We start from the raw sequence: 57,671 nt of genomic DNA, 5'->3' as shown, positions 1-57,671 counted from the left end.
CAGTCCAAAAGCAACAATTATGCAAGCTGTTGGTTTGACTGATGTCGAAATTGTTTATTCAAGACCAAGCGCAAGAGGAAGAGCGGTATTTGGTAATTTGATTCCATTTGAAAAAGTATGGAGAACGGGAGCCAATGAAAATACAACAATATCCTTTAGTGATGATGTAGTGATTAGCGGTAAAACATTGAAAAAAGGAAAATATTCGCTGTATACTATTCCGAAAATTGAAAGTTGGGAAATAATTTTCTATAAAACTACGGATAACTGGGGTAATCCAGAAGAGTGGAAAGAAGAAAATGTAGCCCTTAGAGCCACAGTAAAACAGGAAACTTTAAACAAAAGTATCGAAACATTCACAATTGGAATTAGTGGTTTAGACAATAATTTTGCCTTTTTAGAAATGTATTGGGAAAACTCGTATGCAGCGGTGAAATTTGAAGTACCTACGCAACAAAAAGCAATTGCTAACATCGAAAAAGTACTAGCTGGACCAGCTGCTGGAGATTATTTTTCAGCTGCTCAGTTCTTGTTTCAATCCAATGGCGACAATGCAAAAGCATTGGTTTATGTAAACAAAGCATTAGATATGTCTAAAGACAAACCTTTTTGGTTCAACAGATTAAAATCTTTGATTCAAGCCAAATTAGGAGATAAAAAAGGAGCAATCGAAACGGCTAAAGCATCTCTTGCTGCAGCTGAAATTGCTAAAAATCAAGATTATGTAAAGATGAATAAAGATAGTATCGCAGAGTGGAGTAAAAACTAATTCATTCCATTTTAATGTAAAATCCCGTCTCGGTAATTATCGAGACGGGATTTTTTTTTGCATTTCATTTAGGTTTCGAAATCTTATAATGAGATGTTTATGTATTGGATTTGAAATAAATTTTTAACCACTGATTCACAGATTTTATGCTGTAGCATTACTTTTCATATTAGCTTATAAAAAATAGCCACGGATTCACATATTTTATTCTTTAGTTTTTAGAGTATTGCTTTTCGTCTCATTTATTCCTTTAAAAAAAAGCACTGATTCACAGATTTTATTTTATAATCTGTGAATCAGTGACTATTTTTTCAACCCGAAAAGTTGACTTTCTTAAAGAAATAACTACTTTTAGTTAAGCTATAACTGCTTTTTGATTTCTAAAAATGGTCCATTGTAATAATAAAGAAATAACAATCGTCAGCATTGCTCCAATGAAATTAAGCCATAAATACCCTAATTTTTCTTCACCACTCGGGAAGATATAAATAGCATAATAATAAATGATAAAAATAGTAAGCTGACTAATTACGGCACTGTAAAATATAGCTTTGGATTGGACTTTATGGATGTAAAAACCAACTAAAAATATTCCTAATACGGTTCCATAAAATATGGATCCAATGATATTAACCAATTGAATTAAATTTTCAAACAGTGTTCCTACACAAGCAAAAAGGATTGCAATAATTCCCCATAATAAAGTGAAAAATTTAGTAGCATACAGATAATGACGTTCTGATTTTTCTCCTTTTACATTGCGTTTGTAAATATCAATTGCTGTAGTCGATGCCAATGCATTTAACCCTGAAGCAGTAGAGGACATGGCTGCTGAAATAATTACTGCTAACAATAAACCAATAAGTCCTTTGGGTAAATAATTAAGGATAAAGTGAAAAAATACATAATCTTTGTCGTTCGTTTCACTGTTGCTGTCGGCTTTCAGTATTATTTCTTTAGCTCGATCTCGTAAATCTTTTTCTTTATTGGACAAAGCCACTAATTCCTTTCGAAGAATTGGATTGTCATAATCTTGATTCAGTTGATCAATATACAACAAGTTAATCACTTTCTTATCTTCGGATAAATCGTCTAATTTTTGCTCCAAAGCATTGTACTCGCCTTTGTATGCTGATTTTTCAATCATGGCTTTGTTGTTTGGATTAAAATTCAACGGGACAGGATTGAATTGAAAAAAAACAAAAACCATAACTCCGGTCAATAAAATGAAGAATTGCATTGGTACTTTTAAAAGACCATTCATGATCAGTCCCATTTGACTTTCTCGAACGGATCTTCCTGATAAATAACGTCCAACTTGTGATTGATCGGTTCCAAAATAAGCTAATGCCAAGAAAAAACCTCCTGTTATTCCGCTCCAAAAAGTATATTTTTCTTCCGGATCAAAAGAAAAGTTGACGATATTCATTTTATCATTTGCACCAGCAATATGCAATGCGCTTGTAAATGTCATATCATTAGGCAAATAATGTAATATGAGAAAAAAGGTGATGAACATCCCCGACATAATAACAAACATTTGCTGTTTTTGAGTCACGTTTACCGCTTTTGTTCCTCCAGAAAAGGTATAAATGATAACCAATACACCAATAACAATATTCATGTAGGTAAGATTCCAACCCAATATTGCCGACAAAATAATCGCGGGTGCATAAATAGTTAATCCCGTTCCTAGCCCTCTTTGGAACAAGAAAAGAATAGCTGCAAGGGAACGCGTTTTTAAATCAAATCTTTTTTCTAAGTATTCATAAGCCGTATAGACTTTGTATTTATGGTACAACGGAATAAAAGTCACGCAAATAACGACCATCGCAATAGGTAGTCCAAAATAGAATTGTACAAAACCCATTCCGTCGTGGTAGGCTTGTCCTGGTGTGGACAGAAACGTAATCGCACTGGCTTGTGTAGCCATTACAGAAAGACCCACAACATGCCAAGGGGTTTCATTATTACCCAAAATAAAATCTTCTACATTTTTACTTCCTTTGGTTTTCCATGCACCATAAATTACGATAAATAATAGAGTAACAATGAGTATAACCCAATCAAATAATTGCATAATCTAAGAGTATAATTTCATAATAAGACAAAAGATCAAAATATAAATGGCATTGGCCACGAGTACCCAGGTATAGTTTTTCTTCCAGGTTTTTATTTTTTTTGTTTCCATTTGAGACTGGTTTAGTTTTTGATTTTTTGGGCAGGAATAGTTTCGGATGATTTCAGAGAAATGATATTTGAAATTAATTTATACGCCCCAGTAACACCTTCTGGCAACTCTCTAAAAAAACTAAGTCCCGTATAAATATAGTACCCTTTTCCATAAGGAGCAATTAATATAGCACCGTTTTTAGGGCTTTCACCTTTATCATTTGAAGATAAAATAGGAGTAAAGGCTTTATCATACTCACTTGGGTAATACAACCCTTGCTCTTGTTTCCATCCCTCAAAATCCTTAGAAGTTATTTTGTTTGGAACATTCAACACCAGATGGTTTGGTGCTAAAAATCGGACTTCTGCATCTTCTTCAGTAACGCGGTCGCGAGATAGTTTTAATGGAAATGGTGCGATATTTTCGGTTACCAGATCGCCCGCAGTATTGTATTGTACAAGCATCGTTTTTCCGCCTTTTACAAAATCAAAAAGTATTGTTTGCTTATTCGCTAATGCCGCTAGCGTATTGTAAGCCCGAACTCCTGTCATTACCACATCAAAATTTTCTAATTTTTCAGGTGTTATTTCTTCGGGTTTAATTAACGTAACGGTATAACCTATTTGAGTCAGGCTACCGGGAACTTCATCTCCTGCACCCATAATGTAACCAATTCGTTCGTTATTTGTCTTTAAATCCGTTTTGATGAGTTTAGCTTCCGCTGCTTTTAAAACTTGTTGCTTGGTAATGTGATCGTAATTAATTATCACTTGTTCTTTGTCAAATCGTTTGTTGCCAATTATCGCTACACTTTTGGCAACAGCCTCTTCAGACTTATTTGGTGCCGTTACTTCAAAATAAACAATTTCCTCTGTTCCTTTTTTATCGATACTAAAAGGAATAGTTTTTGGGGTTACATTCCAGTTTTGAGGAAGTTCCAATTGTAGATTTCCTTTTATATTATCTTTTCCAGCTTTGATTTGTACGCCTACGTATTTAATTTTTGTGTCTTTAAAAAGTAATACTTTATCTAAAATAGAAGTCGTTACTTCAGGAACAATATCCAGATAATTATAGACTTCACCTTTTACATCATCATTGTATTTATAAATTACGGTTCGCTCAAATGGAATTTCTATTCCGTTGATTTGAATGTTAAATATCACTTTTGCTTCCCTAATAATATCTGGAATTCCTATATTTTGCTGTTGCTTTACTGCATACATGCCATCGGTTCCCTTTTCTTCTAACCAATAAGGTTGTGTGTAGTTAATTGACTCGGGCAATTTCAAATCTAGGGATAGGTTGTTTAGAATATTATTTTTTAAGGCTAAATTTTTTGTTGTTTTTACCTGTTCTGGCAAAGTAGTGATACTAACTAATTCAATAGATGCAGCACTTCTATTAATAGCTTCGAGCTTCAGTTTTACAGTGCTTCCTGGAGTAGCTTCCTGATTTTGGGCAACAGCTTCAAGATATAAACCGGAACAGGCCGCTATGATTTCTTTTACTTCTAATAATTTTATGGGTGTCCACTGATTTTCGTCCAAATCTTTGATCATAGAATAGGCTTTCGCCAAATTTGGAATACTAGCCGATGGATTATTATGGTCGAATTTAGCTATAATGGCACTCAATAGTACGCCGATTGCTTTTCCTCCTTTTACACGGTTCCAAGTGGTATCAATTCCTTCAAAAAGAGATTTTTTTTCTTGTAAAGCATCGCCATTTATAAATTCCAGATATTCTGTTTCTTCCCCTCTAGCACCAGTGCTTCCAAAACCTTGCGATTGATGGCGACTGCGACTTAAAGCTGCTATTTCCTGATTGGACTTTCCAAGATCAGAATAATAAACGCCAGTTTGCATTGCAATTAAGTTGCTTTTATTAGCAGAATTAAATTTTTCAATAGTTCCATAAAACCACCAAGAGGTATTAAAAAATTGGCGTTTGGTTTGCCAAGGCTGCACAAATTTTAATTGTTCAGGAAAAATAGTTGGATTATTGGCTAAATCAAAACTCTCTACACTTAACATTGCAGAGGCTGTATGATGTCCGTGCGTAGTTCCGGGAGATCTGTGATCAAATCGATTTACAATTACATCAGGTTGAAATTTTCGTATGGCCCAAACTACATCAGCAAGTACTTTTTCTTTATCCCAAATTTCTAATGTTTCTATTGGATTTTTGGAAAAACCAAAATCATTGGCACGCGAAAAAAACTGTTCTCCACCATCAATTTTTCGGGCTTCGATAAGTTCTTGGGTTCTAATGACGCCTAATAATTCTCTTAATTGTGTACCTATCAAATTCTGTCCTCCATCACCGCGCGTCAAAGATAAGTACCCAGTTCTGGCCTTTTGCTCATTTGATAAATAAGAGATTAAACGGGTGTTTTCATCATCTGGGTGAGCGGCTATGTACAATACAGAACCTAAGAAATTTAGTTTTTGAATTTGATTATAAATTTCAACAGCACTGGGTTTTTTCGGATTTTGTGCTATTGTTATATGACAACAAAAAAGTAATGCTGTTAGAGCTAAAAGGTGTTTTTTTTGCATTTTTTCTAATTTAATTTGCAATAGCTTCAAATGTAGGTATTAAATGTTTTTTCCTGAAATGTTTTTTACATTCTTTAAATATAAATTTGGCTTAACAAAAAAAGAGAGAAAACCAACTCTAGTTTTCTCTCTTTTTATTTTTTACTACTGTAGATTAGGAATTAGTCTCTGTCTCTTCCATGCCCGCGTCCGTGATCGTTTCCTTTTCCATGACCCTTATTTCCTTTTCCTCTATCGTGTCCGTAATGTCTATTATCCCTGTGGTCATTAGATTGTCTACGATAATCATTTCTTCGATCATTAACATAGACTTTTCGATTACGGTTGTATCCTATATTTCTTTGTTCTCTACCATGATATCCTTTATAATATTTTACTTTATGATTTCTAAAATTGTTATACGGTCTAGAACCATGATAATCATTAAGTACTACTTTGTAACCACCGTACAAATCATAATTTCTATATTGACCAGGAAGGTATCTTGAGCGTATCCATCTTCCGCTACCAAAATAAATAAATTGTGTAGCTCTTACATCATAGTAGGCTTCAACATCTGGAAGGTAATAGTATTCTGCTTCAGCATATCCTACTGGACCCCACGAAGGCGCTCTGCCAATATTTACGTTTACTGAAACTTGTGCGTGTATTGTACTTGATGCAAATAGGATAATTCCTAAGGCGATTAGTTTTAGTGCTTTCATCTTTTCTTAATTTAATTCTGAAATAATTTTATAGAAATGTGTTTTTGATATATCTTTTTAGACTTTTTCAACAACTGTGCCAAAACAAAAAAATTAACATTTAATTAAGGATTTAAGTCCTGCAAAAAAAAAGAGAGTTTCTGTATTGAAACTCTCTTTTACTAATAGTAGCGATCCGTATTAATGCTTTCCATTTCCATGACCATTATTTCCTTTTCCACCTTTATTTCCATTGCCTTTATTACCATTGCTTTTATTTCCATTGCTTTTGTAGGCTTTGCTATTATGATTTCGATAAGATCCAATTGATTTTTGAGGTTTTCCTTTGTATCCCTTATAATATTTTACTTTATGATTTTTAAAGTTACTATAAGGTCTTGCCCCATGATAATCATTAAGCACTACTTTATATCCATTGTATAAATTGTAGTTTCTATATCGAGTGGGAAGGTTTCTGGAGCGTATCCATTGTCCTCCACCAAAATAAATAAATTGAGTATTTCTAATATCATAATAGGCTTCAACATCAGGTAAATAATAGTAGTCTACTGCAGAATATCCTACTGGACCCCAAGCTGGAGGACTACCAATGTTTACGTTTACTGAAACTTGTGCTTGTATAGCGTTAGTACTTACTAAAAAAACTATAGCGACTGCGATTAATTTTAATGTTTTCATGTTTTTCAATATTTATTTAATAATTATTTTTTTTATCTCTATATCCTTCAGTATAGCCAACAGCTATGCCATTAATAAAAACAATAGATACGATTAGTTGTAATCAAAAAAAAAGGAAACGAACAATCGTTTCCTTTTTTAACTTTTTATTTTTGAGTTGTTTATAACAAAAGAATCAACAAAAGAATAACAATAATGATAGCTCCTACAGACAAATAAACTCCGTTTCCTGTAGATCTTAATTCAGTTTTGATAGCACGAACTTCTTTACGTAATTCTTTTTTCTCTGCTGAATTCAAAGAAGATTTGTCCATTGCTTTTATTTCGTCAAGACGATTAAGCAATACTTTAACTTCTGCAGGCACTTCTTTTGGAGTATTAGCAATTGCTGTTGGGTTTTTTTCAGCTGCTAACATTTGAGTAGGAACAACACTTAATGACAATACCATCATCATTAAATAAAAGGTAACTTTTTTCATTTATTTTGGTTTTAGTTATGAATAATTATAGTATAAAAGTAAACAATAATACTTTATAAAAACTTATACAATTATGGTATTTAATTATAAAATTCACGCTTTGCTGTTTTGATTTCTATTTTTAATGTTTTGAAAAGTAATGCTTTACCTGTTTTTGTTATTATAAGAGACAAATGGATTTGTATTTCGATCATCTATAGATTACAGTCCGAGGTTTTGCAAGTTCAAAATCTTGAAAACCAAAATCAGTTGTCTCAAAAGAATTCGTTTTGAAAATGTTTTCTCCATTTCCAGGAATGGATGGATAATAGGAGAGTGATATTTGAAAGGCGCTAAACACTAAAAAATCATTATTTATGATTAGTCCAATACCAATTTTCGAATAGGCCTTACTTTCCGTTAATCCTTTTTTAGCATTTCCTAACATGGCAACAGAATAATTAAAATAAGGATTTAGTCGGAAACCCCAAAGATTCCAAGGGCTGTAAAATTGCGTTTGCAAGGTTAGTATAGCTTTTTCAGTTCCATATTCAGCTATTATAAAGCCATTTAGGCCGTAATTTTCATTGATTGAAAGTTGATCTCCAATGGTATCTACCCGGTTGGAACCAATCACCAGCTGTGGTTTAATGAACTGACGTAGTTTCCATTTTCCAAGCTGCATTAAATTCGTAAAATAGTTGGCCTGAAATGAAAATGCGGTTTGTTTGGTTGTTGATTTCTCAAAAAAAGTACCTAATTCAAAATTAGCACTCAAAAATCCCCATTTGAAGAAGTTTCCAAATGCAGCGCGACCGCCCAAATAATAACGTCCAGCGCTATTTTTATGCTGATAACCCGTTGTTATGCCATATATTTTTCCGATTGGTACATCTTCAATAATTCCATTTTGGAAAATATAGCGGTCTCTGATAAATTTTCGAGATGAAATACCGATGCCTATCAAGGCCAGTTTTTCATTAGAATAAAAATCACTACGATCATAATCAAAAATCGGGCTTTCCAAATACTGCAAATGTAAAAATCGACCGGCTGTAATCAGATTTGTTGTTCGCTCCCTTTCCGTATTTCCTTTAAAAATTCTAAAAGATCTTCCCGCCCAAAAATCATGGGTATTGAATTTAAAGTTCTGAAAAGCAAAAACTAAATTGGAGTCGGGTAGGGTGTCTTTTCTAAATTGCTGGTCTAAATAGATTCCACCAGCCCATTTTGTCAAAGGCGAGTAGAAAGGACGATCAATAGTGATACTTTTTCCATAATATCCTTCTAAATCAATAGTATAACTAACTTTTGTATTTATAAACGTATTTTTTATATTGGGTACTGTATAAGAAACAGCGTAAGCACTTTTGCCATCACTGAATCTATTTCTGAATTTATTTTCAAACTGATGACCAAATCCTAAGAAATTGCGGTCATTCAACTCAAAACTGGCTCTGGAGCTAGAAAGAGAACCTTTAGGAACAAGGCTCCAAGAGTCTAAAACCCGAATCGAGATGTCAACAGAATCCGAACTGCTACTAATCAATTTTGGTGCAACATCGACGCGATTAATGAAGCGTTGCGTTCTTATTAAACGCTCAGATTCTCTTACTAATAAGGAATCAAATGGGGTGTTTTTTTTGATGAGCAATAAATTGAGTATGGCGAGCCGGTTTGTTTTAATATGGATTTTATTCCCGTTTCTTTCTGCCCAATTTTTTGGTTTTTTTAAAGTATCAATTTCAGAATATCCAAAGGGATCAAGAGTTACAATGGTAATTTTTCTAATAATTTTACCTTCAAAGAATCCGTATTTTTTTTGAACTTCTTTAATTCCTTCCTTTTTTATTACTGGTGATCTAAAAACTAGCTTGTGCATCAAACGTGTAAACTTGTTCTTCTTGGAATAATTTTTAATATTTGTATAAACGCCGGATGAATCTTTCTTTTTCGTTGTTTCTTGTGCCACAGAAGTTTGAAAACAACTGAACAATATAAGAAGCAAAATAAGATTTATTTTTTTATACATTGTTTGGATATCAACTGAAAAAAAATGAAAAGGCAATCTTAAGAAAATTTCGTGTCAATTGCATTGAGATTTTAATAAAAATAGAATTTTAAGCTATTTTTTTTACATTATACATCAGTTCGATTACTCGAATTTTCAGTGGTGGTTTCCGTAAACACGGGTAAAGGAAGATCCGTTTTTATTGTGTTTTTTTCAGGTGGTGCTTCTGAATCAAAAAGCGGTAATTTAATTTTTCGCCAAGTATAAGTTTTAGGTAAATGATCTCCCATCAAATAGCCCCATGCTTCTAGAGATTCTACTCGGTCAAAAATCACTTTTAAAACGGCCAGAATTGGAAGTGCTAAAAACATACCGGAAACTCCAGCAATTGCTCCCCCGATGATGATTCCAATAATCGAAACGAACGCATTTATTTCGACTTTAGAACTTACAATCATTGGCACAATAATGTTATTATCTATTAATTGAACGACGATGGTAATCACTATGACACCAATAATTATCGATAAATCCGGTGAGCCAGTTAGCGAAGCAACGATGCTTAAAAGTCCCGCAAAGAGAATTCCGATATAAGGAATCAGGTTTAGAATTCCTGTAACAATTCCTAATAAAATAGCATATTTTACTCCGATCAGCATAAAACCAAAAGTTGTCATTGCTGAAATTAAGATCATTTCAATAATTAATCCTACAATGTAGCTGTTGATTGCAACCCTAATATTCGTTAGAATATTTTTTAGTTGCTCATGGTTTTCTTTTTTAACTAATTTGGATAAAAACAGCAAAAAATGGGTTCTGTATAAAAGGATTAAAAAAGTATAGATGGGAATCAAAGTAAGGTTTACCAAAGTGTCCGTAAACGACATTAATGTTGTACCAATAATTTCTTTTCCTTTTTCCATGGAGTCTTCGGTAGCGGTATCAATATATTGCTTTTGTTCTCTGGAACTTAAGTGAAAATTATCTCTTACAAATCCTTGAATATTTCTAAGGTGAATGTTTATATTTCTTTCAATTTTATCAAAATCATCTGCAAAATCACTAAGTTGGAAAGAAAGAAATACAAAAAGACCAATAAAAATTAAAACAAAAAATAGTACCGCAATCATTACCGCCAGTACATGTGGGAATCGAAGTTTTAACTTAAAAAACTGAACCATAGGATACAGTAAGATGGCAAATAGAAAGGACATCATTACTGGAATCAAGATGTTCTGGCCAATATAGAAAATAAATACAATAGCAATTAATCCCAACAAAGTCAGCGACAATTTAGCATAAAAGGGAACTTTTAGGGTATCATTCATATCTTACTAGTGTTGTGTTAAAAAGAACTAATATTGGACTACTTTCAACTGACAAATATGTGGCTTTATAAAAAGTAATGTATTATACATTTTGTGTCAATAGTTATATAATTATCACTTTTTAATCTTTAGTTTTCGTGCTTGATTACCAATAAGGAGATAGTATTTCCAACTTCACAAGCGCTGTAAATAATGACTACAAATTGCTCAGAAAAACAATAGAATAGATTTATTAAGTAGCAGTAAACCTTCTATAACATGTTAACGGACTTCCAATTTGAATCTGCTTTTTGTTGTAAATAATTAAAATTGAGTGCTATCTGATTTATTTTAAAAATAATTTTAAATAGGTTCACTCTTTAGATCACTAGATAAGCTATAAAGTTATGAATTAATCTACGTATTCTTTATCATTGAATTGTTTTTCTAATATAGATATTCCTTTTTGCAATAGAAGGTTGTTGGGATAAATGATTATTTCTCCATCACTTGTTTTTAAGAAAACATGAAAAGCGCCAATATCTTCTATTTCAGCCATAACGGGAAAATCTTTATCATGTATTTTGATGACATCACCAATTTTAAATGGAAATGAAAAGAACAAAATTACACCCGCTGTAATATTGCTTAAAATAGACCATTGCGCAAACAATGCCACACCTACAACAGTGGTAATGGAAGAAAGTGCTATGGTAATATCTTTAGTTTGAACTCCCCAAATAATTATCAAAGCAATTATCACTAAAATATTGATCAATAAATGCAGGTATTTAATCAATAAATTTGTTCTGTGCTCTAAAGTTTGGTTCGTCTTTGCATAACGACGCACTAGTTTTGTAGCAACAATTCTTAAAAAAATAAGCGAAATTCCTAAAATTCCAGTGGCAATTAATTCCTTTGTGTATTCGTGTATAAATGACATTTCCATCCTTTAAATTAGACTAATTTACGTAAATATTCAAATACTTTATCAGTTGGCATTCCCATCACATTAGCATACGAACCTTCAATTTTTGCAACACCTATAAACCCAATCCATTCTTGAATGCCATACGCACCTGCTTTGTCATACGGTTTGTAATTTTCTAAGTAAAACCTAATCGATTCATCGCTTAACTCGTTGAAAGTGACTTTCGTTACTTCATACAATACATCTACTTTTTCATTGGTTTTAAAACAAACGGAAGTAATGACTTCATGAGTCGCATTCGATAATGATTTTAGGATTTCATAGGCCTCTTGTTCATCTTTTGGTTTACCCAAAGCTTTATTGTTGTGCCAAACGATGGTGTCACTAGTGATCAGAATTTCGTGGGGCTGCAGTTCGCCTTCAAAAGCACTGGCTTTTAGTTCGGCCAAATACGTAGTGATTTCATGTCCACTTAATTCTGGTGGGTAAATTTCTTCAATTTCTTTGAGTCGGATTTCAAAATCCAAATCTAAATCTTTAAAGAATTGTTGGCGTCTTGGCGATCCCGATGCTAAAATTAAGCGGTATTTTTTTAATTGATTTCTAAGCATTATATTTTATATTTAAACTAATAACTACAACAGATAAAATTCCAAAAAACAAGATTAATTTCAAAAGTGAACTCAAGTTATGGAATTCTTTTTTAGATGTGGCCGTCCATATTTTTATGGTGAAAAACAGTAGCGGACCAACAACAAAAACCAACAAATAAACCGTTACAAATACCACTTCGATTAGGTATTTATTGATGTAATACAGGATAAAAGAGAGCGGAATTAAACTTAATACACAAACTATTTTTGCAGTTTTTGATTTCCCTATTGCAATAGGGAACGTGTTCATTCCTTGGTTGTAATCGCCATGTATATCTTCGATGTCTTTAACTATTTCTCTAAGCAGGTTAATCATAAAAGCAAATATAGCATAATCCAATAATATAGAAAAAAAGATTCTCATTTGTTGCGGATTGTCTATTCCTATAGCAGGATATAAATCAAAAAATCCAATAATAAGTACACTAAAGGAAAGTAATAAAGCGACAATAATATTACCAATGAGCATCATTTGTTTCAAACTGCTGGCGTACAAATAAAGTGCAGCTGCAATCAGAATAAAAAGGGAGGCAAAGCCTGGTTTTTGTATCACATTTGAAAGGTAAAAACCAATAACTACGCCCGTAACAGTAAAAATTCCGTATAAATTATATGCTTGATTTTCAGAAATACTTTTGCCTACAATTACGGAATTGGGATTATTGCTGTTATCAGTGTCTTGGTCAAAAATATTATTGATAATGTAGCCACCAGCAGCGAGCAAAACCGTAGATAAGACCAAAAGCAAATACTGCCAATCGGTTAATGCCAAAGGAACATTTTGAATTTTAAAAAATCCGTACCTAAAAATAAGCTGCATAAAAGCAAGCATCAGCAGGTTTTGGTAGCGGATGAGTTTTAGGAATTTCATTTAAAAGTTAGGAGTTATGGGTTTTCTCAAAATCTGAAATCAAAAATCTGAAATCAAAAATCTGAAATCAAAAATTTGAAATTAAAAATCGTTAATCTAATCGTGTTTTCCATCAAAATGAGCCATCCATTTCCCTTGCGCTTTCATCACTTGTTCAATGACATCGCGTGCAGCTCCTTTTCCTCCATTTTTGTGCGAAATATATTTTGAAATCGCTTTTATTTCAGGACTTGCATCTTGTGGACAAGTGGATAAACCCACTAATTTCATAACATGATAATCTGGAATATCATCGCCCATGTAGAGAACGTGTTCTGGATTTATTTGGTAAACATCTGTATATTCATCAAACGTTTGAACTTTATCTGACGTACCCAAATAAATATCTGTAATTCCAAGATTCCGCAATCGGACCCGAACCCCTTCATTGCTTCCTCCTGAAATAATGCACACATTATACCCACTTTCTACTGCCGCTTTCATGGCGTAACCATCACGAATATTCATTGTTCTTAGAATTTCACCTTCGTTAGTTACAAAAACAGAGCTGTCTGTAAGAACGCCATCGACATCAAAAATAAAAGTAGTGATGTCATTCATTATTTCTTTATAACTTTTTGCCATTATGCTGTATAGATTGTGTTAGTATATTATAAATATTGAGATGATTTTCATTTGATAAAAAAGCTTGATGGGCTTCAATAGTGACCGTATCATTGCGTTTTGCAGGGCCTGTTTGTGCATCCTGCGGCGAAAGTACCATTATTTTATTTGCAGTTTCAGTAATTAAAGGTTTTAAAATGCCAAACGGTACCTGATGCTCCTGACAAATTTCTTCCCCTATTTGGTACAAATGATTTGTGAAATTATTGACAAATACGGCTGCAACATGTAAGGCTTTTCGTTGCTGGGAGTTAATGGCGAAAATAGAATCAGATATTGATTTAGCTACTTTACTCAGTAATTGAAAATCAGTTGCATTCTCGCTTTCTAAACAGATGGGAATAGTCGTGAAATCGACTGGTTTGTTCTTCGTAAATGTTTGCAAAGGATAGAAAACTCCTTTTCGGTTTTCATCATTCAATGCGTTCAAAGGAACACTGCCAGAAGTATGTACCACCAATCTATTTTTGAAGGGAAGCGCAGCGGCAACAAGTGAAATGGCATCATCCGAAACGGCAATAATATATAAATCGGCCTCCATTAAGGATTCCCATTCATTTGTGATTTTATCCAATTCCACTAAATGAGAAACTGTAGCGATTTGTCTGGAATAGACCTGCACCAATTTGATTTCCGTTCCTGAATTTGGACCGTTTTGAAATGCAGCAATCAAATGTTGCGCCACATTTCCAGAACCGATAATTACTACTTTGACCATGGGACAAAATTAGGAAAAAAATATTAAGAGTTTTAGTCAAATTTTACGCTGCTAAAACAGTGATATTATCCCAAAAAAGAGAATATTTTTAGCTTTGTCTACCACACTTAATTTTGGATTAAATTAACAAATGTCCGAATATAGAAGTCAACATTTTTAAGTACTTTTGTGGCACTTTTACAAAACATAATCCCATAAAAATGGATAAAAAAATATTTTCTTTTTTGTTTTCAACTCGATTAATGGCTTTTCTTTTTATTGCTTACGCAGTAGCCATGGCAACCGGAACTTTTATCGAAAGTAAATACAACACCGATACCGCAAAAATTTTAATCTACAATGCATGGTGGTTTGAAGCCATTCACGTCTTTTTCTTAATCAATTTTATTGGGAATATTAAGCGTTACCAGCTATTAAAAAAGGAAAAATGGGCTACTTTATTACTCCATTTGTCTTTTATATTTATTATTGCGGGTGCTTTTGTTACACGTTATATCAGCTATGAAGGAATGATGCCCATTCGCGAAGGCGCAGCTGAAAATCAAATTTTTTCAGATAAAACCTTTCTTACTGTTTTTGTAGATGGTGAATATAAGGGCGAAATGAAACGCAGGGTTTTTGAAAATAAAGTATTGCTTTCCCCAGCGACAAATAATAGTTTTAGTATTTCCGAAAAATTTGCTGATACACCATTTGAAGTAGAATATGAAAACTTCATTATGGGAGCTAAAGAATATATCAAACCCGATCCAAACGGAATTGTATATTTAAAAATAGTGGAAGCAGGAGATGGCGGTCGTCACGAGCATTTCTTGAAAGAAGGCGAAGTGCAAAACATTCATAATGTATTATTTTCATTAAATAAATATACGGATGGTGCTATAAACATTACTACCACAGGAAGTGCGTATACGATCCAAACCCCTTTTGAAGGGAACTTTATGAGGATGGCTGATAAACTGCAAGGCAAAGTCACAAAAGATAATGTACAGCCGCTAATGATGCGCTCTTTATACAGTATTGGCGAAATGCGTTTTGTATTTCCAGATCCAGCAGTTAAGGGCGTCGTAGATTATGAATCTGAAAATGATTTTAAAGCGAAAACTCATGAAGACGCATTGGTACTTAAAGTCAAAGCAGAGGGACAAGAAAAAACAGTAACTATTTTAGGTTCTAAAGGTAAAATAGGGGAGTCTAAAACAGTAAAGATTGGAAACATTGACTATACTTTTTTCTACGGAAGTAAAGCGTATATTTTGCCATTTAAGATTAAACTAAATGACTTTATTGCACAGAAATATCCTGGAACAGAGAAAAGTTATTCCTCGTTTGAAAGTAAAGTAACCGTCATGGACAAAGAAACATTTGATGCCAGAATTTATATGAATAATGTGTTAGATCATGAAGGCTACCGCTTTTTTCAATCTAGTTTTGATCCTGATGAAAAAGGAACAGTATTATCAGTTAATCATGATTTTTGGGGAACTGCCCTAACATACGCGGGTTATTTTATGTTGTATTTTGCCATGATGGCCATTATGTTTACTAAATATTCTCGTTTTGCGGATATCAAACGCAAGTTAGAAGTCGTGAAAATGAAAAAAGCAAAATTGTTGACTATTTTAATGCTCTTATTTAGTTTCAATAGTTTTGCACAGGAACAAGAACATGACCATGCAGATCATGAAGGACATGCGCATACGGAAGCTGAAGCAGCACCTGCAACGCACTCAAACCATATTAAAGAAGTTTTAAGTCAGGACGAGCTTAATGCTCTAATAACTAAATACAAAGTGCCGGAAGGACACGCAGCTAAATTTGGCCGACTTGTGATCCAAGATGGTGGCGGGAGAATGAAACCTATTAATACTTTTTCATCAGAATTATTGCGTAAAGTGAGTCATGATGATACGTATAACGGAATGAATTCCGACCAAGTATTTTTGTCCATGACACAATACGCAAGCTACTGGATCGAAATTCCAATCATTTATATCAAAAGTGGGAATGACAGTATTCGTAAAATTATCGGAATTGATAAAAAGGCAAAATTTGCTCCTTTTGTCTCTTTCTTCGATAAAAAGGGAAATTATAAGCTTACTAAATATTTAGAAGAAGCCTTCAAAGCTGCTAATCCTAACCAATTTGAAAAGGATTTTATAGAAACCGACAAGAAAGTCAATTTAATGGAATCTGCTTTGAGTGGACGAATTTTAAAGATTTTCCCTATTCCCGAGGATAAAAATAATAAATGGGTTTCCTACTTAGAACTCAATGAGTCTGGTTTCAAAGGAATGGAAGCAACATACACTAAAAATGTACTGCCTTTGTATTTCGGCTCGTTAGCGAATGCTTCAAGTTCCAATGATTTCAAAACTGCCGATGAATTGCTGGAAAGTATCAATGGTTTTCAAAAACGTTTTGGTAGCAAAGTAATGCCAAGCGATGACAAAATCACCTCAGAAGTGTTGTATAATAAATACGATGTATTCAAAAAATTGACAAATTGGTATGGTTTAGCGGCTATCGCAATGTTGCTATTCACTATTTTACAAATTTTTAAAGAACGTAAATGGTTGCATTATGCAGTAAATGGAATGCACATTATTATTGCATTTCTCTTTGTTTTACACACTCTTGGTTTAATAGCACGTTGGTATATTTCTGGTCACGCACCATGGAGTAATGCATACGAATCGATTATTTATGTTGCTTGGGCAACGATGTTTTTTGGTTTGGCTTTTGATCGAAAATCCAAATTGACTGTAGCTTCTTCTGCATTTGTAACGTCTATGATTTTATTTGCAGCGAACTTGAATTGGATTGATCCTGAAATTGCAAATCTACAACCAGTGCTGAATTCTTATTGGTTAATGATTCACGTTGCAGTGATTGTTGGAAGTTATGGGCCACTAGCTTTAGGAATGATTTTAGGTGCTGTTGCCTTGTTATTGATTTTGTTTACCAATGAAAAAAACAAAGCCAAAATGGATTTGAATATTCAAGAGATTACATACATTAATGAAATGTCACTTACCATTGGTCTTATTATGTTAACTATTGGTAACTTTTTAGGTGGGCAATGGGCTAACGAAAGTTGGGGGCGTTATTGGGGATGGGATCCAAAAGAAACTTGGGCTTTGATCACCATTATGGTGTATGCGTTTGTTATTCATGCCCGATTTGTTCCTTCTTTGAGAGGGAAATGGATTTTTAATTTAATGAGTATGTTTGCGTTTATTTCTACATTGTTTACGTATTATGGGGTAAACTTTCACTTGGTAGGATTACATTCGTATGCTAGTGGTGAAGCACATTCATTGAGCTGGATTTGGTATTCATTAGGAGGAATTGCTTTATTTGGAGCCGTTTCCTATCCTAAATATAAGAAGTATTACAAGAAATAAGTGGTAAATATTTTTCATAAAAAAAGGTTCAACTGCAAAGTTGAACCTTTTTTATTACTAGAAAATATGTTTTTATACTTTTCCTAAAGTATATAATTGCTCCATTGTAGGAGTTAAACTTCCTCCTTTAGGTTCAAGTGTAATTCCAAAAGCTTCTGCCTCATTAGCATTATTCACTGCAAATAATTTTTGTTCGTTCACATCGAAGTCTTCTAACAATCCAATACTGGTTGGAGTCAAAGGGCTTAATTTTAGTGCCCAAACTTGATACACCATTCCTTCTGGTGGTTCTGGTAAACCAGCAGCATCAATATACACTACTTTAGTGTCTTGATTCCAATACACTTTAGCCGAAGATTCTGGAGCAACTGCTTGTCCGCCAAGGGCCACAACCGTGTTTTTAACGTCTCTAACAACCGCTAAACTGGTTTCATTAGCCGTATTTTTCAATTTTAATACATTAAACTCTTTCTCTAATTTTGCTTTTTCAATTGCAGTATTGGCGACTTGCGTTGAAGTCTGATTTAACTGATTGTATTGGTAACCAATACCTACCAATAATAACACAGCTGCGGCCCAACCAATGTATTGAGACCTGTTTTTAGTAGGTTCTAATTGTATGACTTCAACATGTTTTAGCTCTAATTTCTCTTTAATTTTTTCGAAATTAGCTACCGAATGAAATGGTGAAAAGCTAGATGATAGCGACACAATTGATTTCTCAATAGCGATAATTTCAGCATTTATTTCCGGGTTATTTTTTGCCATTTTGGCAACCTCCTCGCTTTCAGTTTCACTTAGTGAACCGTAAACATAGAGTTCTAGGATTCCTGATTCAATATATTCTTTTGTTTCCATTATACTTTCAAATAATTTCGTAGATCGTTAATACAGTTTCTATTTTGCGTTTTTACTGTCCCCAAAGGTATTGCCAGTTCATCTGAAGCTTCTTGCTGAGTATACCCTTTAAAAAACAGTAAATCAATTATTTGAATACATTTTGGTTTCAGCCTTTTTACAAATTCCTGTAAACCTATAGTATCCATTTTTTCAGACAATTTAGAACTGTCTTCAAAGTGATTTACGAAATTATCAGTAGAAAGGTTTTTTTGACTGTTATTAAAGTTTTTAGAACGCAGTTTATCTATCGATGTATTTCTAGCAATATTGAGAATCCAAGTGTAGAATCTTCCCTTACTTTCATGATAGGAATCTATGTTTTTCCATATTTTAACAAATACTTCCTGAAGTATGTCTTCAGCTTCTTCTCTATTTTTTACAAGAACATTGACAACCGAAAAGAGACTTTTGGAATACATATCATATAAATGTGTAAATGCCCTTTCGTCTTTCTTATAAATTAGGACTAATAACTCTTCTTGACTCATATCTTATTGTTTTTCTTCTACAAACTTATACAATCTTATTTAAAAATACTCGATTTTATCGAATTCAAGACAGTAAATAAAATAAATTGAAAATAATTGTATTTTTTTTAAGGATGTAAAGCATTGAATTGTAAATACTTAATAATTAAATTGATTTTTTTTTATGTTTTAGAAAACCAAATCGGAAACTATCCCGTAAATGACTTTATAACCTTTTAATTTAAAACAAAATGAAAAAAACAAAAATGATTTTAGGTCTATCGCTAGTGGCGGTTTCGGGCTTAATTTTAGTAGCAGCGGATCACATTGATGCTCCCGCAACAATGTCAGGAGACGCAGGAGATATTACGGATGTATATGCTTTTCAAGGGCAAAACACGAGTAATTTAGTATTTGCAGTAAACACACAAGGATTGTTGAGTCCTAATGCTACTGGTGCTGCTACATTTAAAGACAATGTTATGGTAGAAATTAATATCGATAACAATGGGGACAATGTTGAAGATTTAGTGATTCAAGCAATTAAGAGAGACGACAAGATGTATTTCTTTGGACCAGTAGCTCCAGGAACAACCGGAACAACAAGTACAATTAAAACTACTGCTGCTTCAGGAAATGTTACTATATCTCAATATGGTGCAACAGCTTTAACAGCGGAACAAAACGGAATGAAATTTTTTGCAGGACCAAGAGATGATCCTTTCTTTTTTGATTTAGGTCAATTTCAAGCAATTCTTGGAGGAACTGCTACAGGATTTAATAATCCAGGGAAAGACACATTTGCAGGAACTAATGTAATGTCAATTGTAGTAGAAGTTCCAAAAACAATGTTGGGTTCATCAAGCACAATAAATGTTTGGGCTGAAACTAAGAAAAAACAATAATTAATTTTATTTAAAAAAGTAATAAACATGAAATCGAAAATTACGATTTCTTAAATACAAACATCATGAGTAAAACAAATAAATTCAAAATTATAACAATCGCACTAGTTGCTGCAGTTGTTTCAGTAAATTGTGATAATGACGATTCAAACGGTGATTCTTCTGTAAGCCTTGATTTTTCAGGAACTTTTGTTCAGCAAGATCAAATGGCAAGACCAGCAATCAATACGGTATTCGTTGCTTCAGGACAGCCTAAAGATGATTTTAATGCTGCTATTCCTTCGGCTATGGGAGCAACCTATCAATCTGTTTTTCAATCTAGATTATTAGCTTTAAATCCGGCGTATAGTACAAATGCTTTAGGTCAAACCGCTGCACAGCTTTCTGGTCTTTTGGCGACAGATGTATTAGGAGTATCTAAAACTGCACCAACCACTTTCTTTGATGGAACTAATGTATTAACAGGAAGAGCTTTGGCAGATGACGTTATCGATGTTGAATTGCTATTGATTTTTGGTGGACCTACAGGTGTATCTAATCCAACGCTTACCAAAGATAATGTGAATTCAAATGATAAAGCATTTGGGACTTCTTTCCCGTACTTAGCTTCTGCTTGGTAATATTTATCAAAAAAAGCAGAGCGGTATCCATAAGAACTATTCGCTCTGCTTTTTTTTAAACAAACAAACAAACAAACAAACAAAACAATTAGAGTATGAAAACTTTAAAAACAATATCATTTTTAGTTTTTACAATCGGTTTCCTATTCGGTTGCGAAACTAAATCAGAACAAATTACAAAAGCAGACGACTATAATAAATACTTGACTTTAAAGGAAAATAAATCATTGACTTTTGCTCATAATGAAATCGATTATTGGCAAAAAAAATACGATGCGGCGCCAAACCAAATGAGTTACTTAAGTCAGCTTGCAGCAAACTATAATACCCTTTTTGAACATACCGGTGATGTTAAGAATCTATATAAAAGCGAAGAATTATTGACAAAATACAATGAATCTAATCAATATTCAAGGGTGTCAACCATTCGTTCTTTATCTCGCAATTATATTTCACAACACCGTTTTAAAGAAGCGTTGGTATTAGCAAATAAAGCATTACTCATAGGCGAAGGAAAAAAAGAAACTCAAAAATTATTGTTCGATGTTCAAATGGAATTGGGAAATTATCCTAAAGCGGTTAAAAATTTGAATGCCATAAGGGACATGAATAGTTTTGATTATTTAATTCGTTTGGCAAAATGGAACGATCATAAAGGGGATTTGGAAACTGCCATTACTTTTATGGAAAAAGCAAGAGATATTGCTGAAAAAGAAGATAATAAAACACTTAAAATTTGGTCCTATTCTAATCTAGGAGATTTTTATGGACATGCTGGAAGAATTCAGGAATCGTATGAAAGTTTTCTAAAAACATTAGCATTAGACCCTAACTATTCCTATGCGTTAAAAGGAATTGCTTGGATTGTTTTTTCCAAAGAAAGAAATGCTAATGAAGCAAATAGAATTATTGATGCTATTGCCACCACTCATAATAAGCCCGATTTTTATCTGTTGAAATCTCAAATTGCCGAATTTAAAGGGGATAAGGTCAATGAAATAAAAAATAGAAACGCTTATTTTTCTATGATGGAAAAAAATAATTATGGTGCAATGTACAATAAATACAATGCTTTGATTTATGCTGATGATAAAGAAACGGCTTCAAAAGCATTAGAAATTGCTAAAATTGAAGTTGCACATAGACCTACTGCTGATTCCTATGATTTATTGGCTTGGTCCTATTTAAATATAGGTGAAAATAAAAAAGCATTAGAAATTGCTCAGAATCATGTGGTTGGAAAATCCTTTGAACCTAAGGTACAATACCACTTGGCCATGATTTATAAATCAAATAATTTAGCACTTAAAACGAAACCTATTAAGGAAGAATTACTGTCTAGCTTGTATGAATTGGGACCTATTTATGAGAAAAAGGTAAACCAATTATAACGGATGAAAAGTTTTATATTAGTGATGATTACCCTTTTTGGGTTGTCTTCTTATGGCCAAATCCAAAAAGGAAAAGTTTTGGATCGCGATGGAAATCCTGTTGAGAATGCTTATTTAGTTAACACCAATTCCGGAAGCCATGCGCACACAAACGAATTTGGAATGTTCAGTTTGGATAAAACGGTTGTTGGAAATGTGATTAAAATAACGGCTTTAGGATATAAAAAATCAGATTTCACCATTACTTCAATGGATGATACAATTATTTTGGAAGATGATATTTTTAGATTAGATGTAATTGTTATTCAACCCAAACTATCAGCTATGAATGTCATTTCAAAAATAGATTTGCAAACGACACCGGTAAATTCTTCGCAAGAAATTTTGAGAAAAGTACCAGGATTATTCATTGGGCAACATGCTGGCGGTGGAAAAGCAGAACAAATATATTTGAGAGGTTTTGATATTGATCACGGTACTGATATTGCCATTTCGGTAGATGGAATGCCAGTAAATATGGTATCTCACGCACATGGTCAGGGTTACGCTGATTTGCATTTTGTAATCCCGGAAACGGTAGAAAAAATAGATTTTGGAAAGGGCACGTATTATGCCAACAAAGGGGATTTTGCTACGGCAGGATACGTTGCCTTCCAAACTAAGGATAAAATTGAAAAAAGTAGTATTGGTGTCGAAGTTGGACAATTTAATACGCTGAGAACGGTGGGGCTTTTTAATCTTTTGGGCAACCAAAAAACGCAAAGTGCTTACATTGCCACAGAATATATCCTAACAGATGGTCCATTTGATTCTCCACAAAATTTTAGCAGAGTCAATTTATTGGGTAAATATTCTGCTATTCTGAAGGATAATAGCAAATTTTCAATCTTGGCCTCTCGCTTTACCAGCAAATGGGACGCTTCTGGTCAAATTCCGCAACGTTTAGTTGATAATGGAACGATTTCAAGATTTGGCGCAGTTGATGATACTGAAGGAGGAACTACTTCTCGAACCAATTTTAATGCAAGTTTGAGTAAACCAATTGATGAAAATACGTTCTTAAAGGCAAATGCTTTTTATTCCAATTATCAATTTGAATTGTATTCTAATTTTACTTTTTTCTTGGACGATCCAATTAATGGCGACCAAATTAAACAGAAAGAAAACAGAGATATTTATGGAATGAATGCCGAGTTAAACAAGAAAACAAAATTAAATGATATTGATGTATTGTTGCAATTTGGAGCTGGTTTTCGTGCTGATGCAACAACAGATACGGAGCTTTCACATACTTTGAACAGAAGAACTGTTCTTGAGAATATAAAATTAGGTGATATCGATCAGTCTAATTTGTTCACCTATTTGAATTCTGAATTCAACTTTGGAAAACTGATGATAAACCCAGCGATTCGATTGGATTATTTCAAATTCAATTATCAAGATAAATTGATGGACAATTACAAAACACAATCGGAATCGAAAGTGAAATTTTCTCCAAAACTGAATTTTATTTATTCGCAGAATAATAATTTACAATTTTTTGTAAAATCAGGAATGGGTTTTCATTCGAATGATGCACGCGTAGTGGTTCAAAACAGTGGAAAGCAAATTTTGCCAACCGCGATAGGAACGGATATTGGAACCATTTGGAAACCATTTCCAAAGTTAATTGTAAATTCTGCATTATGGTATTTATTTTTAGAACAGGAGTTTATTTACGTGGGAGATGCTGGAATCATTGAGCCAAGCGGAAAATCAAGACGTATGGGAGCAGAGTTAGGACTGCGTTATCAATTGAACGATTGGTTGTATTTTGATGCTGATGCAAATTATACGTACGCCAGAAGTATTGATGAACCAAAAGGTCAGGATTACATTCCTTTAGCGCCAGATTTCACGACGACAGGTGGTTTGAGTTTCCAGAAATTGAATGGTTTTTCAGGAGGAATCAGATATCGTTATTTGAAAAATCGTCCGGCAAATGAAGATAATTCCATTGTTGCCAAAGGTTATTTTATTTCCGATTTAAATGTTAATTATCAATATAAGAATATCAATTTCGGAATTGCAGTAGAGAATATTTTTGACACGGCATGGAACGAAACGCAGTTTGCAACAGAATCCAGGCTTCAAAATGAGCCTGAAAGTGTCGAAGAAATTCATTTTACTCCAGGAACGCCTTTCTTCATGAAAGGAAAGATTACCTACACGTTTTAAATACCACATTAAGATTTGTTGTTTATTTGTTTGGAGGCCTGGCAATTCATAGTGTCAGGCTTCTTTTTTATTTAACTACTGTTTAACTAAAAAACACTTTTTTAAAACAAATATTTTTTTAATTTTATAAAAAATTTCAATTATGAAAAAACTTGTATTTGCAGCCACCTGCACTTTACTATTATTTAGCTGCCAAAATCAGGCACAACCTAAAAAATCTGAAACTACCATGAAAACTCCAACAATAACAAAAGAAACCATTTATCAATTTAAAGTTGAAGATTTATCAGGTAAGAGTTTTGATTTTGCATCTTTAAAAGGCAAAAAAGTAATAATAGTAAATACTGCTTCAAAATGTGGTCTAACTCCACAGTATAAAGATTTAGAAGCTATTTATAAAGAATATAAGGACAAAGGCTTGGTAATTGTGGGTTTTCCAGCTAATAATTTTGCTTCACAGGAGCCAGGAACTAACGAAGAAATCGCTACGTTTTGCCAAATGAATTATGGTGTTTCTTTTCCTATGATGGACAAAGTATCTGTAAAAGGAGAAGATATGGCGGCTATTTATCAGTTTTTGACACAAAAATCTAAAAACGGACTACAGGATTCTGCCGTAGAGTGGAATTTCCAAAAATACCTGATCAACGAAAAAGGAGAATTAGAAAAAGTAATTTCGCCACAAACATTAGTAACTGATCCTGAAGTAATGAACTGGATCAAAGCCTAATTATATTCTACTAGTTCTATAAAAAAAATGAGATTTTCAGCAGCTGAAAATCTCATTTTTTTTATGGACTAACTAAGAATTTAATATTTGTCAAATGATAATCACTAACACATTAAGTACTGGTAACACTCGTTGCTTAATTATTCATAGTTTCTTAATCGTTTATTTTTGAATTAGAATTTTTCGTTTTTGAAAATATCTGCGACAGCTGCTTCATAATTCCGAATACTTTGCGCTTTTTTTATTTTCTTCAAAACTTTATGCGGATTAGAAAATGTAGCAGAGAAATATTCCCATAAGTGATACATTTTTAGTAATATATGAGTAGATCCGGAAAGTGATTCACTATAAATAGAATACAAAGTATTGTGAAACGTACTGAATAATTCTATTTTATTTGTAGGATATTCTGAAGTATTATTTTTTATCATGTTAGGTAAAAAAGGATCCGAAATTAATCCTCGTCCTATCATCCAGTGATCAATAGTTGGAAATCGTTCTTGCATTTCATGAAACTTAGCCACCGAAGTTATATCACCATTGTAATATAATTTATGTTTGGTGTTATCAACACATAATTGAAACGCATCTAAGTTTACACCACCTTTATACAGTTGTTTCCCAATACGCGCATGAATCGCAATATTTTTAATAGGATACGTATCTAAAATAGGTAAAACGTCAAGAATTTCTTCACTGTTTTCATAACCCAAACGCATTTTCATAGACACTATAATGTCAGATTCAGTATGTGCTCTGTGAAGAATGTTATTGATTTTTTCGGGATTGCTGATCAAACCAGAACCCATACCAGATTTGGTGACCATAGGATACGGACAACCTAAATTCCAGTTTAATTCTTTATAACCCAATTCTCGAACATATTTAGCCACAAATAAAAATTCATCGGCATCATTTGTTATCACTTGCGGAATAACCTCTAAATCAAGATTGTTCTCCGGAAGAAGGTCACGCTCGTATGATGGTTTGATCACCATCTTTCCGTTTAAGCGAATATATGGTGAGTAAAAGGTATCAATACCGCCAAAAAGTTTGTTTTGTGCGTTTCTAAAACGAAAGTCGGTAAATCCTTGTAAAGGCGATGAAAGAAGAGTAAAGCTCATAATAATTATAAAGTCGCAAAGATACACTTTAAAATCGCCTCAATTTAGCTTCTGTAAATATTTCAATCCTATATTCTCAACAATTAATTTGTGCAAATTTGTGTAATTTGTGGTAAAAAAATCACTCCAAAATCAATTGCATGAAAACGGAACTCAACCAACGATCAAATTTATAGCCAGATTCTTTGATAACGCCAACGGTTTCAAAACCAAATTTTTGATGAAAAGCGATACTTCCTTTGTTTTCGGAGTCAATAACGCCAATCATAGTGTGGTATTTTTGTTTTGTTGCCAATTGAATTAATTCAGCCAATAATAATTTACCAACGCCTTTTCCTAAAAATTCATCCGCAACATAAACAGAATGTTCCACTGTAAAACGGTAGCCTATTTTATGACGAAAAGTGCCATAAGTTGCATATCCAATCGTTCCATTTTCAGTTTCAGCGACAATTACAGGTAAATCATGGGCTAACTTGTCTTCAAACCACAATTTATGGGTTTCAAAATCACGTGGCTCATAATCATAAATCGAAGTACTGTTCAGTATTTGGTGATTGATGATTTCCAATATTGTATCTAAATCGGTAAAAACGGCAGGTCTTATTTTGATTTCCATGAAGCATTTATTTTCCTTCAAAATTAAGAAAAAAGAGCTAAAAATAAAGCAAAAAGCCTGGCAAGTTTGTAACTTTGTTTCTTTGAAACTAAAACAATGATTTACCCCAAAATACCTTTAGCACAAAGCATTATTGAAATTTGTTTGGCCAAAGGAATCACCACCATAATTATTTCTCCGGGTTCTCGAAATGCCCCGCTTACAATTGGTTTTGTAAACAATCCCGCTTTTCAATGTTACAGTATTGCTGACGAGCGTTCGGCTGCTTTTTTTGCATTGGGAATAGCCCAACAAACCAAGCAACCCGTGGCTTTAGTATGTACATCGGGTTCTGCTTTACTAAATTATTATCCGGCTTTTGCGGAAGCATTTTACAGCCAGATTCCTATGATTGTGATTTCGGCAGACAGACCGCAAAGCAAAATTGATATTGGCGATGGACAAACGATTCGGCAGGAAAATGTATTTGAAAACCACTCTTTGTACAATGCTAATTTGCATCAGGACGTTTCTATCGAAAATGATTTAAAAATCAATGAAGCCATCAATAAGGCTATCACTCAAAAAGGTCCCGTTCACATCAATGCGCCTTTTGAAGAGCCTTTGTACGAAACCGTTTCGGAGCTTTCAGTCGAAGTGAAAACCATCGCTTCCGCAAATGTGATTCAGACGATTTCCATTGAAGACGTTTCAGAATTTGCAACGATTTGGAACAATTCCACTAAAAAAATGATTTTAGTTGGCGTAAATGATCCCAATGCTATTAGCGAAAATATAATTGAGGCTTTCGCCAAAGACGAGTCGGTTGTAGTCCTGACAGAGACGACGTCTAATTTGCACCACGCTACTTTTATCAATAATATCGATACTATAATCACGCCTTATACCAACGAAGATTTTGAAAATTTTCGTCCGGAAATCTTAGTAACTTTTGGAGGAATGGTAGTTTCAAAACGCATCAAGGCTTTTTTAAGAAAATACAAACCAAAACACCATTGGCATATTAACACGTTAAGAGCATATGATACTTTTGGCGCTTTGACCCAACATTTTGAAGTAGACCCAAATGTGTTTTTTGAAACTTTCTTACCACTTACAAACGCAATAAAAAGCACTTATTTCAATCAATTAGACGCCGTAAAAGTGCTGCGAAAGCTAAAAAGTGATATTTATCTAGACAAAATTCCCTTTTCGGATTTTAAAGTTTTCGAAAAAGTGATAGAAGGTTTACCAAAGAAAAGTCAGTTGCAAATAAGCAATAGTTCAGCTATTCGATATGCGCAATTGATAGATATTGATCCGTCAATTGAAGTGTATTGCAATCGGGGAACTAGTGGAATTGACGGTAGCACCTCTACGGCTATTGGTGCGGCTGTTGCCAATGAAAAACAAACCGTTTTCATTACCGGTGATATTGGATTTTTATACGATAGTAACGCATTATGGAACCATTATATCCCGAAAAATTTTAAGATTATTTTGATTAATAACGGTGGAGGAGGAATTTTTAGAATTTTACCCGGACATGAAGAAAGTCCTGTTTTTAATACCTTCTTTGAAACTTCACATTGTTTAACGGCGGAACATTTGGCTAAAATGTACGGTTTTGAATATACAATTGCCAGCGATGAAGTGAGTTTAGCAATAAGTCTAACTGCTTTGTATGCTCAAAATGAAAAACCAAGTATTTTGGAAATTTTCACACCTACATTAAAAAACGATAGTATTTTGCTTCAATTTTTTAGGGAATTGCTTTAAATAGTATGATTAATTGTTTAAATTTGAGTGAGTTATAATAATAAACCAACAATTAAACTATTATTTATGAGCGCAAGAGACGAATTAATTGTAAAGTATGCTGCCGATTTGAAAGACAAATGCGGTTTACATCCAGATATGGATTTATTGACAAAAGTAACTATTGGTTGCGGTCCGTCAATTTATAATGATGATTCTGCTACGGTAGCTGGAAGTCAGCAAGCCGAAATGGATACAGTAAAACACAATTTTCTGATTAAGAAATTAGGACTTACAGATGGTCCAGAATTAGATGCTGCAATAGATGCTGTCATGGAAAAATACGGTCGCTCTAACAGAAATAAATACAGAGTGGTAATTTATTATTTACTGACAACTCACTTCAAAAAAGAGAGTGTTTATAATTAGTATTTAAGTTGTAAATAGTAATCATAAAAAAAGCGTTTGCCTCAGGCAAACGCTTTTTTGTTTGATGTTTTATTGAACCTTTAAGAAATTAAGTTGCATCAATAAAAACAAAATTTTCTACATAGCTTCAGGGTTTAAAATCTTCTACTATTTAACGTATTGGTATCGGGAAAACGGGTAAACTGGAATGCCCTAATGCGTCAACCGTTTGTACAGCAAATAAAAAGTTATCTTTTGAATACGGAATTTCAGCTTTAGTGTCTTTTACAAAAATTGCTTTTTCCCAGTGCTGAGACGATGTCTCTCTAATAAGGATATTATAGCCATAAACTGATTTTCCTTCGGGAGCAGTCCATACTAAAGTGGAGAAATTAGTAAGGTCTTTTACTTCAATTCCAACATTTGTTGGAGCTTTTGGAGACCAGGCTAAGTTACTGAAAGTAGCCAAATTAGAACAGGTTACCTTCTTCATGTATTCAAAGTCCATAAATTCAGCAAGATCACCATATTGGATGTTGTTTTCTTTTCGTACATCTTGATGTTGGTGATCGTAGTTTTCATTCATTTCACAAAAACGAATCGCTGTAAATCCATTTTGACTGAAAGGAGTATGATCGCCACCACGCAAGAAACGGTCGTTGCGATACACTAAATTAATGTCTAATTGTTCTACATATTGATTGGTCACTGTTTTGATATATCGAGCCAATTGTCTCGATGGACTGTCATTATCACGATTAGTTGCCTTGCGCATTTTTGATTCGGCTTCCGTTTCTAGGTACGGAATAGCTTCGCTAAAAACGCGAACTCTGGTGTTGTCTCTTAGCATCGTTCCGCTAGACAAACTATTTCCAATCATGTCATTGTTGATCATCGCAACTACATTCCATTTTCCATCTTTGGCAACATCGGCTAAATGTTTGGCTCCGTATAATCCTTGTTCTTCGCCTACAACAGCTACGAAAATTAAAGTAAAAGGAAATTCTCTTTGGCTCATTATTCTCGCAAGTTCCATCATGGCAGCTACTCCGGAAGCATCATCATTGGCACCAGGCGCATCTGATTTGGAATCCATAACATCAGAAGCTCGCGAGTCTAAATGGCCGCTAATAATTAGTACACGATCATCTGTAGGATCAGTTCCTTTTAAGGTCGCCATGACATTTCCCAGCTGGCTGTCTGTGGCAATACGTTTTCCATCGGCTTTGATGGTGAAAAAATCAATAACTGAAGTCAGTCTTCCACCAGATGCTAAAGCATATTTGTCAAATTCTGATTTAACCCAGCGTTGCGCTGCGCCAATGCCACGCGTGTTACTTTTGGTATCACTTAAAGTGTGTCGAGTTCCAAAAGAAACCAATTTTCGAACCGTAGCTTCCATGTTTTCCGATTTTACTTCGGCAACCATTTTTTTTATTTCGGGATCATCGACTGTGGTTTGTGCGTAATTGGTATGAGAAATGAACAGTAGTAGGAACAAACAGAGAATTGAGGTTGGTTTCATTAATTGTTTTTTTTTAGTTTCCTCAAAGTTAGTAAAAAAGAAAGTATAAGCGAAATTGAGTTTTAGGAATTGTTTAATTTAAGATAGGTAAGATTAGTTTTTTATTTAAAATAGAATTGATTGTTAATGTCTGTCAAAAAATCTTTATCAGAAATCAAATTTATTGTAAACATATTCTTCAAACCAAAATGGAAGATTCTCCGTGTGAAATTTGAATGCTTTCCCTTGATATACTTCGGCTAGTAAATCCATTTTTTTTCCTGAATTATCAAATAAAAAGGCGCGGTCAACAGTTTTTATAACATCAGCAATGTTTTCTAATGTTTTAAAATATCTTTTTCTAATTTTAGCAACATCTACATTATGTCCACCTTTTGCCACTCTTAGTTTAACTCGGTCTATATTTTTTTCATAATCATCAGTGCAAATGAAATAGAGATATGTTTTGAATCCCAATTTTTTAGCTGTTTCTAATTCTCGAAGTTTTGAGTTATCACTCATTACACTCTCATAAGAAAAAGATTTTTGTTCCTTTACAAGTAAATATCTAATGAACGCTGCGGTAAAAGCGGCTTCGTAACTGTTGGTTTTTTTGGGTTTATTGACAATGAAGTTTTCAGCTATTGTAATGTCTATTGAATAGCTTTCTTTTATAGCTTTAGCAAATAATGACTGACTGTCATTTAAAGAGCTGAATATTTCTAAATCTTTTGTGGTGACTTTTAATCCAAATTCAGACAAATCAATTAATCCTTTTGTTTGAAGAATTTTTTCAATTTCATCTGCATTTATAAAAATACCAGAATTGTAGGTTTTACTTATTACTGAATATAACGATGTTTTTCCAGAGCCGTTTGGACCCGCAAAAACTCGAATTCTACTTTGACTTGACATACAAAATAGTTCCTTTTTTTATTTTTAGAGAAGATCGCAAAGGAATAATTTTTAAGTTTTCTATATCACCGTTTGCATTTTCACGAACTACTTTGTTTCCTCTTGTATAAGTAAAAGATAATCCTAAGGCTCTGTTTTCTCTTATGGCTTTAGCTACCGCCTGTTTGCCAGCTAAAATCAAATTAGAAACTTCTTTAGTATCAGATCTAAAAACAATTTTTTTATCCAGCTTTTCTTGTGACATGGTGTATAATTAAATTATACTAACAAATATAATGATTTTTATTGGCTCAGCAAAGAGCACCGTGTTAAGGGAATTAATAAAAATAATTTTAATGAGATTCCTTCATGGTTGGAAATGTGAGAGTAGGCAATATAAAAATCTGAAAAACATAATATTCTAATCTAGCCCCGATGGAAGCAAGTATCCTTTTGTATTTGCTTTTTGGCAAATACAAAAGATACTGCGGACAGCGGGACAACTCGTGATGAAAGAACGGAAAATTCTGCTCCTAAAAAAGAAAATAACCGTCGAATTTGGGCTTTGTTTTTTTGTGGACCGTTTCTTAATTTACTATTTTCAAACTTCGTACCTTTGCGCTTTAGAAATTGAAAGAAAATGATTGAAATAGGAAAATACAATACGCTTACCATATTACGCGATACCAAAGTGGGTTTGTTTCTAGGAAATCCAGAACAAGATCCAGAAGGAATTCATGACATTCTGTTGCCTAACAAATACGTTCCAAACGAATTTGAAATAGGCGAGGAGTTGATTGTTTTTGTGTATTTAGACCATGAAGAAAGACCCGTTGCCACGACATTAGAGCCTTATATATTATTGAATGAATTTGCACTTTTGCGTGTGAATTATACCAATCAAATAGGCGCTTTTATGGATTGGGGAATGGAAAAGGATATTTTGGTTCCGTTTAAAGAGCAGGCGCGTCCCATGGAAAAAGGGAAACGCTACTTGGTGTATCTTTATATGGATGAAAAAACCAATCGTTTGGTGGCTTCCAGTAAATTGAATCAGTTTTTGAAAAATGATAACCTAACGGTTGAAAAAGGGGAAGAAGTAGATTTGATAGTTTCCCATATTACTGAATTAGGAATTAACGTTATCATCAACGAAAAGTACAAAGGTTTGATGTACAAAGATGAAGTGTACGATGATGCAATTCGTACAGGAGACCGTATAAGAGGCTATATAAAAACGATACGTCCCGATAACAAAATAGATGTAGCGTTACAAATCCAAGGCTACGAAAGTATTGAGCCAAATGCCGATAAAATTCTGGATGAGTTAAGAGCGAGTAGAGGGTTTTTGCGTTTGACTGATAATTCACATCCTGAGGATATCAAAACGGTTTTGAAGATGAGTAAAAAAACCTTCAAAAAAGCAATTGGTGCTTTGTATCGAGAGAAATTAATAGAAATCAAGGAAGACGGAATTTACTTGGTTAAGGAATAAAAAAAAGAAAGACTAATCGGAAACGGTTAGTCTTTCTCTTTTTAATGCTGTTTTAGAATATTAAATTCTAACATCATTAAAATAAATTTAAGTTTAAAGTCGCTTTATCCGCCTGTAAACCAATAGTATTCAAGATACTATTTTTAAAATAGTAGTTTAAGCGCAAAGTACTTTAAAGAGTTGTTTGTCTTTTAAATGTACAAAAACTTGCGTAAGAGTTAAGAAATAAGTTCACGATAAGCCTTTGGTTTTATATATATTGGAAGATGATTTTCTAAATAATTTTTATTAATGTCTCACTTTCGCAAGGACAAGAAAAACAAATCTTTAATTTAACCGTAGGTGTTACTTTTTATTTTTTACTGTTGGGGCAAATGGTTGTATCATTAACTCGTTTAACAGGGCTTTTATACTTTTATAATAAGTTATTACCGTAGAAAAAGGAGTGACAACATTTTTAATTGCATTCAATACATTCTTTTTTTAGGTTAATAAATCAGTGAAGAATCAATAATTAATCAAGGTGAATAGTGTGTATTCGTCTGATTAGCTTATCCTAAATTTAAAAATAATTTGAATGAGGCTCTGTTAAAATGCTTTTTATTTACTGTTTTTTAACATCTTGAAACCTTTCATCAGAGAAGGATTACCATAAGCTTATGTAAATAGAATAGATAAAATGTAAAAAATGATTTATTTTTACACTGAAATAATTTAAATCATTGACAATGGATTGGATCACTGCTAAAGAATACGAAGATATCACTTATAAAAAATGCAATGGCGTTGCCAGAATCGCTTTCAACAGGCCGGATGTGCGCAATGCCTTCCGTCCAAAAACTACTGCAGAACTCTACAATGCCTTTTATGATGCACAAGAGGACACCTCCATTGGTGTCGTTTTATTGTCTGCTGAAGGACCATCGTCTAAAGATGGTATCTATTCTTTTTGCAGCGGTGGCGATCAAAACGCACGCGGTCATCAAGGATATGTGGGTGATGATGGACAACATCGTTTGAACATCTTAGAAGTTCAGCGTTTAATCCGATTCATGCCAAAAGTAGTTATCGCTGTAGTACCAGGATGGGCTGTAGGCGGCGGTCACAGTTTACATGTGGTGTGCGATTTGACTTTGGCGAGTAAAGAACATGCGATTTTCAAACAAACAGATGCTGATGTAACTAGTTTTGACGGTGGATACGGATCGGCTTATTTGGCTAAAATGGTCGGGCAGAAAAAAGCACGCGAAATTTTCTTTTTGGGACGTAATTATTCTGCACAAGACGCAATGGATATGGGAATGGTAAATGCTGTTATTCCGCATGATGAATTAGAAGATACCGCCTTTGAATGGGCCCAGGAAATTTTGCAAAAATCGCCAATGGCCATTAAAATGTTGAAATTTGCTATGAATCTTACTGACGATGGAATGGTGGGACAGCAAGTATTTGCTGGTGAAGCCACTCGGTTAGCTTATATGACTGAAGAGGCGAAAGAGGGTAGAAATGCATTCCTTGAAAAAAGAAAGCCGAATTTTGAGAAAAAATGGTTGCCATAATTTAGTAATCAGTGTTCAGTCTCGAGACTTCGGGGTTAGTGTTCAGTCGCAAAACAAGGAATAGAAAGTTTAATGTTTAAAGTTGTTTTTGAAAAGGAACTTTAAACTTTTACTCGGTATGCTTAAAACTAAACTTTATAAATGGAAAATTTTACAAACGATACAATCGATACCAACCATCTTCCAAAGTTTGAAGAAGTTGCTTTTACGGGTTTACATCCTAAATATTTTAAAGTGGTATTGATTAATTTATTGATCGTCATTAGCATACTTATTTTAGTTCCTTCACTAGTTTCTGTCTTGAAACCGGAATTATTTTCGGGAAGAATTTGGATGATTTTAGGTATTTTGCTTCCTATTATTTCAACTTTGATAATTGTCTTTTCTATTATAGGATTTAAGAAAAAAGGATTTGCTTTTAGAAATCATGATGTTTTATTCCGACATGGGGTCATTGCGACTAACACAATCGTAATTCCTTATAATAGAGTACAACATGTGGCATTACATGAAGGATTAGTATCACGATATTTTGGTCTTGCCAAGATTGAAATTTTCACTGCTGGAGGAAGTTCTAGTGATATTGAAATTCCGGGAATCGAAAAAGAACAAGCCGAAAATATCAAACAATTGTTGATGGGTAAAATACAAAAGCAATTGTAATGGGATCCGATTTTAGTCAACCACAAAGGCAATCCATAGTTGGGATTTGGGTTATGTTTTTTTACACGCTTCAGCAATATGGCAGAGCTTTATGGCCCATTATCTTAATTTGGGCTTTTAAATTTGATGAAATTAACAAAGTGTATTTAGTTGTGGGAATGCTCCTTCTATTCGCAAGTATTGGAATTGTTTCTTATTTGAAATATATGAATTTCACTTTTTTATTAGATTCAGAAAACCAAGAATTTGTTATTAGAGAAGGTGTTTTTAATAAAACCAAAACTGCAATTCAGCTGCATAAAATCCAGCAAGTAAATATTAATCAGTCTTTTATTCAAAAGCTGATTGGTGTATATGAATTGGACGTGGATACTGCTGGAACCAACAAGAAGGAAGGGGTTATTAAAGCCATTTCGCATCAATTGGCTTTGGATTTAAAATCTCGTTTGTTAGAAAATGATGGGCAAAAAAGCATTAGCAAAAATGAAGCTATATCATTGGAGGAAACAGAACAAAAACTCTTTGAAGTAGCGCATCCTTTTATAAAAATTAGTTTTTTGAGTTTGCTAAAAGTTGGAATTACTTCTAATTATCAAAAAACCGTCGCTTTACTTATCATTTTCTTTAGTACAATTTATGAGAATTTTCAAAATTTTGGAGACGAGAATACCATTTATAAAGAGAAAGTAGGAACTTTTATAGATCAGAACTTAGTATCACAAACCATTTTACTAGGCGTAATTGTCTTGTTTGTTGCAGTTTTGGTTTTGAATGTGATTCGGACTGTGTTTAAGTATTATGATTATAACATAGCCAGACAGAAAGGCTCTTTGTTATTGTCTTTTGGACTTTTGAACACAAAAAGCACTATTATTAAACCTGAAAAAGTTCAGATAACGACTGTTACCAGAAATTTTTTCCAAAAGAAAATGGGCATTCTTGAACTAAAAATCAAACAAGCCACTAGTGGAGAAAATGAAGAAAGAAAATCAGCGATAGAAATCCCTGGTTGCAGCGAGTTGGAACGTGACGCTGTTTTAAAGCTATTGTTTCATAAAATACCTGAAAAAGGATTAATGCTCAAGCCTAATTTTCGTAAACTTATTTTTTCCGTTTTCCTTACAATTGGATTACCTTTGTTTGTTTTTATGTTAATTGGGCATTGGCTTGTTCCATCTGTATTTGAATATAGTTATTTGGTTCCTATTGGTGTCCTTTTTGTTGGGCTGATCCAGTACTTTAAATTTATAAATAACCGATTATTCATAAATGAGAATTTTATAATAAAACAAAGTGGCGCTTGGGACGTAAGCGATGCTATTATTGAACCTAGCAAAATTCAAGCGATTTCTACTTCGCAACTTTTCTGGCACAAAAGGCTAAATATAGGTTCTATAACACTGCATACTGCAGGAGGCACGATTGCTTTTCAGCTAGGGAATTATTCAATAATTAAACAACAGGTAAACCGCTGGTTGTACGAAATTGAAACTTCTGATAGCAATTGGATGTAAAATAAAATAGTTTAAAGTTTAAGGTTTAAAGTTGTTTGCACAACAAATCTTAAGTTGTAGACTTTAAATTTTTAAATAAAAAAATATGAAACATTGGATTGAAGCAGCACGTTTACGCACATTACCTTTATCGGTTTCTGGAATAATAGTTGGAAGTATGTATGCTTTGGCACACCCAACAGATAGTATTTTAACACCAACAGAAGTTTTTAACTGGCGATTGTTTGGCTTTGCTATATTGACCACATTAGGATTGCAAATACTATCTAATTTTGCCAATGATTACGGTGACGGCATGAAAGGAACAGATAATGAAGATCGTGTAGGTCCAAAACGGGCAATCCAAAGCGGTGTGATTACTCCACAAGCTATGAAACGCGCGATTATAATTACATCTGGATTGACGTTACTGTCAGCGATGTTGCTGATTTATTATGCTTTTACCGATACCAACTTATGGTTTTCGCTATTTTATTTGGTTTTGGGAATTCTTTCCATAATATCTGCTATTCGCTACACAGTTGGAAATACAGCCTACGGGTATCGAGGATTTGGAGACCTCTTTGTATTTGTATTTTTCGGATTGGTGAGTACTTTAGGAGTGAATTTTTTATACTCAAAACAATTGGATTCATTGTTGGTGTTAGCTGCTGTTGCTATTGGGTTATTGAGTGTTGGTGTTTTGAATTTGAATAATATGCGAGACGAAGCATCTGATAGAAAATCAAATAAAAATACCATTGTTGTAAAAATTGGTGGTGCTAAAGCTAAAATATACCATTACAGTCTGATTGTAACAGCTATGGTTTTAATTATTGTTTTTGCTATTCTTGATGATTTTTACTTTGATCAATATCTGTTTTTACTGGCTTATATCCCTCTAACTAAACATTTGATTACTGTTTATAAGAATCAAATTCCTAAGGAATTAGATCCCGAATTAAAAAAACTAGCATTGAGTACTTTTGCACTTTCGGTATTGCTCGCTTTGTGCATGATTTTCTTTTTTTCGGATTTGATTGTTAATACATTGATGGGCGGAAGATAACGTTGAGCCTAGTTTCAATTTTAAAAATCATTCAAAAAAATAATTTTTACAACAAGTATACATCCAGTTTCGAATCCCGAATCGCAGCAAGCATTGGGGATTTGATTTTAAATAAAAAAATATGAAAATAACATTTTATGGCCATGCATCTTTAGGAATAGCAGTGGGTGGCAAACATCTTCTTGTAGATCCTTATATTTCTGCTAATCCCAAAGCGGCACATGTTGACCTGGAGACATTAAAAGCGGATTATATTCTTTTAACGCATGCGCACGGCGACCATATTCTGGATGTTGAGGCCATTGCAAAAAGAACCAACGCCGTAATTGTTTCTAATGCGGAAATTGCGGGTTATTATGCTGCTAAAGGTTTTCAGTCGCATCCCATGAACCACGGTGGGAGTTGGAATTTCGATTTTGGAAAATTAAAATTTGTAAATGCCATTCATTCTAGTTCTTTTCCTGATGGCAGTTACGGCGGAAATCCGGGTGGTTTTGTCATTGAAGGCGAGCATAAAAACATCTACATTGCTGGTGATACGGCGCTGACTATGGACATGAAACTCATTCCGATGCGTACTAAACTGGACTTGGCGATTCTGCCAATAGGCGATAATTTTACGATGGATGTTGAAGATGCCATTATTGCTTCCGATTTCTTGGAGTGTGATAAAATTTTGGGGTATCATTATGACACTTTCGGTTATATCGAAATAAATCACGAGGAATCGATTCGTAAATTTTTTAACAAAGGAAAAGATTTGATGTTATTGGAAATAGGGAGTTCAATCGAATTATAAAACAAGCTAGTCTTCGACCTTAGTTGTATTTGGAGCTACTTCCTGCTATTCGCTTGTATCTTTCCTTGTCTCCTCTCGTCTCAAGAGACTAGAGGAGACAAGGAAAGGATACCGCTGCTATCAGGGCTATGAAATTACGTTAATCAAGAATATGAATAGTATAAAAGGAATTTTTCTGCTAGTAATTGCACTCGCTTTTCAGACAAGTTTTTCACAAAAAGACGGTTATTGGGATAAAACCCGCGCTACAACTGAAGAAATTACAGTTTCTGCCAGAGACCGAATAATTTTAAAAACCCAAGATTTTCCAGAAGGAACCACCGAAGTTGTTTTCAGAATAACACTTTTGGATAAAAACCAGCAAATGGCGGGTAGTTTGGTTTCCGTTTTAAAAGCCATCCCAGACCCTACAGGAATTAGTCAAGGTTCGGCAGGAGCCGTTTTTATTTTGTCTAAAATCTCAGGAGAGGACAAATGCAAGTATGCTGTTTTCTCTAGTGCGGACTTAGCTACAAAATACAAAGAAAACGGAAAAACAGACGATGCGTGTTTGGTTCAAGATACACCCGTTAGTAAAGATGCTAATTTACTTTCTGCAGACAAATCAGCTTGTATGAAATTGAATAGTGGAAATTTATGGTTTGGTTTCGAAAGCAAGAACTGGATCATGAATCAAAAAATCATTCTCGAAGTGGTGCCGTGGGTGGATAACAAACTCAGTCGCGGCTGGACTGTTGAAAACAGAAAAGCAATCATTGATCAGTGTAAAACCTCTAATTTGGCTCAAAAAATGAGCAATTCTGATGATTTCTGCGTTTGTATTCTGGATAAAATCCAAGCCAGTTATAAATTTAAGGAATTCCAAAAATTGTTGCCTATGGAGCGTGCGAAAGCCTTTAAGGATTTTGGAAACAGCTGTTTTGGCGAAAGCAATCTTTCTACTACCGTTTACAACGATTTGCGCAAACAAGCCGCTGGATTAGCTAAGCAAGGAAAGTTCGGTGAAGCTATCATCAAACTAGCAACAGTTATCAATGATGGAAAAGCAACGGCTTTAGATTACAATGCCATTGGAAATAATTATCTTTTGACTAAGCAATACGGCAAAGCGATTAAATTCCTGAAAGAAGGCGAGAAGCAAGACGAAACCGAATTATTGATACAATTAAATTTAGCCCATGCTTATTTATTAAATGATAATTATACTTTGGCAAAAGCAATTTACAAAGAATACCAAGCACAAAACGTAACAGATAGCTTGAGCTGGACACAAAAAATGAAGCAAGATTTTGAGAACTTCAAAAAAGTGGGAATTCAAAGTAAAGATTTTGAGCGAGTTTTGAGGCTGATTAATTAAAAGTATTGTGTTAGCACCCTTAGTTTTGAATATTAATTGATAATCGTAGACCTAAAAGTCGCAAGCTGTAGTTTTTATTTTTGCATTCTATACCAATAAAAGAAAACCCAAAACGGAAAACCGAAAACAGAAAACCCAAAACGGATAACCCAAAACGGATAACCTAAAACGGATAACCGAAAACTAATAACCCAAAACGGATAACCGAAAACAGATAACCGAAAACGCATAACCGAAAACGGATAACAGAAAACAGATAACCCAAAACGGATAACCTAAACTATTTTGAAAGCAACCTACCATAAATACATTCTCAATTTCAAGCGTCCATCAGGTACTTCTCGGGGCGTGATGACCGAAAAAGAAACTTGGTTTATTGTCTTAGAAAAGGACGGAAAAAAAGGAATAGGCGAGTGTGGCATCCTACGCGGATTGAGTATTGATGATCGACCGGATTATGAAGAAAAATTACAACGGACTTGCGACAATATTCATCTAGGAAAAGAACAACTTTGGGAAGCGTTATTGGAGTTTCCTTCGATACAGTTTGGAGTTGAAATGGCGTTCCAATCTTTGGAGAGTGATACTCCTTTTTTACTCTTTCCTTCGGAGTTTACAAACGGGTCAAAATCAATGGTGATTAACGGTTTGGTTTGGATGGGCGAGGAGTCGTTTATGAAGCAACAAATCGAGGAGAAATTAGCAGAAGGATTCACGTGTGTAAAACTCAAAATAGGAGCGATAGATTTCGATAAAGAACTACAATTATTACGGTTTATACGAGAACATTTTACTCCGGAACAAGTCGAAATTCGGGTTGATGCTAACGGTGCTTTTAGTTCAGAAATGGCTTTATATAAATTAATACAACTAGCTGAATTTAAATTACATAGCATCGAGCAACCGATACAAAAAAACCACACTGACAGGATGGCAGAGTTGTGTAAAATCACTCCTTTTCCTATTGCTTTAGACGAAGAGTTGATCGGTGTATTTGCTTTGGCTGAAAAAGAGCAATTGTTAGAAAAAATTAAGCCGCAATACATCATTTTGAAGCCAAGTTTTGTAGGTGGTTTTCGAGGCACACAAGAATGGATTTCATTGGCTGAAAAGCATAAAATAGGATGGTGGATTACCTCAGCATTAGAGAGTAATATTGGACTTAACGCCATTGCACAATGGACGTTTTTACAGCAAAATACAATGCCACAAGGGTTAGGAACTGGCGGACTTTATACGAATAATTTTGATTGTCCATTAACAGTTTCTGAAGGACAATTGTGGTATAAAAAAGAAGTAGAGTGGGCGTTTGATTTTAATCTTTTGAAATAGGCTGTTCAGACAGTTTCCCTAATTGTCCATCTCCCAGTAATACTGATAATGTCTTTAGGCTGGGCGTGCGGTCTGCAATTAATTTTATGATGCTTGTGAATGGAATAAACAGTATCATTCCTGCAGCGCCCCATAAAATACCGCCTACTATTACCACAATTATAATAACAAGTGTGTTTATTTTTAAACGGCTTCCCACTGCAAAAGGAAATATAATGTAGGCTTCGAGTAATTGCACAATTGAAAAAACTACAATTACAGCTAAAGGATACCAAACCGAATTGTAAGTTATCCAAGAAACGGCAATGGGTAACAGGGCCGATATCATGATTCCTACGTACGGTATAAAAGTGAGGATAGAAGCAATAAATCCAAAAAGGAAAGGATTTGGCACCCCGATAATCCATAGCCCAATACTGTTTAACAATCCTACTATTAAATAGACCAATAGCATTCCTTTGATGAAATTATAATATTCATGAATAGTTTCGATCAAAATTTCATGAATGGTATTTTTTTGCTCCGCAGGAAAAAGTTGGTACAAAGCATTGGACAACAATTGTCTGTGGTACAATAGTAACGCGGAGAAAATAGGAATCATCAATAAAAAAAATACAGATTCAGAAACGGAATAAGCAGTGCTTCGTAGGATTGAAAATACCTGTGAACCCGAATTACTGAGCATATTACCAATAAAGTCGGATTGTTTTTCTAGACTAATATTAAATCGTTCCGAAAGTAACAGACTTAATTCCTTTATTGTTTCTGCTAATTTAACTCTTAAAGATTGCCATTCCTTTAGAAATTCTGTGAACTGTGCAAATAATAAATAAAGCACGGCCCCTGCCAAAAGCGTTACTACTAAAATCGAAATAAATATGGCTATTCCTTTACCAAGTCCTTTTCCTTGCATCCATTTACAGATAGGATAGAGAATAAAACTCATGAGTAATGAAAAACTTAAAGGAATGAAAAGTGTTTTACCAAAATATAAAACTAAAGAAGCCAGTACTATAAACTGGAGTATTTCGAAAACAGTATAGTTTCTGCTGGTTAGAAATGGACCCGGAGTTTTAGAAGATTTTATCATAACCAAAGTATGTAATAGTTGTTAAATCATATTCTTCGTTCCAGCACTAAATAATTTTTTAAGATTCTACTAATCGCTTATGGTAATTGATTTGACCCAAATGATAGGCGAGGTGCGTGGTCAAATGAATTAGCATATATTCAGTAGTTGTTTTTTCTTAAATACTACAAGTGGAAATTCTATTTTCAAATCCTGTTGTCCTAGACTATCCAACGCATTTTCTACTGCAACTTGAGTTTGTGCTATTTTTGTTAACAATATTGGCCTTGAATTATCTTTAAGGGAAGAGTCAATTGCTCGATTTCTGATATAGTCTGTTTTCCTATCTCAGCGGCACTATAAGTTGTTAAGTTTCCTAGTAAATGCGAACAAATATTGCCATCGGAATTAGTAATTCCTTTTTGGATTTCCCAAATCGTACTTTCGTTTTGTATGATTCAATTTTAATTTTAAGCTTTTTGAAAAGGACTTTTAAAGTATTAGTTAGCATGTTTAGTTTCTTTATACTTTTGTAATGATGCCAATGCTTGTTGTTGAATTTTTTTATGAAAAAATCCAGTCCAACCCAAAAGCTGTCCTGTAAATCCAAAAGCCTGCTTGGACCACTTCCAGATGTCAAAATCATCCGTGTGTTTTATAATTAAACCGTCTTTAAATTGAAATTGCGACTGAATGCGATTGATCACTTTTCTATTGTTTTTGCTGAAATTATAGGTGGCAATCCAGCGGGCAGTGCCTGTGTATTCGTTGGCTTTTACATTTGAGAATTCAATTTTTATTGTTCCTTTGCCTTTCTCAATAAGCATCTTCCACATTTGGAATACGTCATGTCCTTTTAATAAACCGAATGCAGGATCCCGAAATTGAATGTTTGAATCGTAACATTCACACATTGTCACTGCATCAGCATTTGCAAAAGCAGTATAGAATTTGATAATGGTTTTCTCGTTTGAAGACATCCTTTTAAATAAAGTGAATAGTAAAAATACTAAATTTTTTTGAGCAAATTTAATGTTTCAAATCTAAATTGACAGAAACGAAGTTCCGTTATTATTTATAAAAGGAAATACTGTGGTTGAAATTAGTTCATGATAAAAGGATTGTACTGACTTTATGATTTCAATGGAGACCAAAAAAAAAGGATAGACTTTTAAGTTTCTATCCTTTTTGTGCATTTATAAAAGTTTATTCTCCCTGTAACAGTATTATCTAGTAGCAGGAATAATGTCAATAATTACGGTACGATTATAAAAACGTTCCTCTGGAGTTTTATTTTCAAAAGGAGATTTATTTTCATCTTCTCCAAATCCGTTAACTTCAAATTGAACATCGTTTCTTCCTGATTTTGCTAAAGCTTTTTCGATAATCATCTTTACATCATTTGCACGTGAGGCAGATAAATTAAGGTTGTATGCTTCACCACCAATAATATCAGTATGTCCGTGAATCATCACTTTTGCACCAACAGGAATTTTAGGAGTTACAATATCAGCAAGGTATTTTTCATACATTGTAATGGCTACTGCTTTATTGAATTCATAAAGAATACTGTATCTCATTCCTTCAATTGTTTTTGCAGGAGTCCAAAGCACCACATGTATTGGTGTTTCTTTTTCTATAATTTTACCACTTTTGGTTTGGCCAATCATTTTTACTTTGTAATCTCCTTCTGGACGACTACCTAAAATTGATTTTCCTGAAATCTTAACTTCATCCTCCATGTACGGTCCAAAAGACTGTACTTTACCTTGCTCGTCCGTCATTTGCAATGACCAAGAAGATAATGCTTCTCCAGCTCCTTTATTATTAAAGGTTACATAGCTTTCCATAGGTGCTTCTTGTGATGCAACAATCTGTACTGGTTTCAATTGTGCATCAGTACCACTTTGAAATTCCATTAATAAATCAGGAGAGCTGCTCTCGATAGAAACTCTGCGATCTCCTTCACGTAACAATACTAATTCTAGTGTTGCACCTGGTTGCTCAGAAGGGATATTTGGCTTTTCTTGACCTTTGGTTGCAATTCTAGAAGCATTGATGGCAAATACATTAACCAAATACGTTTTAACCGATTCAGCCATTGCAAGTCCATCCGCATTTCCTTTGTTAGAAGAACCCACTAACGAAATAGTAGCTGAAGGATTTTTTTGCATGCGATCCCCTAGGATGTTCAATACATTGTAATATACGGTCATTTGACGCTTAGAACGGTCAGATAAGTTTTTTGGAGCAAATACTTCCAATTGATCTTCTTTAAAGTCTTTCACCTGATTTTTCGTTAATAAAACATAACGGTTTGGAATTTCATTCGAATCTTCATCAAAGAAAACGTAGTTTCTTAGTGGGAAAATTTCAGTCATTCTGTTTTCTCCAGGAACATTACTAGGAGAATTTACAGAAAAAGAAACTTCACGATCTTGAACCATGTCAGTTGCTTCTTGAATGTTTTTTCCTTGTCCAAATTTAAGTGCGACACCGGCTCTGATGGTTGTAATATTCCAAGTTTCTGTTGCACGAGGATTTTGACCAAAATAAGGTTGGAAAGAAACAAAAGGGGACAATACAAATTGTGTCTTATTGCTATCTGAAGATAATGGAATATCATATCCTGCACCAATTTGCATTGATAAAATAGTTTCTTCAATTTCACTAAACTCGCCCGAAACTGCTGGAGTAGCTGCTTGATTTGGAAATGCTGGATTTACACCTAATTCATAGGTAAATGATTTATCTAGGTTGAAAGCCAAACGAGGACCTCCATAAAGATAGAAATTAGATTTAAATGGAGCAAAACGTACGCTTGGTTCAACAGTAAGGTAACTAAGATCCGTAGATAAGTCAGCAGGACAATCACAAGCGGTTCGTACTTGGTCAAAAGCACCTTTACGGCTATCATAACCTGCTTGTAGCATTACTCCCCATCTAGAGTCAGCAGGGCGATATTCTAAAAGAGGGGCAATAAATAGTCCCACACCATCACCATCATGAAATGTTGCAGGAGGTGTAAAACTCGCACTTAACTGATTAGTAGAACCACGGTAAAAGTTAAAATTAGCTCCACCAGCAACGCCAAAGAACCAAGAAGGTTTAGCGTACTTTACCTCTTGTGCTTGCTGTGCCAATACGGGAGTTTGAACACTTAACCAGGTCAATGAGGCTACTAAAAGACTCTTGATTGGTAAGTTATTTGGTGACCAAGCTTGGCGAGATCCCTTTTTTAAATGAGTTATATTGTTCATATTTTTTATTTTTATTGCGTTATATCGAATAAATCCCGCCCGTAAGCGGGATGTACAATTACTTTAACTTAATTATTTGGAACGTTTATAGTTGTATTTACCATTGTTACAGAGGCTACTAAAGAGATTGCTCTTCCATTAAGTACTGTTTGCGCAGCATTTCCTGCAGTTGAGAATGTGACTCCTGCATTAGAGATTATTGTTCCTACCATAATTCCTCCTCCAGCGCCATTGATAGTTGCCGCAGTACCCACATACCAGAATACATTTTTAGGTAAAGCTCCATTTTTCATTATAACACTTTTTGCACCGTTTGGTCCTGCTATTCCTACTGTAAGTCCAGATGCTGTTTGAAAAATCCAAGTTGCATTAGGATCTCCTTGAGCGTCCAAAGTAAGGTTACCATTGCTAATTTTGAAAGTACCACTAGCTGATTTATAAACTCCTGGGGCTAATGTCAATCCTCCTAGTTCACCTGCGCCTGGATCAGTTCCTCCTGGTTTTGAAGCGGGAGAAATACTTAGGTAAGCTGCATTTGCATCAAGTAATCCTTGTTTAGCTATATCAAATGATGTTTGTGTACCTGGAGCAGGTGGAGCAGTGTATATTTTACCTTTCACATCTCCTACATTTAAAGGAGTTTCTGTATATATGGCTGTAGCGTCATGAAATCCTGTTACTAAAGTTGAGGCAGCTGTAGTTCCAATACTACCGTTAATCACAGTATTTAACCCCTGATTTGTTATTCCAGCGTTTCCACCAAAAGCACCAAACATTGCAGCTGATCCAAGATTTACTTGAGAAGGCTGAACTACTACTGGAGGATTTACTGTAGTGGTAAAATTCCAAACATAATTATTAGCTAATGGAATTCCTATGGTGCTTTTAGCATTTGTTGTTATTGTGGCCGTATAAACCAATCCCGGTTGTAATGATGCTGTAGGATCAAAAGAAGCAGTTAATCCTGAGTAAGAAACGATACCGGCGATTGATGTTGTACCTTGTCGTAAAGTAAAAGTTGTAGCATTTATACTTGAAGGATCCATTGGTATGTTAAAATCTGCCGTTACTGTTTTTAATAGATTAACTCCAGTTGCGTTATTCACCGGATCAGTTGCAGTTACGATAGGGTTAACTCCTGTTTTAAAAGTCCATACATAATTGGCTCCTAAAGCTGTACCAAGTGTATTTTTAGCATCAGTTGTAATTGTTACCGTGTAGGTAGTGTTTGCCTGTAATGGGTTAGTGGGTGTAAAAGAAACCATTGATCCAGTATAAGCGATAGTTCCAGCTACGGGATTTGCTCCTTGTTTTACTGTATAACTAGTACCATTTAATGTTGAAGGATTCATTGGCATGCTGAAAGTAGCTGTGATTATTTTGTTCAAGGCTACGTCAGTTGCGTTGTTGATTGGATCTGTGCTAATTACAATAGGTCTTAAAATCAAACCAGTAGTAAAAGCCCAAACGTAATCTGTTTGTAAAGCATTACCCATCACGTCTTTTACTAAAGTTTTTACTCTTCCCGTGTAGGTGGTGTTTTCTAAAAGGGGCGAAGAGGGTGTAAATGAAGCTGTTTTACCTGAATAGGTTACCGTTCCTGCAACAGAATTTGTACCTGTTAAAGTAATTGAACTTTGGGTAATTGTTGCTGGATCCATCTCTGTATTAAAAGTTACTGTAATAACTTTATCTACTGATACTCCTACTGCATTAGATATTGGACTTGTCGATTCTACAATTGGACATACACCAATCGTTTCCTGGAAATCATCGCTTGCGCATCCAGAAATTAATGCAATAAGTAGTATTGCAAATGTGAATAGTAAATTTTTTGTTTTCATTTTTTATTAATTTAGGGGATTATGAATTTTGTTCTCCAAAGGTCAGTTTGTTAACAACTAAAAGTCTTATACTATTAAAATTATTAGTTGTAAGATTCACTTATTTTATTTGTTAAAATTTTTAGTAATATATTTGAAATCAGTAATTTGATTTTTTTTTAATGTGTTAACAGAATGTTATTTTCATGATTTTTAATAAAGAAGTTAGTACAAAAAAAAATATCTAAAAATACATGCAACACTTGTGGTTGCTACAACTATTTTACAATTAGTTTCTAAAATAAATCATTTTAGAATGAAAGTCCATAGTGTTTTGATTTAGTATATTACAAGATGGATGGTTTGAAGCAGTAATTTTTGCCACGGATTTGCAAATTTCAAAATTTTATCATCTGCCAATTTCCGGTGATAAAAAGTTTTTTAGAAGTTAAAGCGAGATGCAGTAAAGAGCATAGTTTTAACGCTATCTGAAACCGATAAACGTCGTATTAACTACAATCTAGAGCGTGTTTAAAAACAACAGTACTGAACACCATTTTTTTTATTAACCAAAGGTGAAAGGGAAAAATAGCAATAAGTGCGTTCTTGATTTTAAAATGGTTAGAAAAAAATTGAACCATTAGCTACACTCAATTTTTTTCCTTTTGTTTTAATGTGTGAATAAAAAAGGTTAGTTCTGTAGTAAAGGTATCAAGTGTTATGGCAGACTGCTTTATATATTCTAAATAATCTTTAATTTCTTGTTTAGAATTAGACGACTGGTCGAGTAAGAAGGATATTCCTAGAATGTTAGTCACTGGCTGTCTCAGTTTATGCGAAGTCATAAACATGAGTTTTTCTAAACCTATTATGTATTCTTTTTGATATTCTTCAGCGATATTGAGTTCAGAAATAGCATTCAAAAGTTGTATGGCACGCTTTTCTTTTTCTTGATTTTGGAATTCAAGATTTTTGTTGGCAATAATCAGTTCTGCCGCTCGTTTTTCTTTTTCTTGATTTTGAAAAGCAAGTTCTTTATTAGCAATAATTAATTCTGCTGCTCGTTTTTCTTTTTCTTGGTTTTGAAATACAAGATTTTTGTTAGCTAAAATTAGTTCTGCTGCTCGTTTTTCTTTTTCTTGGTTTTGAAATATAAGCTTTTTATTAGCAATAATTAATTCGGTTGCACGCTTTTCTTTTTCTAGATTTTGGAAAGCGAGTTCTTTGTTTGCTATCAGCAGTTCTGAGGCCCGTTTTTCTTTTTCTTTGTTTTGATGGCCTATTTCTTTTTCAGCAATAATAAGTTTTGCTGAAAGTTTCTGTTTTTCTTGGTTTTGAAAAGCAAGTTGATTAGTGATAACAATTAATTCTGAGTCCCGTTTTTTTTGTTCTTGAATTTGAAATACAAGTTTTTCATTAGCGAGAATTAATTCTACAGCTACATTTATTTTTTCGTTATTTGGAATAACAAATAAATCGTTTTTAATTTCTGAGTCTATAGTATTGATTCTTTTGAGCATCCGACTTTCAAATTAAAGTTTATAAACGAAAAAACTTTCAAATGTAGTGCAAAAGTACTGAATTTGAAATGCGAGTGCGAAAGATTAATTGTAAAAACAAAAATTAAATTGCCTTAATATTTACTGCCTGTAAAAGGAAATTAACTGTTTTGTAATTCGTTTTCTTTTACTTTTTCAGAATGTTTGGTGACCACATTTGTGATTACAAATTGCAATAGTGTTCCTAAAATTCTTTTTATTGGATTGTGAGTGGATCCTAATAAAACTTTTTTAGTTAAGTAACCTGTAGTTATTCCGATGACATTGCTTAGTATGTTACCTTTAAATTCAGATGTAGTGGCCATTTGACCAAAAGCCTTTTTAATCAAATTTACAGGTTTTAAACTTTCATAAGTATAATAATACTGATCTTTCAGTTGTAATAAATCCTCGGCTTGTTTTAGTTTCAGTAATGCAATCGCTTCTTTAAGAGTTGCTGTCTCGTTTGGCTTTTTCATATTAACTTTTTTTAAGCATTTTAACAATAATAAAATTACTGATTGGCATTTTAAGCCATTGATCTTTGAAGAGGTAAAGAACAATTGCAACTAGGAGATAAACGCTGGATACTATAAAAAAACCATAATATACTTTTCCAAGTAATTCACCAATCCATAAGGATAAACCAATGTTTGCAAGGAAGGCAAACAGTACAAAAACAATAGAAACGGTTAATCGAGATAATAAAGATGACATCACATCAGCAGTCTTGTCAACTGCATTTAGTTTAGCCAGTTCTACTGTTGTTCTGGTATAATCTTCCGCTCTTTCAAAAAGCATTTCTATTGTTGATGCGTTGTTTTCCATAATGAAATTTTTAGTGTACTAAATAGAGAAATTTTAATATCTGATTAGATATTTGTATTTTTCATATCATTTTTTGCATCTTGAAATTTTGATTTTCCTTCAGCAAGCAAAGCTTCACCATCACTTTTAGCATCATAAAATTTTGATTTTCCTTCTGATACTAAAGCTTCCCCTTCTTGCCAGATTTTCTCATATTTATTAGTGATTGTTCCTAACAATGTATCAAGTTTATCTTTCAATTCGTCAGCATAATCATTGCTTTTGTCCATGATTTTTCTTCTAGTTTTGTCTCCTTTTTCAGGGGCAAACAATACTCCTAATAATGCTCCAACAGCTACTCCGCCTAAAACTCCTAATAATATTTTATCTGCTTTCATAATTACTTATTTTATTATTATTTTTAATTTTTAATTTGATTAAATACTTCTACCTGATATCAGTCTGAAAAGTATTGCGATTACAGCAATGACAAGTAAAACATGAATAATAGATCCCAGGCTGAATGCGAAAAAGCCAATTGCCCAAAAGATTACTAAAATTACTGCTATTGTATAAAGAAGATTTCCCATGTTTTTTTATTTTAATGATTAGATGATAATTTGTTGCGTTGCCCTATACTTTTCTGCCTGATATTAGTCTAAATAATATTGCAATTACTGCAATAACAAGAAGAATGTGAATAATAGATCCTGCGCTATAAGCAAAGAATCCAATTGCCCAGAATATTACTAAAATTACTGCGATGGTGTAAAGAAGGTTACTCATGATTTCTAGTTTTTAGTGATTAGTATATATTAGTTTAGTCTCAATCCTACATAAACGTTTAATACGCTGTTTTTTGCATCAGATGAAATAAAGTTACTTGAGGAATCATCTTTTCCTATTTTTGTAAGTCCATAGTTGTAACGAACTCCAAAGTTTACTGCGTCCAAATCAATTCCAACACCTCCAGAAATACCAGCATCAAACTTGTTAAAATCATTCGTGTCTAATTCTCTTTGAGAAGAAGAAAAATTGGAATCATTGGTTGTTTTTCCGCTAACCATGTAAGCAGCATAAGGACCAACATGTACATTGAAATTTTCAGTGATATTAGCTACTAATAATACAGGGACTTCGATATAGTTCACATTGAATTTCGCTGTACCTTGAATAAGTGCATTGTTATACACTAATTCAGCACCTTTTGTAGTGTAATTAATCTCTGGCTGAATAGCGATGCTGTTTGTAATAGGGAACTTAGCATAAAGTCCTGCATTGAAACCAGTAAGTACATTATTATCGTCAACAGTATCTGTGTAAAGGTTGGAAAAGTTAAGTCCACCTTTGAAACCATAAGAGGCTATTTTTTCCTGAGCTTGCATCCCTGTGAAAGACATTAGACCTAAAACTGCTGAAGCGAAAATTAAATTTTTTGAATTTTTCATTGTATATTTTTTTATTGTTTGTGTATACTACAAATATCCACATCTTGTGTAAGTAAGTTGTTACATTACTTTTGATAAAATTTATATTATTCACACTTTGCAGGTTATAAATTCAAGTTTATATTTTTCAAAATCGCTATCAATCAATTCATTGTATAAAAAAGGCAAGTTGTTACACTTGCCTTTTTGACTTTCTATTTATTGTCAACAGTCAAGTTTTTGAATGCTTGACCTAGTTCATCCATATCGCGGTTGTACTCTTCTTTAAATGATTTCCAGTCACTACTAGTGTCGTTTTTGTACATTTCGACTTTGGTTTTAATCTCTCTATTTTTTTCTTCTAAATCTTCAATTTTTTTTGCATAGGCTTCATCAATCGATTTGCCTCTTTTTTTCAAATCTGCTTTCATTTCAGCAATACGAATTTCATTTTGTGCAATGGTAGCGTTTGTGCTTTCTTTAAAGGCTTGCCATTCTTGTTCCGTCGCTGCTCTTCTCGCGTCTGACAATTCTTCTTTAGCATCGTCAAGATCTTCTCTTGCATTTTCTACATTGTCTTGTGCAGCAGCTTCTTTTTTTGTGGAGTCCTGACATCCAACTAACACAGTTGCGGCAATAAATGTGGTAAGGGCTAGATTTAAAAATGTTTTTTTCATGATCTTAGATTTTATATTATTTTTTGAATTGTTTGTATTTTTTTATTTTAAAACATAAAGCACTTAAGGTAAGCGGTTTAAGATAATTAAAGATACTAAAATTATTTTTGTCTAACAAAATTTTTATTTTGGATTGAATAGGGCGATAGTAATCTGCAAGATTGATTTTGCTTAGAGACTTTCGAATATCTTAAGTAATTCATCTCTTGTTTTTCCCAACTTAGATTGGTATTTATTTAACATTTCCTCTTTTTTCGCTTCTGAAAAAAGAGATTTATTATTGGTTAAAGTGGCAAATTTCTCTTTCAGTCTCTCTTTTTGTTCTTCCCAATTTCCCTCTTGCTCTATTGAATCCATCTTTCCTGTATTACATGCAAAATAATTTTTACGGTACAAAGTTGGTATTTTTAATTTCTGGTTCAGTTACATAACTTTAGGGATTACTTGTTTTATTCACAGATTATAAAAAAAATGACTATTCACGGCTAACACAAAAACGGTACAAGTAGCGGATAGTCAAGTAAATTTCATCATGAAAAACAGTAAGAGAAATCTAAATAAGGTACCGTTCTTCTCCTCCTCATTTGAGTATGTTTAGATAAAAAAGAAAGGTTAATGGCCTTCCTTATATTTTTTAAGAATGTTTTCTAATGAGTCATAATAATCTTGAAGTATTTTACAATTTATTTGTGGATTATTTATGTCGGGTATCGTCACCGGCAACTCTGACAAATATTTATTTAATTCGGGGTTTTCATTTTGTATTTTTAAGGTTATTTCAAGAATTGCTTGGTTAAGCTCTTTTTCTGTTTTCATAATATATTATTTTAATACGTCTGAGTACTGTTAGAATAAGCAATTTAAATATTAAGAAGGCATAATCAGGTAATCATTTTTGTAATTTTCCCTGTTTCAAACCTTTTAAATCCTTAAAAATATACAATAGGATTTATTTTAGAGAATCATTTTCAGCTCCTATTTTTAATTCTTTTTTCATTTCAGCTTCTTCCAGGTCTGAAATCTCATCTTGCTTTTTTTCTTCTTCTTTTTTCTTTTTATTGAAGTAGCCTCTTAGTAGAAAATTGTGTTTTGCAGCTTCAATAACTTCATTTAATCCTTTGGTAGCTGTTTTAACATTGCTTAATGAGGAATCAATAACTTTTCCCATTCTTTCATCACTTACCAGTTTGGATAATGCGCCTTTTCCGTTATTCATGTTTACCGTAAATCGCTTAAATTCGGTAGAGCTGTTCTCCAGATTAGAGACCATATTTTTTATGCTGTTTCCAAATTGCTCATCAGAAACCAATCTAGATAAGGCACCATTTCCATTGTTCATACTTGAACTGAATTGAGCCAGTTCAGCAGTAATTACACCAGCATTATCAACACTTTTTTTAACGCTGACCATTAAGTCATCCATTTCTATCGCTTGCTTGGAAGCTATATTATCATTATTCTCAACAATAATATTCGATTTTTTACCGGAGGAAATGATCAATACTTTATCTCCCATCAAACCATCAGAACTGATACTAGCAATAGCATCTTTTTTTATGTATTTGCGTACCTCATCCTTTATGACTAATGTAATGACTACCGAGGTATCGGTTAGAAATTCAATTTCTTCTACTGTTCCAATATTAATTCCAGACAGACGGACATTATTTCCAACCTCTAATCCATTGACAGAATTAAATTTTGAATACAATTCAAAGGTAGACCCAAAAAGATTTTTTTGTTTTCCAACAAAATAAATGGTCCCTACAAAAAGGACTAAGCCTATAACTACAAACATTCCCAATTTCCATTGGTATCCAGATTCTTTAATCATTTTTATATTTTTATTGGTTATATGAAAAAAGAACGAACCCATTCATCATCACTTTTTTCTAATTCATCATAAGTTCCTTCGGCATGGATGACACCGTCTTTTAAAATCATCAGTCGGTCGCTGGTGTGTTTTGCACAGGCCATATCATGGGTTATTATGATAGATGAAGTTTTATATTTTTTCTGAATTTCGAGTACCAATTCACTAATTTCTCTTGAAGTGATGGTGTCGAGTCCCGTTGTAGGCTCATCGTACAATATAATTTCAGGTTTTAAAATAAGTGTTCTTGCCAGACCAATTCTTTTGCGCATCCCTCCAGATAATTCTGAGGGCATTTTATCAATGGCTTCACTCAAACCTACACTTTCTAGAATTTCCTTAATTTGATTTTCAACTTCCTCTGCAGTTAAATCTTTAGCATGTCGCATTAAAGTAAATCCAAGATTCTCCCGAACACTCATAGAATCATACAAGGCAGCGTTTTGAAATAAAAATCCAATTCGAACTCTTATTTTGTTAAGCTCCGAATTATCCATCTTCGTAATGTCAGATCCAAACACTTTGATTTCTCCTTTGTCAATACCCATCAATCCAACGATACATTTTATCGTAATTGATTTTCCAGAGCCAGATTTTCCTAAAATAACAAGGTTTTCGCCTTTCTTCACGGTAAGATTAACACCTTTTAAAACCTCATTTGTACCAAAGGATTTATACAATTCTTTTATTTCTATTACTGGATCGTTCACGGTAGCAAGAGGGTTAAGTTCCACGTTTGTTTTTTCTTGTGTCATTTTAGAAAAATAAATCGGTTATTTGAACGGCCAACATGTCTATAATAAAGATGGTCAATGAAGCAGTCACCACCGCAGAGTTAGCCGCTTTACCAACACTCTCTGTTCCATTAGCAGCATTAAAACCTTTATAACATCCTATCATACCAATAAAAAAACCAAAGAAAAAAGTTTTTATCGTTGCCGGAAAAATATCTAAAAAGGTAATTGATTCTAATACTTGAGCTAAATACCGATGAAAATTCACGTCGCTATGAATATTAATTCCAATATATCCGCCTATAACACCGATACCATCTGCATAAATTACTAATAAGGGAATCATCAAAGTTGTAGCCAAAATTCTGGTAACGACTAAATATTTATAAGGGTTGATAGCTGAAACCTCCATGGCATCAATTTGTTCTGTTACTTTCATGGATCCTAATTCAGCACCAATACCCGAGGAAACTTTACCGGCACAAATCAAAGCGGTTATTACAGGCGCTATTTCTCTAATTAGCGAGAGTGCCACCATACTTGGCAACCAAGATTCAGCGCCAAACTTAGCTAGAGTAGGTCTTGATTGTAGTGTAAGCACTAATCCCATTATAAAACCGGTAATGGTTACTAATGGCAATGATTTATAGCCTATCACGTAACACTGTTTGATGAATTCCTTCATCTCATAAGGAGGTTTAATTACTTCTTTAAAAAAACGCAAAGCAAATAATGTAACATTACCTACATCATTAAATGTTTCTTTTAAATAGCTAATTATACTTTCCTTTTTTGCCGTTAGTGTATTACTCATGTATCGTTTCTGTTATTTTTTGGGTTTTTTACAACATTAAAGTTTTATGCAGAATTTTTGATAGGGTAGTGGATGAAAATTGACACAATTCTTCAGTGCATATTTATTTGTGCTTGTATCGCAACTTATTTTGAGAATAGTGAGGACTACTATACTTTGTGCAGGTAGAATCAATAATTTTAAGTTATTCCATAAACAAAGCGAGGGGATTTTATAAAAAAAAACAGATTTCTTTTAAAAAATTTCATAATAAATCTCGCTCTCTAACGGCCTTAAAATTAGTTGCTATTTTAGAATTCACTGCGCCAAAGAATAGGAAAAACTACTACAATTAGTTTTTATTAATATCGCTTAAAAAGAGATTGACTAATCAAAAACGATTATTCAATTTTCATTTTATGACAACATTAAATCACCTAATTTTTTGACTTTATCATGGTGCTTTGTCAGCATAATTTGTTGTGATTTAAGCCTAATGTGCAGTTCTGCAGTAAGATAATCTAGATTGTTAGAAAGCGTGTCTTTGTAACTTTTTATGGTGACAAATTCATTGTATTCTAAAGTGTTCAAAATATCTTCTCTATCTTTTCCATCAACAGTTAATTTAAAATTAATCCAAAATCTTGAAAATAGACTATTCCTTTTTACAATATGCACTGGAACGCCTCCCATTTTTTGAACTTCTTCTACAAGTTCTAATTTGAAAATGGCACTAGTTTCTTGGAATTCAGCGAACAAATCTTTTAAATCATGCTCTACCGTTACTTTTTTGGCTGTTTTATAAATCTCAATTCTTTCCGTATTGATTTCGATAAGATTATTTAAAACTACAATTGATTTTTCTTTATTCATGACCTTAACTATTATAAATTAAACGAACATAGATAGCATCTTAACTTAGAACTACTGGTAATAAAAAGGAGTACTACTCTTTTTGCTTTTTTGATAGGTCAAAAACACATCCTTGATTTAAAAAGAGTAGTAACCCTTATGTTATAAAATTCTAGATCAAACTAAAATCTGTTTGTGGACAGGATAAGTTGCATTCCAGGATATTGTACATCTGGCTGATCCTCAGCGGTAATAAATATTTTTGAAGGCTCAAATGAAGTAACAGTTTCAAAACTAGCTTTGAGTTTTGAGGACATAAACCCACTATCACTTTTTATTTGCCCAATGTTTTTAACAAGCGCTTCTTCTGTTTCCATCCAAACTACGTACACACTTTTTGAAGGCTGTAATCTAGTTACTACTGCTAAATTTGTTATTTTTACTTTAATAGAATAATTTTTATTACTATCCTTTTTGACGCTTACATTTCCTTTTGCTGCAGGAACTATAGATGAGTTTTGAAAAGCCACATTTTTTCCACAAGAAGAAAATGAAACTATCAAGAGTAAAGCAGCTACCGCTAAGAACAATTTTTTAATATTTGATTTTAATTGAATTGGCATGGGTATTATTTTTAAGTTATTTTATCCTCCAAAATTAATTGAACAGAAAGCAAAATGGGTTATATAAATATTTTTAAATGTTATATTATTCACACGTAATCATGCGATAACTTCTTTTAATTTTATGCTTTTTTGGTAGTGCCAGTCACTAATAAAACAACGCCTCCTACGGCGAGCACAATGCCAATTATTGGTGACCAGGCCATGGGATGATTTACTTCTTTATTAATTTCTATTGGACCTATATCCACCACTTTTTCAGTGGTTGTGAAATTGAAGCTATTGTACAATACCATTATTATTCCTATGATAATCAGGATGATTCCGATACTTTTTGTTTTCATATTGAGTACGATTTATTTTATTTTTTTTTCAAGTGATTGCTGTGTTAAACGCCAGAAAAATATTGTTTGACAAAATTGTGCTGCTGATTCACAGTCATCTTATCTGTGTGTTTAATTTCAAATTTAATTTTTAGAAAACGCTCATCTTCACTCAAGAGATCGAAGAGTTCAATTTTCGCATCAGTTGGACCAAAGAGAATGACCCTCTTGTAATCTTTTATGGTTTCTCCAATTTTTTTATAATAGTCGTATAGTTGTTTTTTTTCTTTGTCCTTCATTAATTTTGCGGGCTTTAGCAAATGGCTAGTACTGTCTTTTAATGCAAATTCTGATTCAATAGTTTCAATTTCAAAATGTTTGGAAGTAAATTCCATTAAATGAGCAAAAGAATGATCCATCCAAATACCCAATTTTTTTTTAGTTGTCATCATGATCAGTTTCTTGGATTATTCAATGCTACGTGGTTTAACATTAAATAATAATTAATAAATTATAATTATCTAAAGTTCAGCTATTTGATAGCATTATTTATTATATAAATTTATGTAAAAATTATATAATTCACAGGTTATGCTGCTCCCCAAAAAACGTACAATTTTTTGCTTTAAATTAAGATAGGATTAAAAACCTTAAATTAGCAGAATTATGTCAAGAACAAGAAGAG

At 33.5% G+C, this 57,671-nt stretch carries 57 protein-coding genes (1 of these 57 running past the window's edge); 17 read left to right on the top strand and 40 right to left on the bottom strand.

Features of this window, described 5'->3' with window-relative positions:
* Positions 1-769, top strand: the 3' portion of a protein-coding gene (locus IWX83_RS12015; RefSeq protein WP_196829924.1) for a DUF2911 domain-containing protein. The gene continues 77 nt to the left of window position 1, outside the view; only the last 769 of its 846 coding nucleotides appear in the window; the start codon falls outside the window, past its left edge; it ends in the stop codon at positions 767-769.
* A gap of 355 nt (positions 770-1,124) precedes the next feature.
* Here the strand turns inward: IWX83_RS12015 and IWX83_RS12010 are convergent, their stop codons facing one another.
* From IWX83_RS12010 to IWX83_RS11955, 12 genes are all read right to left on the bottom strand, one after another.
* Entirely contained in the window at positions 1,125-2,849 is a 1,725-nt protein-coding gene (locus IWX83_RS12010; RefSeq protein ID WP_196829922.1) for a sodium:solute symporter, read from the bottom strand.
* A 122-nt stretch (positions 2,850-2,971) separates the two neighbouring features.
* Positions 2,972-5,503, bottom strand: coding sequence for a PIG-L family deacetylase (locus IWX83_RS12005; protein WP_196829920.1), 2,532 nt, complete (start codon positions 5,501-5,503; stop codon positions 2,972-2,974).
* A 161-nt stretch (positions 5,504-5,664) separates the two neighbouring features.
* Positions 5,665-6,207: a hypothetical protein gene (locus IWX83_RS12000; RefSeq protein WP_196829919.1), complete on the bottom strand. Its 543-nt coding sequence runs from the start codon at positions 6,205-6,207 to the stop codon at positions 5,665-5,667.
* Positions 6,208-6,387: 180 nt separating this feature from the next.
* Positions 6,388-6,885 (bottom strand): hypothetical protein, encoded by a 498-nt coding sequence (locus tag IWX83_RS11995; RefSeq protein WP_196829917.1) that lies wholly within the window; start codon positions 6,883-6,885, stop codon positions 6,388-6,390.
* A gap of 161 nt (positions 6,886-7,046) precedes the next feature.
* On the bottom strand, positions 7,047-7,364 hold the full coding sequence (locus IWX83_RS11990; protein WP_073354026.1) for a hypothetical protein: 318 nt from the start codon (positions 7,362-7,364) through the stop codon (positions 7,047-7,049).
* Positions 7,365-7,554: 190 nt separating this feature from the next.
* Positions 7,555-9,375 (bottom strand): hypothetical protein, encoded by a 1,821-nt coding sequence (locus tag IWX83_RS11985; RefSeq protein WP_196829915.1) that lies wholly within the window; start codon positions 9,373-9,375, stop codon positions 7,555-7,557.
* Between the two features lie 107 nt (positions 9,376-9,482).
* Positions 9,483-10,682, bottom strand: coding sequence for an AI-2E family transporter (locus tag IWX83_RS11980; protein WP_196829913.1), 1,200 nt, complete (start codon positions 10,680-10,682; stop codon positions 9,483-9,485).
* Between the two features lie 391 nt (positions 10,683-11,073).
* Complete coding sequence (locus IWX83_RS11975) at positions 11,074-11,604, bottom strand: mechanosensitive ion channel domain-containing protein (RefSeq protein WP_196829911.1); 531 nt, start codon at positions 11,602-11,604, stop codon at positions 11,074-11,076.
* A 14-nt stretch (positions 11,605-11,618) separates the two neighbouring features.
* The gene (locus IWX83_RS11970) at positions 11,619-12,203 is read right to left on the bottom strand and encodes a Maf-like protein (protein ID WP_073354032.1); all 585 of its coding nucleotides are present in this window, start codon (positions 12,201-12,203) and stop codon (positions 11,619-11,621) included.
* The gene (locus IWX83_RS11965; protein ID WP_073354034.1) at positions 12,196-13,116 is read right to left on the bottom strand and encodes a geranylgeranylglycerol-phosphate geranylgeranyltransferase; all 921 of its coding nucleotides are present in this window, start codon (positions 13,114-13,116) and stop codon (positions 12,196-12,198) included. Before IWX83_RS11965 ends, IWX83_RS11970 begins: the two co-directional genes overlap by 8 nt.
* A 96-nt stretch (positions 13,117-13,212) precedes the next feature.
* Positions 13,213-13,740: an HAD family hydrolase gene (locus tag IWX83_RS11960; RefSeq protein ID WP_073354036.1), complete on the bottom strand. Its 528-nt coding sequence runs from the start codon at positions 13,738-13,740 to the stop codon at positions 13,213-13,215.
* Positions 13,724-14,497, bottom strand: a complete 774-nt coding sequence (locus IWX83_RS11955; RefSeq protein WP_073354037.1) for a Rossmann-like and DUF2520 domain-containing protein — start codon at positions 14,495-14,497, stop codon at positions 13,724-13,726. Before IWX83_RS11955 ends, IWX83_RS11960 begins: the two co-directional genes overlap by 17 nt.
* Positions 14,498-14,697: 200 nt before the next feature.
* Here IWX83_RS11955 and ccsA point away from each other — a divergent pair, with 200 nt between their 5' ends.
* Complete coding sequence (gene ccsA / locus IWX83_RS11950) at positions 14,698-17,904, top strand: cytochrome c biogenesis protein CcsA (protein ID WP_196829910.1); 3,207 nt, start codon at positions 14,698-14,700, stop codon at positions 17,902-17,904.
* A 72-nt stretch (positions 17,905-17,976) separates the two neighbouring features.
* On the opposite strand, the gene IWX83_RS11945 is transcribed toward ccsA, so the two are convergent.
* Together IWX83_RS11945 and IWX83_RS11940 are read right to left on the bottom strand one after the other, a co-directional pair.
* On the bottom strand, positions 17,977-18,762 hold the full coding sequence (locus tag IWX83_RS11945) for an anti-sigma factor domain-containing protein (protein WP_196829908.1): 786 nt from the start codon (positions 18,760-18,762) through the stop codon (positions 17,977-17,979).
* A complete protein-coding gene (locus IWX83_RS11940) occupies positions 18,762-19,292 on the bottom strand; it encodes an RNA polymerase sigma factor (RefSeq protein WP_196829906.1) in 531 nt (176 codons plus the stop codon). The genes IWX83_RS11945 and IWX83_RS11940 overlap by 1 nt, the downstream gene beginning before the upstream one ends.
* A 230-nt stretch (positions 19,293-19,522) precedes the next feature.
* Here IWX83_RS11940 and IWX83_RS11935 point away from each other — a divergent pair, with 230 nt between their 5' ends.
* The 5 genes from IWX83_RS11935 to IWX83_RS11915 all read left to right on the top strand — a co-directional run bounded on the left by IWX83_RS11935 (position 19,523) and on the right by IWX83_RS11915 (position 25,134).
* Positions 19,523-20,176: a DUF4331 family protein gene (locus tag IWX83_RS11935; protein ID WP_196829904.1), complete on the top strand. Its 654-nt coding sequence runs from the start codon at positions 19,523-19,525 to the stop codon at positions 20,174-20,176.
* A 65-nt stretch (positions 20,177-20,241) separates the two neighbouring features.
* Positions 20,242-20,796 carry a DUF4331 family protein gene (locus IWX83_RS11930; RefSeq protein WP_196829902.1) on the top strand — a complete coding sequence of 185 codons (555 nt, stop codon included), beginning with the start codon at positions 20,242-20,244 and terminating at the stop codon, positions 20,794-20,796.
* Between the two features lie 95 nt (positions 20,797-20,891).
* Positions 20,892-22,187: a lipopolysaccharide assembly protein LapB gene (locus IWX83_RS11925; protein WP_196829900.1), complete on the top strand. Its 1,296-nt coding sequence runs from the start codon at positions 20,892-20,894 to the stop codon at positions 22,185-22,187.
* 3 nt (positions 22,188-22,190) lie between these two features.
* The gene (locus IWX83_RS11920) at positions 22,191-24,404 is read left to right on the top strand and encodes a TonB-dependent receptor plug domain-containing protein (protein ID WP_196829898.1); all 2,214 of its coding nucleotides are present in this window, start codon (positions 22,191-22,193) and stop codon (positions 24,402-24,404) included.
* Positions 24,405-24,546: 142 nt separating this feature from the next.
* Positions 24,547-25,134, top strand: coding sequence for a glutathione peroxidase (locus IWX83_RS11915; protein WP_073354050.1), 588 nt, complete (start codon positions 24,547-24,549; stop codon positions 25,132-25,134).
* A gap of 173 nt (positions 25,135-25,307) precedes the next feature.
* On the opposite strand, the gene IWX83_RS11910 is transcribed toward IWX83_RS11915, so the two are convergent.
* Positions 25,308-26,258: a tRNA-dihydrouridine synthase gene (locus tag IWX83_RS11910; protein ID WP_196829896.1), complete on the bottom strand. Its 951-nt coding sequence runs from the start codon at positions 26,256-26,258 to the stop codon at positions 25,308-25,310.
* A 121-nt stretch (positions 26,259-26,379) separates the two neighbouring features.
* A complete protein-coding gene (locus tag IWX83_RS11905) occupies positions 26,380-26,877 on the bottom strand; it encodes a GNAT family N-acetyltransferase (protein WP_073354053.1) in 498 nt (165 codons plus the stop codon).
* 96 nt (positions 26,878-26,973) lie between these two features.
* Here IWX83_RS11905 and menD point away from each other — a divergent pair, with 96 nt between their 5' ends.
* On the top strand, positions 26,974-28,635 hold the full coding sequence (menD, locus tag IWX83_RS11900) for a 2-succinyl-5-enolpyruvyl-6-hydroxy-3-cyclohexene-1-carboxylic-acid synthase (protein ID WP_196829894.1): 1,662 nt from the start codon (positions 26,974-26,976) through the stop codon (positions 28,633-28,635).
* A gap of 66 nt (positions 28,636-28,701) precedes the next feature.
* On the top strand, positions 28,702-29,043 hold the full coding sequence (locus IWX83_RS11895) for a DUF2853 family protein (protein WP_196829892.1): 342 nt from the start codon (positions 28,702-28,704) through the stop codon (positions 29,041-29,043).
* A 151-nt stretch (positions 29,044-29,194) separates the two neighbouring features.
* Here the strand turns inward: IWX83_RS11895 and IWX83_RS11890 are convergent, their stop codons facing one another.
* The 3 genes from IWX83_RS11890 to IWX83_RS11880 form a co-directional block, all read right to left on the bottom strand.
* Positions 29,195-30,547, bottom strand: a complete 1,353-nt coding sequence (locus tag IWX83_RS11890) for a M28 family metallopeptidase (RefSeq protein ID WP_196829890.1) — start codon at positions 30,545-30,547, stop codon at positions 29,195-29,197.
* 147 nt (positions 30,548-30,694) lie between these two features.
* Positions 30,695-31,441 carry a hypothetical protein gene (locus IWX83_RS11885; protein WP_196829888.1) on the bottom strand — a complete coding sequence of 249 codons (747 nt, stop codon included), beginning with the start codon at positions 31,439-31,441 and terminating at the stop codon, positions 30,695-30,697.
* Positions 31,425-31,685: a hypothetical protein gene (locus tag IWX83_RS11880; RefSeq protein WP_196829887.1), complete on the bottom strand. Its 261-nt coding sequence runs from the start codon at positions 31,683-31,685 to the stop codon at positions 31,425-31,427. Before IWX83_RS11880 ends, IWX83_RS11885 begins: the two co-directional genes overlap by 17 nt.
* Positions 31,686-32,060: 375 nt before the next feature.
* Here IWX83_RS11880 and IWX83_RS11875 point away from each other — a divergent pair, with 375 nt between their 5' ends.
* From IWX83_RS11875 to IWX83_RS11840, 8 genes are all read left to right on the top strand, one after another.
* Complete coding sequence (locus IWX83_RS11875; protein ID WP_196829885.1) at positions 32,061-32,915, top strand: S1 RNA-binding domain-containing protein; 855 nt, start codon at positions 32,061-32,063, stop codon at positions 32,913-32,915.
* Between the two features lie 728 nt (positions 32,916-33,643).
* Positions 33,644-34,474 (top strand): 1,4-dihydroxy-2-naphthoyl-CoA synthase, encoded by an 831-nt coding sequence (locus IWX83_RS11870; protein WP_196829883.1) that lies wholly within the window; start codon positions 33,644-33,646, stop codon positions 34,472-34,474.
* 141 nt (positions 34,475-34,615) lie between these two features.
* Positions 34,616-35,137 (top strand): PH domain-containing protein, encoded by a 522-nt coding sequence (locus tag IWX83_RS11865; RefSeq protein WP_196829882.1) that lies wholly within the window; start codon positions 34,616-34,618, stop codon positions 35,135-35,137.
* Positions 35,137-36,651, top strand: coding sequence for a PH domain-containing protein (locus IWX83_RS11860; protein ID WP_196829880.1), 1,515 nt, complete (start codon positions 35,137-35,139; stop codon positions 36,649-36,651). The genes IWX83_RS11865 and IWX83_RS11860 overlap by 1 nt, the downstream gene beginning before the upstream one ends.
* 85 nt (positions 36,652-36,736) lie before the next feature.
* The gene (menA, locus tag IWX83_RS11855) at positions 36,737-37,699 is read left to right on the top strand and encodes a 1,4-dihydroxy-2-naphthoate octaprenyltransferase (RefSeq protein ID WP_196829878.1); all 963 of its coding nucleotides are present in this window, start codon (positions 36,737-36,739) and stop codon (positions 37,697-37,699) included.
* A gap of 121 nt (positions 37,700-37,820) precedes the next feature.
* Positions 37,821-38,498 (top strand): metal-dependent hydrolase, encoded by a 678-nt coding sequence (locus tag IWX83_RS11850; protein ID WP_196829876.1) that lies wholly within the window; start codon positions 37,821-37,823, stop codon positions 38,496-38,498.
* Between the two features lie 151 nt (positions 38,499-38,649).
* Positions 38,650-39,855: a M48 family metallopeptidase gene (locus IWX83_RS11845; protein ID WP_196829875.1), complete on the top strand. Its 1,206-nt coding sequence runs from the start codon at positions 38,650-38,652 to the stop codon at positions 39,853-39,855.
* A 285-nt stretch (positions 39,856-40,140) separates the two neighbouring features.
* Positions 40,141-41,187 (top strand): o-succinylbenzoate synthase, encoded by a 1,047-nt coding sequence (locus IWX83_RS11840; RefSeq protein ID WP_196829873.1) that lies wholly within the window; start codon positions 40,141-40,143, stop codon positions 41,185-41,187.
* On the opposite strand, the gene IWX83_RS11835 is transcribed toward IWX83_RS11840, so the two are convergent.
* The 21 genes from IWX83_RS11835 to IWX83_RS11735 form a co-directional block, all read right to left on the bottom strand.
* On the bottom strand, positions 41,171-42,277 hold the full coding sequence (locus IWX83_RS11835; protein ID WP_196829871.1) for an AI-2E family transporter: 1,107 nt from the start codon (positions 42,275-42,277) through the stop codon (positions 41,171-41,173). The two genes, IWX83_RS11840 and IWX83_RS11835, sit on opposite strands and share 17 nt — an antisense overlap.
* 479 nt (positions 42,278-42,756) lie before the next feature.
* Entirely contained in the window at positions 42,757-43,236 is a 480-nt protein-coding gene (locus tag IWX83_RS11830) for a nuclear transport factor 2 family protein (protein WP_196829870.1), read from the bottom strand.
* 246 nt (positions 43,237-43,482) lie between these two features.
* Positions 43,483-45,516 carry an OmpA family protein gene (locus IWX83_RS11825; protein ID WP_196829868.1) on the bottom strand — a complete coding sequence of 678 codons (2,034 nt, stop codon included), beginning with the start codon at positions 45,514-45,516 and terminating at the stop codon, positions 43,483-43,485.
* A 68-nt stretch (positions 45,517-45,584) separates the two neighbouring features.
* Complete coding sequence (locus tag IWX83_RS11820) at positions 45,585-47,360, bottom strand: Ig-like domain-containing protein (protein ID WP_073354085.1); 1,776 nt, start codon at positions 47,358-47,360, stop codon at positions 45,585-45,587.
* A gap of 629 nt (positions 47,361-47,989) precedes the next feature.
* A complete protein-coding gene (locus tag IWX83_RS11815; RefSeq protein ID WP_231379976.1) occupies positions 47,990-48,859 on the bottom strand; it encodes a diguanylate cyclase in 870 nt (289 codons plus the stop codon).
* Between the two features lie 140 nt (positions 48,860-48,999).
* On the bottom strand, positions 49,000-49,356 hold the full coding sequence (locus IWX83_RS11810) for a hypothetical protein (RefSeq protein WP_196829866.1): 357 nt from the start codon (positions 49,354-49,356) through the stop codon (positions 49,000-49,002).
* Position 49,357: 1 nt separating this feature from the next.
* Positions 49,358-49,705 carry a hypothetical protein gene (locus IWX83_RS11805; RefSeq protein ID WP_196829865.1) on the bottom strand — a complete coding sequence of 116 codons (348 nt, stop codon included), beginning with the start codon at positions 49,703-49,705 and terminating at the stop codon, positions 49,358-49,360.
* 44 nt (positions 49,706-49,749) lie between these two features.
* Positions 49,750-50,082, bottom strand: coding sequence for a YtxH domain-containing protein (locus IWX83_RS11800; RefSeq protein WP_196829863.1), 333 nt, complete (start codon positions 50,080-50,082; stop codon positions 49,750-49,752).
* A 39-nt stretch (positions 50,083-50,121) separates the two neighbouring features.
* On the bottom strand, positions 50,122-50,274 hold the full coding sequence (locus tag IWX83_RS11795; protein WP_139171392.1) for a lmo0937 family membrane protein: 153 nt from the start codon (positions 50,272-50,274) through the stop codon (positions 50,122-50,124).
* Positions 50,275-50,317: 43 nt separating this feature from the next.
* On the bottom strand, positions 50,318-50,470 hold the full coding sequence (locus tag IWX83_RS11790; RefSeq protein ID WP_139259470.1) for a lmo0937 family membrane protein: 153 nt from the start codon (positions 50,468-50,470) through the stop codon (positions 50,318-50,320).
* 29 nt (positions 50,471-50,499) lie between these two features.
* Positions 50,500-51,132 carry a porin family protein gene (locus IWX83_RS11785; RefSeq protein ID WP_231379974.1) on the bottom strand — a complete coding sequence of 211 codons (633 nt, stop codon included), beginning with the start codon at positions 51,130-51,132 and terminating at the stop codon, positions 50,500-50,502.
* A gap of 194 nt (positions 51,133-51,326) precedes the next feature.
* Positions 51,327-51,788, bottom strand: a complete 462-nt coding sequence (locus tag IWX83_RS11780; protein ID WP_196829861.1) for a hypothetical protein — start codon at positions 51,786-51,788, stop codon at positions 51,327-51,329.
* Positions 51,789-51,959: 171 nt separating this feature from the next.
* Positions 51,960-52,145: a CsbD family protein gene (locus IWX83_RS11775; RefSeq protein ID WP_196829859.1), complete on the bottom strand. Its 186-nt coding sequence runs from the start codon at positions 52,143-52,145 to the stop codon at positions 51,960-51,962.
* 255 nt (positions 52,146-52,400) lie between these two features.
* The gene (locus IWX83_RS11770) at positions 52,401-52,604 is read right to left on the bottom strand and encodes a hypothetical protein (RefSeq protein ID WP_196829857.1); all 204 of its coding nucleotides are present in this window, start codon (positions 52,602-52,604) and stop codon (positions 52,401-52,403) included.
* A gap of 133 nt (positions 52,605-52,737) precedes the next feature.
* Positions 52,738-53,622: an MlaD family protein gene (locus IWX83_RS11765; RefSeq protein ID WP_196829856.1), complete on the bottom strand. Its 885-nt coding sequence runs from the start codon at positions 53,620-53,622 to the stop codon at positions 52,738-52,740.
* Between the two features lie 17 nt (positions 53,623-53,639).
* Entirely contained in the window at positions 53,640-54,416 is a 777-nt protein-coding gene (locus IWX83_RS11760) for an ABC transporter ATP-binding protein (RefSeq protein ID WP_196829854.1), read from the bottom strand.
* A 1-nt stretch (position 54,417) separates the two neighbouring features.
* Positions 54,418-55,176 (bottom strand): ABC transporter permease, encoded by a 759-nt coding sequence (locus IWX83_RS11755; RefSeq protein ID WP_196829950.1) that lies wholly within the window; start codon positions 55,174-55,176, stop codon positions 54,418-54,420.
* Between the two features lie 429 nt (positions 55,177-55,605).
* The gene (locus tag IWX83_RS11750; RefSeq protein WP_196829852.1) at positions 55,606-56,061 is read right to left on the bottom strand and encodes a PA2169 family four-helix-bundle protein; all 456 of its coding nucleotides are present in this window, start codon (positions 56,059-56,061) and stop codon (positions 55,606-55,608) included.
* 161 nt (positions 56,062-56,222) lie between these two features.
* Positions 56,223-56,663 carry a hypothetical protein gene (locus IWX83_RS11745; protein WP_196829850.1) on the bottom strand — a complete coding sequence of 147 codons (441 nt, stop codon included), beginning with the start codon at positions 56,661-56,663 and terminating at the stop codon, positions 56,223-56,225.
* A 122-nt stretch (positions 56,664-56,785) separates the two neighbouring features.
* On the bottom strand, positions 56,786-57,007 hold the full coding sequence (locus IWX83_RS11740; protein WP_073354103.1) for a hypothetical protein: 222 nt from the start codon (positions 57,005-57,007) through the stop codon (positions 56,786-56,788).
* A gap of 44 nt (positions 57,008-57,051) precedes the next feature.
* Positions 57,052-57,438 carry a hypothetical protein gene (locus IWX83_RS11735; RefSeq protein WP_231379971.1) on the bottom strand — a complete coding sequence of 129 codons (387 nt, stop codon included), beginning with the start codon at positions 57,436-57,438 and terminating at the stop codon, positions 57,052-57,054.
* Between the last annotated feature and the right edge of the window lie 233 nt (positions 57,439-57,671).

Source organism: Flavobacterium sp. CG_9.1 (assembly GCF_015751645.1).
GTDB classification, from domain to species: Bacteria; Bacteroidota; Bacteroidia; order Flavobacteriales; family Flavobacteriaceae; genus Flavobacterium; species Flavobacterium xanthum.
This window is presented reverse-complemented; position numbering and strand designations above follow the sequence as displayed.

Coding starts and splice junctions, on each gene's coding strand:
- menA (WP_196829878.1), top strand. CDS start 36,737: ATGAAACATTGGATTGAAGCAGCACGTTTACGCACATTACCTTTATCG.
- IWX83_RS11835 (WP_196829871.1), bottom strand. CDS start 42,277: ATGATAAAATCTTCTAAAACTCCGGGTCCATTTCTAACCAGCAGAAAC.
- IWX83_RS11810 (WP_196829866.1), bottom strand. CDS start 49,356: ATGAAAAAGCCAAACGAGACAGCAACTCTTAAAGAAGCGATTGCATTA.
- IWX83_RS12005 (WP_196829920.1), bottom strand. CDS start 5,503: ATGCAAAAAAAACACCTTTTAGCTCTAACAGCATTACTTTTTTGTTGT.
- IWX83_RS12010 (WP_196829922.1), bottom strand. CDS start 2,849: ATGCAATTATTTGATTGGGTTATACTCATTGTTACTCTATTATTTATC.
- IWX83_RS11980 (WP_196829913.1), bottom strand. CDS start 10,682: ATGAATGATACCCTAAAAGTTCCCTTTTATGCTAAATTGTCGCTGACT.
- IWX83_RS11955 (WP_073354037.1), bottom strand. CDS start 14,497: ATGGTCAAAGTAGTAATTATCGGTTCTGGAAATGTGGCGCAACATTTG.
- IWX83_RS11920 (WP_196829898.1), top strand. CDS start 22,191: ATGAAAAGTTTTATATTAGTGATGATTACCCTTTTTGGGTTGTCTTCT.
- IWX83_RS11830 (WP_196829870.1), bottom strand. CDS start 43,236: ATGTCTTCAAACGAGAAAACCATTATCAAATTCTATACTGCTTTTGCA.
- IWX83_RS11845 (WP_196829875.1), top strand. CDS start 38,650: ATGAATAGTATAAAAGGAATTTTTCTGCTAGTAATTGCACTCGCTTTT.
- IWX83_RS11975 (WP_196829911.1), bottom strand. CDS start 11,604: ATGTCATTTATACACGAATACACAAAGGAATTAATTGCCACTGGAATT.
- IWX83_RS11865 (WP_196829882.1), top strand. CDS start 34,616: ATGGAAAATTTTACAAACGATACAATCGATACCAACCATCTTCCAAAG.
- IWX83_RS11945 (WP_196829908.1), bottom strand. CDS start 18,762: ATGGAAACAAAAGAATATATTGAATCAGGAATCCTAGAACTCTATGTT.
- ccsA (WP_196829910.1), top strand. CDS start 14,698: ATGGATAAAAAAATATTTTCTTTTTTGTTTTCAACTCGATTAATGGCT.
- IWX83_RS11860 (WP_196829880.1), top strand. CDS start 35,137: ATGGGATCCGATTTTAGTCAACCACAAAGGCAATCCATAGTTGGGATT.
- IWX83_RS11935 (WP_196829904.1), top strand. CDS start 19,523: ATGAAAAAAACAAAAATGATTTTAGGTCTATCGCTAGTGGCGGTTTCG.
- IWX83_RS11805 (WP_196829865.1), bottom strand. CDS start 49,705: ATGGAAAACAACGCATCAACAATAGAAATGCTTTTTGAAAGAGCGGAA.
- menD (WP_196829894.1), top strand. CDS start 26,974: ATGATTTACCCCAAAATACCTTTAGCACAAAGCATTATTGAAATTTGT.
- IWX83_RS11995 (WP_196829917.1), bottom strand. CDS start 6,885: ATGAAAACATTAAAATTAATCGCAGTCGCTATAGTTTTTTTAGTAAGT.
- IWX83_RS11875 (WP_196829885.1), top strand. CDS start 32,061: ATGATTGAAATAGGAAAATACAATACGCTTACCATATTACGCGATACC.
- IWX83_RS12000 (WP_196829919.1), bottom strand. CDS start 6,207: ATGAAAGCACTAAAACTAATCGCCTTAGGAATTATCCTATTTGCATCA.
- IWX83_RS11895 (WP_196829892.1), top strand. CDS start 28,702: ATGAGCGCAAGAGACGAATTAATTGTAAAGTATGCTGCCGATTTGAAA.
- IWX83_RS11985 (WP_196829915.1), bottom strand. CDS start 9,375: ATGTATAAAAAAATAAATCTTATTTTGCTTCTTATATTGTTCAGTTGT.
- IWX83_RS11800 (WP_196829863.1), bottom strand. CDS start 50,082: ATGAAAGCAGATAAAATATTATTAGGAGTTTTAGGCGGAGTAGCTGTT.
- IWX83_RS11825 (WP_196829868.1), bottom strand. CDS start 45,516: ATGAACAATATAACTCATTTAAAAAAGGGATCTCGCCAAGCTTGGTCA.
- IWX83_RS11915 (WP_073354050.1), top strand. CDS start 24,547: ATGAAAAAACTTGTATTTGCAGCCACCTGCACTTTACTATTATTTAGC.
- IWX83_RS11970 (WP_073354032.1), bottom strand. CDS start 12,203: ATGCTTAGAAATCAATTAAAAAAATACCGCTTAATTTTAGCATCGGGA.
- IWX83_RS11905 (WP_073354053.1), bottom strand. CDS start 26,877: ATGGAAATCAAAATAAGACCTGCCGTTTTTACCGATTTAGATACAATA.
- IWX83_RS11780 (WP_196829861.1), bottom strand. CDS start 51,788: ATGAAAAAAACATTTTTAAATCTAGCCCTTACCACATTTATTGCCGCA.
- IWX83_RS11880 (WP_196829887.1), bottom strand. CDS start 31,685: ATGTCACAAGAAAAGCTGGATAAAAAAATTGTTTTTAGATCTGATACT.
- IWX83_RS11910 (WP_196829896.1), bottom strand. CDS start 26,258: ATGAGCTTTACTCTTCTTTCATCGCCTTTACAAGGATTTACCGACTTT.
- IWX83_RS11815 (WP_231379976.1), bottom strand. CDS start 48,859: ATGCTCAAAAGAATCAATACTATAGACTCAGAAATTAAAAACGATTTA.
- IWX83_RS11750 (WP_196829852.1), bottom strand. CDS start 56,061: ATGAATAAAGAAAAATCAATTGTAGTTTTAAATAATCTTATCGAAATC.
- IWX83_RS11925 (WP_196829900.1), top strand. CDS start 20,892: ATGAAAACTTTAAAAACAATATCATTTTTAGTTTTTACAATCGGTTTC.
- IWX83_RS11765 (WP_196829856.1), bottom strand. CDS start 53,622: ATGATTAAAGAATCTGGATACCAATGGAAATTGGGAATGTTTGTAGTT.
- IWX83_RS11940 (WP_196829906.1), bottom strand. CDS start 19,292: ATGAGTCAAGAAGAGTTATTAGTCCTAATTTATAAGAAAGACGAAAGG.
- IWX83_RS11885 (WP_196829888.1), bottom strand. CDS start 31,441: ATGTCAAGTCAAAGTAGAATTCGAGTTTTTGCGGGTCCAAACGGCTCT.
- IWX83_RS11965 (WP_073354034.1), bottom strand. CDS start 13,116: ATGAAATTCCTAAAACTCATCCGCTACCAAAACCTGCTGATGCTTGCT.
- IWX83_RS11890 (WP_196829890.1), bottom strand. CDS start 30,547: ATGAAACCAACCTCAATTCTCTGTTTGTTCCTACTACTGTTCATTTCT.
- IWX83_RS11870 (WP_196829883.1), top strand. CDS start 33,644: ATGGATTGGATCACTGCTAAAGAATACGAAGATATCACTTATAAAAAA.
- IWX83_RS11795 (WP_139171392.1), bottom strand. CDS start 50,274: ATGGGAAATCTTCTTTATACAATAGCAGTAATTTTAGTAATCTTTTGG.
- IWX83_RS11745 (WP_196829850.1), bottom strand. CDS start 56,663: ATGCCAATTCAATTAAAATCAAATATTAAAAAATTGTTCTTAGCGGTA.
- IWX83_RS11930 (WP_196829902.1), top strand. CDS start 20,242: ATGAGTAAAACAAATAAATTCAAAATTATAACAATCGCACTAGTTGCT.
- IWX83_RS11790 (WP_139259470.1), bottom strand. CDS start 50,470: ATGAGTAACCTTCTTTACACCATCGCAGTAATTTTAGTAATATTCTGG.
- IWX83_RS11735 (WP_231379971.1), bottom strand. CDS start 57,438: ATGATGACAACTAAAAAAAAATTGGGTATTTGGATGGATCATTCTTTT.
- IWX83_RS11760 (WP_196829854.1), bottom strand. CDS start 54,416: ATGACACAAGAAAAAACAAACGTGGAACTTAACCCTCTTGCTACCGTG.
- IWX83_RS11770 (WP_196829857.1), bottom strand. CDS start 52,604: ATGAAAACAGAAAAAGAGCTTAACCAAGCAATTCTTGAAATAACCTTA.
- IWX83_RS11990 (WP_073354026.1), bottom strand. CDS start 7,364: ATGAAAAAAGTTACCTTTTATTTAATGATGATGGTATTGTCATTAAGT.
- IWX83_RS11785 (WP_231379974.1), bottom strand. CDS start 51,132: ATGAAAAATTCAAAAAATTTAATTTTCGCTTCAGCAGTTTTAGGTCTA.
- IWX83_RS11820 (WP_073354085.1), bottom strand. CDS start 47,360: ATGAAAACAAAAAATTTACTATTCACATTTGCAATACTACTTATTGCA.
- IWX83_RS11850 (WP_196829876.1), top strand. CDS start 37,821: ATGAAAATAACATTTTATGGCCATGCATCTTTAGGAATAGCAGTGGGT.
- IWX83_RS11960 (WP_073354036.1), bottom strand. CDS start 13,740: ATGGCAAAAAGTTATAAAGAAATAATGAATGACATCACTACTTTTATT.
- IWX83_RS11775 (WP_196829859.1), bottom strand. CDS start 52,145: ATGGATTCAATAGAGCAAGAGGGAAATTGGGAAGAACAAAAAGAGAGA.
- IWX83_RS11740 (WP_073354103.1), bottom strand. CDS start 57,007: ATGAAAACAAAAAGTATCGGAATCATCCTGATTATCATAGGAATAATA.